The sequence below is a fragment of the Zunongwangia sp. L-65 genome, assembly GCF_056859415.1.
Genome location: NZ_JBSXOK010000028.1, coordinates 1 through 56,929, shown reverse-complemented (window position 1 = coordinate 56,929; position 56,929 = coordinate 1). Strand labels below are relative to the sequence as shown.

60 protein-coding genes and 1 pseudogene are annotated in these 56,929 nt (G+C 37.4%); 32 read left to right on the top strand and 29 right to left on the bottom strand.

Features of this window, described 5'->3' with window-relative positions; genetic code table 11:
* From AC13DP_RS02150 to mobC, 4 genes are all read left to right on the top strand, one after another.
* On the top strand, window positions 1-748 hold a 748-nt coding region (locus tag AC13DP_RS02150), incomplete at its 5' end, for a toprim domain-containing protein (protein WP_483067224.1).
* 232 nt (window positions 749-980) lie between these two features.
* Window positions 981-1,370: a plasmid mobilization protein gene (locus AC13DP_RS02145; RefSeq protein WP_013072827.1), complete on the top strand. Its 390-nt coding sequence runs from the start codon at window positions 981-983 to the stop codon at window positions 1,368-1,370.
* Window positions 1,358-2,662 carry a relaxase/mobilization nuclease domain-containing protein gene (locus AC13DP_RS02140; protein ID WP_339813015.1) on the top strand — a complete coding sequence of 435 codons (1,305 nt, stop codon included), beginning with the start codon at window positions 1,358-1,360 and terminating at the stop codon, window positions 2,660-2,662. Before AC13DP_RS02145 ends, AC13DP_RS02140 begins: the two co-directional genes overlap by 13 nt.
* Before the next feature lie 20 nt (window positions 2,663-2,682).
* A complete protein-coding gene (gene mobC, locus AC13DP_RS02135) occupies window positions 2,683-4,668 on the top strand; it encodes a conjugal transfer protein MobC (protein WP_084840052.1) in 1,986 nt (661 codons plus the stop codon).
* A 317-nt stretch (window positions 4,669-4,985) separates the two neighbouring features.
* Here mobC and AC13DP_RS02130 read toward each other — a convergent pair.
* Window positions 4,986-5,264: pseudogene (locus AC13DP_RS02130) on the bottom strand (CatA-like O-acetyltransferase); the annotation flags it as partial.
* Between the two features lie 101 nt (window positions 5,265-5,365).
* Here AC13DP_RS02130 and tnpA point away from each other — a divergent pair.
* From tnpA to AC13DP_RS02110, 4 genes are read left to right on the top strand one after another with little or no spacing between them, the layout of a single operon-like run.
* Window positions 5,366-5,632, top strand: a complete 267-nt coding sequence (gene tnpA / locus AC13DP_RS02125; RefSeq protein ID WP_339813018.1) for an IS66 family insertion sequence element accessory protein TnpA — start codon at window positions 5,366-5,368, stop codon at window positions 5,630-5,632.
* Entirely contained in the window at window positions 5,632-5,985 is a 354-nt protein-coding gene (tnpB, locus tag AC13DP_RS02120; protein WP_339813020.1) for an IS66 family insertion sequence element accessory protein TnpB, read from the top strand. Before tnpA ends, tnpB begins: the two co-directional genes overlap by 1 nt.
* A 42-nt stretch (window positions 5,986-6,027) precedes the next feature.
* Window positions 6,028-7,503, top strand: coding sequence for an IS66 family transposase (gene tnpC, locus AC13DP_RS02115; protein WP_013072822.1), 1,476 nt, complete (start codon window positions 6,028-6,030; stop codon window positions 7,501-7,503).
* Window positions 7,500-8,006 carry a DUF6398 domain-containing protein gene (locus AC13DP_RS02110; protein WP_013072821.1) on the top strand — a complete coding sequence of 169 codons (507 nt, stop codon included), beginning with the start codon at window positions 7,500-7,502 and terminating at the stop codon, window positions 8,004-8,006. The genes tnpC and AC13DP_RS02110 overlap by 4 nt, the downstream gene beginning before the upstream one ends.
* 312 nt (window positions 8,007-8,318) lie before the next feature.
* Here the strand turns inward: AC13DP_RS02110 and AC13DP_RS02105 are convergent, their stop codons facing one another.
* The 25 genes from AC13DP_RS02105 to AC13DP_RS01985 all read right to left on the bottom strand — a co-directional run bounded on the left by AC13DP_RS02105 (window position 8,319) and on the right by AC13DP_RS01985 (window position 30,582).
* Window positions 8,319-9,533 carry an MFS transporter gene (locus AC13DP_RS02105; protein ID WP_013072819.1) on the bottom strand — a complete coding sequence of 405 codons (1,215 nt, stop codon included), beginning with the start codon at window positions 9,531-9,533 and terminating at the stop codon, window positions 8,319-8,321.
* Window positions 9,534-11,636 carry a copper-translocating P-type ATPase gene (locus AC13DP_RS02100; RefSeq protein ID WP_013072818.1) on the bottom strand — a complete coding sequence of 701 codons (2,103 nt, stop codon included), beginning with the start codon at window positions 11,634-11,636 and terminating at the stop codon, window positions 9,534-9,536.
* Window positions 11,637-11,654: 18 nt separating this feature from the next.
* The gene (locus AC13DP_RS02095) at window positions 11,655-11,948 is read right to left on the bottom strand and encodes a hypothetical protein (RefSeq protein ID WP_008616393.1); all 294 of its coding nucleotides are present in this window, start codon (window positions 11,946-11,948) and stop codon (window positions 11,655-11,657) included.
* 6 nt (window positions 11,949-11,954) lie between these two features.
* A complete protein-coding gene (locus AC13DP_RS02090; RefSeq protein ID WP_041579017.1) occupies window positions 11,955-12,599 on the bottom strand; it encodes a hypothetical protein in 645 nt (214 codons plus the stop codon).
* Window positions 12,596-13,489, bottom strand: coding sequence for a ribose-phosphate pyrophosphokinase (locus tag AC13DP_RS02085; protein ID WP_013072816.1), 894 nt, complete (start codon window positions 13,487-13,489; stop codon window positions 12,596-12,598). The genes AC13DP_RS02090 and AC13DP_RS02085 overlap by 4 nt, the downstream gene beginning before the upstream one ends.
* A 6-nt stretch (window positions 13,490-13,495) precedes the next feature.
* Window positions 13,496-14,998, bottom strand: a complete 1,503-nt coding sequence (locus AC13DP_RS02080) for a thymidine phosphorylase family protein (protein WP_483067223.1) — start codon at window positions 14,996-14,998, stop codon at window positions 13,496-13,498.
* 28 nt (window positions 14,999-15,026) lie between these two features.
* Window positions 15,027-16,403 carry an MBL fold metallo-hydrolase RNA specificity domain-containing protein gene (locus AC13DP_RS02075; RefSeq protein WP_150314250.1) on the bottom strand — a complete coding sequence of 459 codons (1,377 nt, stop codon included), beginning with the start codon at window positions 16,401-16,403 and terminating at the stop codon, window positions 15,027-15,029.
* A 32-nt stretch (window positions 16,404-16,435) separates the two neighbouring features.
* Window positions 16,436-16,651 carry a hypothetical protein gene (locus AC13DP_RS02070; protein ID WP_223825836.1) on the bottom strand — a complete coding sequence of 72 codons (216 nt, stop codon included), beginning with the start codon at window positions 16,649-16,651 and terminating at the stop codon, window positions 16,436-16,438.
* A gap of 101 nt (window positions 16,652-16,752) precedes the next feature.
* Complete coding sequence (locus AC13DP_RS02065) at window positions 16,753-17,595, bottom strand: ATP cone domain-containing protein (protein ID WP_013072812.1); 843 nt, start codon at window positions 17,593-17,595, stop codon at window positions 16,753-16,755.
* A 2-nt stretch (window positions 17,596-17,597) separates the two neighbouring features.
* Window positions 17,598-18,428, bottom strand: a complete 831-nt coding sequence (locus AC13DP_RS02060; RefSeq protein ID WP_027884447.1) for a universal stress protein — start codon at window positions 18,426-18,428, stop codon at window positions 17,598-17,600.
* A gap of 18 nt (window positions 18,429-18,446) precedes the next feature.
* Complete coding sequence (locus AC13DP_RS02055; RefSeq protein ID WP_008616405.1) at window positions 18,447-19,442, bottom strand: 2-hydroxyacid dehydrogenase; 996 nt, start codon at window positions 19,440-19,442, stop codon at window positions 18,447-18,449.
* A gap of 3 nt (window positions 19,443-19,445) precedes the next feature.
* Window positions 19,446-20,417: an ATP-dependent 6-phosphofructokinase gene (locus AC13DP_RS02050; protein WP_072316401.1), complete on the bottom strand. Its 972-nt coding sequence runs from the start codon at window positions 20,415-20,417 to the stop codon at window positions 19,446-19,448.
* A 2-nt stretch (window positions 20,418-20,419) separates the two neighbouring features.
* The gene (locus AC13DP_RS02045; protein ID WP_483067222.1) at window positions 20,420-21,760 is read right to left on the bottom strand and encodes a dicarboxylate/amino acid:cation symporter; all 1,341 of its coding nucleotides are present in this window, start codon (window positions 21,758-21,760) and stop codon (window positions 20,420-20,422) included.
* A 6-nt stretch (window positions 21,761-21,766) separates the two neighbouring features.
* Window positions 21,767-22,828 carry a class I fructose-bisphosphate aldolase gene (locus AC13DP_RS02040; RefSeq protein WP_483067221.1) on the bottom strand — a complete coding sequence of 354 codons (1,062 nt, stop codon included), beginning with the start codon at window positions 22,826-22,828 and terminating at the stop codon, window positions 21,767-21,769.
* Window positions 22,829-22,839: 11 nt separating this feature from the next.
* Complete coding sequence (locus AC13DP_RS02035) at window positions 22,840-23,853, bottom strand: type II glyceraldehyde-3-phosphate dehydrogenase (RefSeq protein WP_127844254.1); 1,014 nt, start codon at window positions 23,851-23,853, stop codon at window positions 22,840-22,842.
* A gap of 19 nt (window positions 23,854-23,872) precedes the next feature.
* Window positions 23,873-25,228, bottom strand: coding sequence for an APC family permease (locus AC13DP_RS02030; RefSeq protein WP_483067220.1), 1,356 nt, complete (start codon window positions 25,226-25,228; stop codon window positions 23,873-23,875).
* Between the two features lie 7 nt (window positions 25,229-25,235).
* Entirely contained in the window at window positions 25,236-26,591 is a 1,356-nt protein-coding gene (locus AC13DP_RS02025; protein ID WP_127844252.1) for an NAD(P)/FAD-dependent oxidoreductase, read from the bottom strand.
* Window positions 26,588-27,049 (bottom strand): universal stress protein, encoded by a 462-nt coding sequence (locus AC13DP_RS02020; RefSeq protein ID WP_127844251.1) that lies wholly within the window; start codon window positions 27,047-27,049, stop codon window positions 26,588-26,590. The genes AC13DP_RS02025 and AC13DP_RS02020 overlap by 4 nt, the downstream gene beginning before the upstream one ends.
* Window positions 27,050-27,061: 12 nt before the next feature.
* On the bottom strand, window positions 27,062-27,772 hold the full coding sequence (locus AC13DP_RS02015) for a lycopene cyclase domain-containing protein (RefSeq protein WP_483067219.1): 711 nt from the start codon (window positions 27,770-27,772) through the stop codon (window positions 27,062-27,064).
* 18 nt (window positions 27,773-27,790) lie between these two features.
* Window positions 27,791-28,069 carry a DUF5676 family membrane protein gene (locus AC13DP_RS02010; protein WP_041579015.1) on the bottom strand — a complete coding sequence of 93 codons (279 nt, stop codon included), beginning with the start codon at window positions 28,067-28,069 and terminating at the stop codon, window positions 27,791-27,793.
* 17 nt (window positions 28,070-28,086) lie between these two features.
* A complete protein-coding gene (locus AC13DP_RS02005; protein ID WP_013072801.1) occupies window positions 28,087-28,305 on the bottom strand; it encodes an SHOCT domain-containing protein in 219 nt (72 codons plus the stop codon).
* A gap of 19 nt (window positions 28,306-28,324) precedes the next feature.
* Window positions 28,325-28,543, bottom strand: a complete 219-nt coding sequence (locus tag AC13DP_RS02000) for a heavy-metal-associated domain-containing protein (protein WP_013072800.1) — start codon at window positions 28,541-28,543, stop codon at window positions 28,325-28,327.
* A 280-nt stretch (window positions 28,544-28,823) separates the two neighbouring features.
* A complete protein-coding gene (locus tag AC13DP_RS01995; RefSeq protein ID WP_013072798.1) occupies window positions 28,824-29,333 on the bottom strand; it encodes a hypothetical protein in 510 nt (169 codons plus the stop codon).
* Between the two features lie 75 nt (window positions 29,334-29,408).
* Entirely contained in the window at window positions 29,409-29,990 is a 582-nt protein-coding gene (locus AC13DP_RS01990) for a helix-turn-helix domain-containing protein (protein ID WP_013072797.1), read from the bottom strand.
* Window positions 29,991-30,159: 169 nt separating this feature from the next.
* A complete protein-coding gene (locus AC13DP_RS01985; protein ID WP_040459986.1) occupies window positions 30,160-30,582 on the bottom strand; it encodes an HYC_CC_PP family protein in 423 nt (140 codons plus the stop codon).
* A gap of 291 nt (window positions 30,583-30,873) precedes the next feature.
* Between AC13DP_RS01985 and AC13DP_RS01980 the strand changes: the two genes are divergently transcribed.
* The 24 genes from AC13DP_RS01980 (at window position 30,874) to AC13DP_RS01865 (ending at window position 53,338) form a co-directional block, all read left to right on the top strand.
* Complete coding sequence (locus AC13DP_RS01980; protein WP_013072794.1) at window positions 30,874-31,290, top strand: HYC_CC_PP family protein; 417 nt, start codon at window positions 30,874-30,876, stop codon at window positions 31,288-31,290.
* Between the two features lie 135 nt (window positions 31,291-31,425).
* Complete coding sequence (locus AC13DP_RS01975; RefSeq protein WP_013072793.1) at window positions 31,426-35,166, top strand: efflux RND transporter permease subunit; 3,741 nt, start codon at window positions 31,426-31,428, stop codon at window positions 35,164-35,166.
* On the top strand, window positions 35,163-36,380 hold the full coding sequence (locus AC13DP_RS01970; RefSeq protein WP_483067218.1) for a TolC family protein: 1,218 nt from the start codon (window positions 35,163-35,165) through the stop codon (window positions 36,378-36,380). Before AC13DP_RS01975 ends, AC13DP_RS01970 begins: the two co-directional genes overlap by 4 nt.
* Before the next feature lie 4 nt (window positions 36,381-36,384).
* Window positions 36,385-36,951: a helix-turn-helix domain-containing protein gene (locus AC13DP_RS01965; RefSeq protein ID WP_008610774.1), complete on the top strand. Its 567-nt coding sequence runs from the start codon at window positions 36,385-36,387 to the stop codon at window positions 36,949-36,951.
* A gap of 64 nt (window positions 36,952-37,015) precedes the next feature.
* Window positions 37,016-39,403, top strand: a complete 2,388-nt coding sequence (locus AC13DP_RS01960) for a multicopper oxidase domain-containing protein (protein WP_031427478.1) — start codon at window positions 37,016-37,018, stop codon at window positions 39,401-39,403.
* 18 nt (window positions 39,404-39,421) lie between these two features.
* On the top strand, window positions 39,422-39,616 hold the full coding sequence (locus AC13DP_RS01955; RefSeq protein WP_013073634.1) for an SHOCT domain-containing protein: 195 nt from the start codon (window positions 39,422-39,424) through the stop codon (window positions 39,614-39,616).
* A gap of 119 nt (window positions 39,617-39,735) precedes the next feature.
* Window positions 39,736-40,323, top strand: coding sequence for a DUF3347 domain-containing protein (locus AC13DP_RS01950; RefSeq protein WP_013073633.1), 588 nt, complete (start codon window positions 39,736-39,738; stop codon window positions 40,321-40,323).
* Window positions 40,324-40,776, top strand: coding sequence for a heme-binding domain-containing protein (locus AC13DP_RS01945; RefSeq protein ID WP_483067217.1), 453 nt, complete (start codon window positions 40,324-40,326; stop codon window positions 40,774-40,776).
* A gap of 23 nt (window positions 40,777-40,799) precedes the next feature.
* Window positions 40,800-41,360 carry a DUF3347 domain-containing protein gene (locus AC13DP_RS01940; protein ID WP_008610779.1) on the top strand — a complete coding sequence of 187 codons (561 nt, stop codon included), beginning with the start codon at window positions 40,800-40,802 and terminating at the stop codon, window positions 41,358-41,360.
* A 546-nt stretch (window positions 41,361-41,906) separates the two neighbouring features.
* Complete coding sequence (locus AC13DP_RS01935; RefSeq protein WP_286949760.1) at window positions 41,907-42,458, top strand: potassium channel family protein; 552 nt, start codon at window positions 41,907-41,909, stop codon at window positions 42,456-42,458.
* 17 nt (window positions 42,459-42,475) lie between these two features.
* Complete coding sequence (locus AC13DP_RS01930) at window positions 42,476-42,958, top strand: YybH family protein (RefSeq protein WP_286949758.1); 483 nt, start codon at window positions 42,476-42,478, stop codon at window positions 42,956-42,958.
* A gap of 6 nt (window positions 42,959-42,964) precedes the next feature.
* A complete protein-coding gene (locus AC13DP_RS01925; protein WP_286949756.1) occupies window positions 42,965-43,675 on the top strand; it encodes a PepSY domain-containing protein in 711 nt (236 codons plus the stop codon).
* A 4-nt stretch (window positions 43,676-43,679) separates the two neighbouring features.
* The gene (locus tag AC13DP_RS01920; protein WP_286949753.1) at window positions 43,680-45,482 is read left to right on the top strand and encodes an efflux RND transporter periplasmic adaptor subunit; all 1,803 of its coding nucleotides are present in this window, start codon (window positions 43,680-43,682) and stop codon (window positions 45,480-45,482) included.
* Between the two features lie 238 nt (window positions 45,483-45,720).
* Window positions 45,721-46,287, top strand: a complete 567-nt coding sequence (locus AC13DP_RS01915) for a helix-turn-helix domain-containing protein (RefSeq protein WP_347407126.1) — start codon at window positions 45,721-45,723, stop codon at window positions 46,285-46,287.
* 149 nt (window positions 46,288-46,436) lie between these two features.
* A complete protein-coding gene (locus AC13DP_RS01910; protein ID WP_331810552.1) occupies window positions 46,437-47,000 on the top strand; it encodes a DUF305 domain-containing protein in 564 nt (187 codons plus the stop codon).
* A gap of 314 nt (window positions 47,001-47,314) precedes the next feature.
* Window positions 47,315-47,686, top strand: a complete 372-nt coding sequence (locus AC13DP_RS01905) for an ArsR/SmtB family transcription factor (protein WP_273420625.1) — start codon at window positions 47,315-47,317, stop codon at window positions 47,684-47,686.
* A gap of 1 nt (window position 47,687) precedes the next feature.
* Window positions 47,688-48,317 carry a mercuric transport protein MerTP gene (merTP, locus tag AC13DP_RS01900; RefSeq protein WP_331810553.1) on the top strand — a complete coding sequence of 210 codons (630 nt, stop codon included), beginning with the start codon at window positions 47,688-47,690 and terminating at the stop codon, window positions 48,315-48,317.
* Window positions 48,317-48,538, top strand: a complete 222-nt coding sequence (locus AC13DP_RS01895) for a GDCCVxC domain-containing (seleno)protein (RefSeq protein ID WP_347407125.1) — start codon at window positions 48,317-48,319, stop codon at window positions 48,536-48,538. Before merTP (AC13DP_RS01900) ends, AC13DP_RS01895 begins: the two co-directional genes overlap by 1 nt.
* Window positions 48,539-48,557: 19 nt before the next feature.
* Window positions 48,558-48,944 (top strand): metal-sensing transcriptional repressor, encoded by a 387-nt coding sequence (locus AC13DP_RS01890; protein ID WP_483067216.1) that lies wholly within the window; start codon window positions 48,558-48,560, stop codon window positions 48,942-48,944.
* 68 nt (window positions 48,945-49,012) lie between these two features.
* Entirely contained in the window at window positions 49,013-49,282 is a 270-nt protein-coding gene (locus AC13DP_RS01885) for a thioredoxin family protein (RefSeq protein WP_072316380.1), read from the top strand.
* 35 nt (window positions 49,283-49,317) lie between these two features.
* Window positions 49,318-49,896, top strand: a complete 579-nt coding sequence (gene merTP / locus AC13DP_RS01880) for a mercuric transport protein MerTP (protein WP_240462945.1) — start codon at window positions 49,318-49,320, stop codon at window positions 49,894-49,896.
* Window positions 49,897-50,060: 164 nt separating this feature from the next.
* A complete protein-coding gene (locus AC13DP_RS01875) occupies window positions 50,061-52,319 on the top strand; it encodes a heavy metal translocating P-type ATPase (protein WP_483067215.1) in 2,259 nt (752 codons plus the stop codon).
* 20 nt (window positions 52,320-52,339) lie between these two features.
* The gene (locus tag AC13DP_RS01870) at window positions 52,340-52,552 is read left to right on the top strand and encodes a heavy-metal-associated domain-containing protein (protein WP_008616468.1); all 213 of its coding nucleotides are present in this window, start codon (window positions 52,340-52,342) and stop codon (window positions 52,550-52,552) included.
* A gap of 12 nt (window positions 52,553-52,564) precedes the next feature.
* On the top strand, window positions 52,565-53,338 hold the full coding sequence (locus tag AC13DP_RS01865) for a M90 family metallopeptidase (RefSeq protein WP_274971744.1): 774 nt from the start codon (window positions 52,565-52,567) through the stop codon (window positions 53,336-53,338).
* Window positions 53,339-53,455: 117 nt separating this feature from the next.
* Here the strand turns inward: AC13DP_RS01865 and AC13DP_RS01860 are convergent, their stop codons facing one another.
* The 3 genes from AC13DP_RS01860 to AC13DP_RS01850 form a co-directional block, all read right to left on the bottom strand.
* Window positions 53,456-54,235 (bottom strand): hypothetical protein, encoded by a 780-nt coding sequence (locus AC13DP_RS01860; RefSeq protein WP_274971743.1) that lies wholly within the window; start codon window positions 54,233-54,235, stop codon window positions 53,456-53,458.
* 3 nt (window positions 54,236-54,238) lie between these two features.
* Window positions 54,239-55,144: a hypothetical protein gene (locus tag AC13DP_RS01855; protein WP_483067214.1), complete on the bottom strand. Its 906-nt coding sequence runs from the start codon at window positions 55,142-55,144 to the stop codon at window positions 54,239-54,241.
* Window positions 55,145-55,238: 94 nt separating this feature from the next.
* Entirely contained in the window at window positions 55,239-56,453 is a 1,215-nt protein-coding gene (locus AC13DP_RS01850) for a phage integrase SAM-like domain-containing protein (protein WP_483067213.1), read from the bottom strand.
* Between the last annotated feature and the right edge of the window lie 476 nt (window positions 56,454-56,929).

Sequence of the window (56,929 nt, the reverse complement as noted above, 5' to 3'; positions counted from 1 at the left end):
GGTTAATCGAAAGCTGAACCGATGGTACGATCATGGACTTGGTAAGGGAGGTAATATTATCGATTTTGGGATTCAATATTACAGTTGTTCCGTTGGAGAATTTCTAAAAAAATTGGATGGTGGTTTTTCTTTTCAAAGGCCTATACAAAATATTCCCAAAATAAAAAATGAACTGGAGCATCAACTTAAAATTTTAAAAGATGTTAAACTTAGTTCACATGCATTGATGCGTTATTTGGAACAACGAAAAATTCCTATTGAAATTGCAACCCAATATTGCCGGGAAGTACATTATGAAGTAAATGGGAAAAACTATTACGGAATTGGTTTTAAAAATGATTCCGGCGGGTTTGAAATACGTAATCCTTACTTCAAAGCAAGCAGTTCTCCCAAGGATATTACTACTATAAAAAGTGGTTCCCAAGAGGTGGCAGTTTTCGAAGGTTTTGTCGATTTTTTATCTCTTAGAGCCCTCCACAAAAACCTTCCTGAAAATAGTCAGGATTTTGTGGTTTTAAATTCGGTTTCCTTCTTTGAAAGAGCACGCCCGTTTATGGAGGAACATCAGGTGATTCGACTGTACCTGGATAGGGATGCCACTGGACAAAATCTTACCCAGCGTGCACTTTCAATGAGTACAAAATATATTGATAAAAGCACCTTATACAAAAATCATAAGGATCTTAATGATTGGTTGGTGGGTATAGGAAAGCAGCAGAAGACACGCTTAGGGAGTAAACTGTCATAGTGTTGCTAAGCATTTTTGAAAACTTCACTATTTAGAAAGTCGCCAAAACTCCTGAAAGTGAATAATAAGCCTCCGGGAGATTTTGGTAAGACGACGAGTTTGCAACGTTCCTGCAAACGGCAAGATGAACGGTTGTTTAACAACCGACATCTTGCTGCCTATCACTCGGAACTCGTGGGCAGGGCGTATAGAATGAATTTTTGAGTTTGATAACAGGATAAAGGAGAATGAGATGGAAGGAAAAAAATCAAACAGAACACGCATTATCGGGCTGCGTTTGACACCCGATGAGTATGAAAAAATTGAAAAGAAATGGCAAAACAGCACCTGCCGAAAGCTAAGCGAATATGTCCGTCACAGCCTTTTTGAAAAGCCCATTGTAACTACCTACCGCAACCAATCTGCCGATGATTTTATGGTGGAGATGGGTAAACTTAGAAAGGAACTTAACCATGTGGGGAACAACTTTAATCAGGCGGTAAAAAAGCTGCATACACTTCATGGAATTGCGGAATTTAAAAACTGGCTGATCACCTACGAAGTGGAAAAAAGAACCCTGTTCAATAAGGTGGATGAGATTAAAACTCATATCAAAAAAATGGCAGAGATATGGTTGCAGTAATTAAAACAGGACACTCCATTCACCGCATTTTAAACTACAATGAGAACAAGGTAAAGCAGGGAGTAGCCGAGTGTATCGGAGCAGGAAATTACCCTGTTGACCCGGATAAAATGAGCTTTACCATGAAGCTCAATCGCTTCCTAAAACAGATGGAATTAAATGAAAAAACCAAGCGGAATAGTGTCCATATTTCTCTCAATTTTGATGTTTCAGAAAAGCATTTACCTAAACAAAAACTGCTTGAAATAGCCAATGGTTATCTGGATAAAATCGGTTTCGGTGAACAACCTTATCTGGTCTATCAACATCACGATGCAGGGCATCCGCACATCCATTTGGTGACTACTAATATTGAAGCGGACGGCAAGCGAATTGACTTGCACCATTTGGGTATTCGTAAATCTGAACCAGCTCGAAAAGCATTGGAAAAAGAGTTTGGTTTGGTGCAGGCTGAAGCCCAAAAAAATGATGAAAATTATCAGTTAAAACCCATAGTTGTAGGCAAGGCAATGTATGGCAAATCGCAAACCAAAATGGCTATTCAGAACATTCTGGAAAATGTGTTGAATCCATACAAATATACCAGCCTTCCGGAACTAAATGCAGTACTCAATCAATATAATGTAAAAGCAGAACGAGGAACGGAAAATTCAAAGGTTTATCAAACTGGCGGATTGTTATACCGGGTGCTGGATGCGGATGGGAATGCGGTAGGTGTCCCTATCAAAGCCAGCCTGTTTTATAATAAACCAACTTTGAAATTTCTGGAGCAGAAATTCAAAGAAAATGCCACTAAACGAACACCTTTTAAAAGACGGATAAAAAATGCGGTGGATAAGAAATTGTTATCAAAAAAGATATCCATTCCAGAACTTATATCTGCATTGGAAAAACAGGGTATCCATACTGTGCTTAGGCAAAACGCTAACGGAATTTTATACGGAATCACCTATGTAGATCACCAAACCAAATGTGTTTTTAACGGAAGTGTTTTGGGCAAAGCCTATAGTGCCAAAGCTATTCAGGAAAGGTGTTTACCGGAAAGGGTTTCAGGACAGGATTTGCTAAGGCATCCCGACCCGAAACAAACCATTGGGTTACAGCCACAGACTGCCGCTGCGGCAGAAACCAAAGAAGTTGATAAAGAATATCAATCTGTTTCCATATTAACAGGAAAAGAAAATGTATTGGAGGTGTTGACCCAGGCAGAAAACACCTCGAATTATTTACCTAATCAGCTTAAAAAGAAACGTAAAAAGAAGAAAAAAAGAAACCTGAATAATAATCAGTAAAAAAAATTAAAGCTATGGCAATGCACACCGGAGAAAATGAACAGGCGCTGAGAAAGATACTGGATATGACCAGGCTCATCAGCATTTCCATTTTAATCATCCATTTCTATTACTACTGTTACAGGGCATTTGAAATATGGGGATGGAGCAGCACTTTTAGTGACCGTATTTTAAGCAATATTTATAAGACGGGATTATTCAGCAGTTTTCACAAATCGAAATTAATTGCACTTTGTTTTTTGGGTATATCCCTTTTAGGAGCCAAAGGGAAAAAGGATGAGAAATTAAATAATAGAACAGCATTTGCTTATCTGATTACCGGACTGCTTATTTATTCTATCAGCTATCTGTGTATGAAGCTGAACATACCAATGGTGACCACTGCTATCCTGTATATGGCACTCACAGGAATAGGCTTTCTACTGGTATTGACGGGAGGAACTTTACTTTCCCGAATCATAAGGGACAAACTCAATAACAAGGATATTTTTAATAAGGAAAATGAAACCTTTCCACAGGAAGAACGATTGCTGGAAAATGAATATTCCATTAACCTTCCTGCCCAATATCAATTAAAGGATAAGCATCGGAAAAGTTGGGTCAATATCATTAATCCATTTCGGGCGATTATGGTATTGGGAACACCCGGTTCCGGAAAATCTTACTTTGTCATACGCCATGTGATTACCCAGCATATTCGGAAAGGGTTTAGTATGTTCGTATATGACTTTAAGTTTGATGACCTTTCCAAAATAGCTTATAACACCTGGCTTAAAAATCAACATCGATACATCAAGCCACCAGCATTTTATGTGATTAATTTTGATGATCTCACCCGGAGCCATCGATGCAATCCCTTGGAACCTTCAGCTATGACCGATATTACCGATGCGGCAGAAAGTGCCCGTACCATTTTGATGGGGTTAAACAGGGAATGGATCAAACGTCAGGGAGACTTCTTTGTGGAATCTCCGATTAACTTTCTGACGGCTATTATCTGGTATCTGAAAAAATACAAGGATGGAGAATTTTGCACCTTGCCGCATGTAATAGAATTGATGCAGGTAGATTATGATAGCCTATTTTCTTTGCTTCGTACCGAAAAGGAAATTGAAGTACTGATAAATCCTTTTGTTAACGCTTATTTGAATGATGTCATGGAACAATTGGAAGGCCAGATAGCTTCGGCAAAAGTGGCGATGGCAAGGCTTTCATCCCCGCATTTATGTTATGTGTTATCGGGAAATGATTTTAATCTGGATATTAATAATCCTGATGATCCAAAGATTGTGTGTATGGGGAACAATCCGCAGAAAATACAAATTTATGGAGCGGTATTATCGCTTTATGTAAACCGATTAATTAAGCTGGTGAACAAAAAAGGGAAGCTAAAGAGCAGCCTTATTTTTGATGAGTTCCCGACCATCTACCTGAACAATATGGACAGCCTGATCGCTACTGCACGAAGCAATAAGGTTTCTACCTGTCTGGGCATTCAGGATTTTAGTCAGCTCCGCAAAGATTACGGCCGTGAACAGGCAGATGTGATTATGAATATTACTGGGAATATTGTTAGTGGTCAGGTGACAGGTGATACCGCTAAACAATTATCGGAACGCTTTGGTAAAATCATGCAGGACAGGGAAAGTTATTCCATCAACAGCGGAGATACCTCGATTAGTCGATCCAAACAATTGGAAGTAGCGATACCACCTTCCAAAATCTCAAGTTTAAGCTCTGGTGAATTTGTGGGCATGGTAACGGATAATCCTGATTGTAAGATTGACTTGAAAGCTTTCCATTGCGAGATTATCAATGACCATGATAGCCTTAAGCGTGAGGAACAAAATTACCAGGACATTGAAGTGATCCGAAAGTTGGATTCGGGCATGGTACAGCGGAATTATTTCCAAATCAAACAGGATATTCAAGATATTATCCAATCGGAAATGGAACGGTTACTAAATGATCCGGGACTGAGCCATTTGGTGGTGAGGAAAGGTTAAAATGATTTTTAAGAAGTCGGGGTGGCAGGAAACTTGCTGCCTTTCGGAAAGCCTATTACCAGCCACTTTATATCTTCTCAGGAGGATATATTCACTGAATCATTCACTAAACTTAAAAGAACATCAAGACTTATATTATTTGATCGTCTTTGATGTTATAAAGAACAAATTAAATTTATAGCTTTAATTTAAAGCGTTTTATAGTCATACCACTGTTACTGACCTCCTCCCTTAAAACCGAACTGTTTAAAAGTAGATAATTCTTAATTGGAAAGCAGTTAATTTAGAATTAAAATGGACCACTACGATTAATCTTGTTATGTATGGTTTCCGTTCGTACTTGTACAGTCCATTAAATTCTGAAAGTGTTCAATAAAAAGGGCTAGGTGATATCCATCCAATAAAGCGTGATGTGCGTGAATAGATATAGGCATTGTTTTCTTATCCTTTTTATGTTCCACTTTTCCAAAAGATATTTTTGGACTACTGTCTGGGAAAGTAAAACTTCTTGCATGTGAAATACTGGTGAATCTCAACCATGGAATGGCGGAAAAATGAATAACATTCTCACCAGAAACAGCGGGAAGTAAGCTATTTGAATTTCTTACCCTCTCTGTTTCTTCGTATGCGTCCGTCTAAGTGCATCTTTTCTGAGAACCGTGTAGGTAATAATTTAGCGGTCTAAATATACTTAAAAATGACCCGATCTTCTACCTCAGAAATGCGTAAGCTGGTCACCAGCTATTATGAATCAGGACAAAGTCAAACTGCATTTGCCCGCGCCCATGGAATTAGCAAAGGAAAACTATCCTACTGGGTAAACAAGTTTCCCAGGGAGCAAGTTACAAAACCCGCAAAGAGCAATTTTGTTTCTTTATCGGCCGACCCTTCTACCGCTCCAACATCCTCCAGGAGTATGCATATCCGGTTAGGTAATGGTGTAGAAATTGAAATTCCCCTGTAATGTTTGCTTTAAGTAGTTCCCTGAATTACCAGCTATATCTTCCTGGTACCGATATGCGTAAGAGTTTTGATGGATTATGTGGTTTGGTCCTTGGAGAATTAGGCCATAGTCCCCAGGATGGTTCGGTCTATATCTTTATCAATAAAGCCCGCAATAAAGTTAAGTTACTGCATTGGCAATCCGGAGGCTTTGTATTGTACTATAAACGCCTGGATCGTGGTACTTTTGAATTGCCCGATTACGATGCATCCGTGGGAGGACTTCAATTGGATTACACCCAACTGGTGATGCTCATCGACGGGGTAGCCATCACCAATATGACCCGAAGAAAACGCTATAAAAAAGCCGGTTAAATACTGGTATATTTTTAAGAAGGGTAGTATTTTAGCTACCCGATGACCTATCAGGAGCTACAAAGAGAAAACCAGCAACTTCGAGCGTCCAACGAAGCCTTCAAGGAGAAGATCTCTGCTATGGAGGTACAACTCGGGCAACTCTATAAGCTGATCCAGGGCTTTAAATCGGAACACTTTATTCCTGAAATTCTGGAGCAGCAACTATCACTTTTTTCTGAAAATGCAGATAAAACTGGGCAAGTAGCTAGCCCCAAAGAAACCATCACCTATACCCGGGAGAAACAAAAACATCCGGGCCGTAGCAGCTTGCCGGAACACCTTCCGGTACGGGAAGTCATTCTGGAACCAGTGGAAGATGTAAGTACACTAAAAAAGATTGGCCAGGAAGTTAGTGAAACCCTGGAGTATACCCCGGCCAGTCTGGTTAAAAGACGGACCATTCGTCCTAAGTATGCCAGGAAAGACCAGCAAGGGGTGGTAATCGCGCCACTTCCCACGCGTCCTATCGAAAAATCTATTGCCGAGGCTTGTTTACTGGCTTATATTCTGGTGAGTAAGTATATTGACCACTTGCCATTCTATCGCCAGATTCAACGTTTTAAACGAGAGTTTGGCTGGGAACCGGCCTCCAGTACCTTGAGTGACTGGATGGCGAGTTGCTGTCAGCTGTTGAAACCCCTTTATAATACCTTGAAGCAAAAAATACTTGAAGACGGGTACATCCAGGCTGATGAAAGTCCGATCAAGGTGCTCGATAGTGATAAAAAAGGCAGCACACATCAAGGCTACCAATGGGTCTATCACGACCCCTTGCAAAAACTGGTGCTCTTTAATTACCGGAAAGGACGCGGTCAACAGGGGCCTAAAGAACTCCTTGATGGGTATAAAGGCTACGTCCAGTGCGATGGATGGGGTGTTTATGATAAGATCGGAATTGATCCTGATATTACTATGGCAGGCTGCTTGGTTCATGCAAGGAGAAAATTTGTGGATGCCCGGGACCAGGATAAAGCAAGGGCAGAAAAAGCATTGGCCATATTTAGTGAAATTTATAGGCAGGAAGGAGCGATTAAAGAGGAAGCAGCTGGTGATACGGATATGCGCAAAAAACTAAGATTAAAAAAGGTGCTGCCGCTACTGCAACAGATCAAAACCTGGATCCAGGAAGAGCAGTTTAAAGTGTTACCTAAAAGTGCCATCGGAAAAGCCATGACCTACTTTATAAATCAATACCCTAAGTTCGAGGTGATCTTTGAAGATGGGAGGATCGAATTGGATAATAACCTCATTGAGAATGCTATTCGTCCATTGGCTCTCGGTCGAAAAAATTTCTTGTTTGCAGGCTCTCACAAGGCTGCGCAGAATGCGGCTATGTTATATTCCTTCTTTGGGAGTTGTAAAATGCATGGTGTGAATCCCCAGGAGTGGTTAGAGGATACCCTGCAAAGAATACCTGATCATAGCATCCAAAAACTGGAGGAGTTACTACCGGGGTATAAAAAAGCATCATTATGAGTAAAGAAGAGACCAAGGCTAAAGAAACATTGTTAATAGACCTTACAAGAACATTCTGTATTCAGGAAATAAATGAAGAGTATGCTGCGCTCTGTGAGAAACTTATTAAGAAAATGGGCAGAAAAAGAGAAGTCCCTTTTAAAAGAGGAAAGCCCGAGATATGGGCCGCTGCAGTGATTTCTACTATAGGCTCAATAAATTTCCTGTTTGATAAATCCTTTGAACCTTATATTGCCAGCAGAAGTATTCATAACCACTTCGGCACTAAATCTAGTACCGTGACCAATAAAGCTGCTGAAATTAAGAAGATGTTCAACCTTTGGTATTATAACTCAGAATTCTCTACTGGGCATATGCAAGAAAATGATCCATTTAGCGATTTAGTCATGGTAGATGACCTGATGCTGCCTCTAAACTCATTACCAGAATATATGCAAACCATAGTTAAGGAAGCAAGGGCACAAGGGAAAGAAATTGCCTTTACTTCTGAGGATCCAGAGTGAAAACTATTATAGGTAGTTGTTGAGATACACACTTCTAGAAAAACGGCTCGGACGGATACTTTTAAAGAATATGATTTCATTTTGTTTGTCTTGAAATTCATTTTCTCTTACACAAACTCGCAATTGCTGTAAGTATTGTCTTGAAATGGAAATACCTTGTTCAACATTATTGAAATCGTTAAGATTAGATTCCTCAACTGCTTTTATTTCCTCTTTGTAATTATCTAAAATTTTATGAATCAGCTTATGCAAAATATTTGGGGCTTTAGATTTGGGTTAATTATCAATAAATATGGTTATGTGCTTATTTTTTTATGGTGGATTTTTGAAAAAGAATAAAAAACCAATAACAGCCAAGACAATGCTGCCAGCAATTATAAAAGGGTAGTAAAAACCACCTGCGAGTAACCAAGTCCCTAAAACAGGCCCTAGAATTTGACCAACGCTATTAGTAGAGCTCTGAATAGAAATGTTCCTGCCAGTATTTTGCTTTGATATTAATGAGACCGCAGAAAGTAAATTTGGGGTTACCATAGCACCTCCAGCAGCGAAAACAACGATTAACACATATACCAAGTATTCATTCTTAAAAAAGGGAAAGACAATTAAGGATAATCCAGATATAAACAACCCTAATGCAATTTGTTTCTTTGTGGATAAAAACTTCTCTCCGTAAGTAGCGAACAAAGGTTGTAAAACAGCCATTATTGAACCACATAGCATAAAACCAATACCTATTTGGTTACTGTTAAATCCTAATTCATCTTTCCCATATATTGAAAAGACAGTTTCAAACAGCGTTACTACAAATTGGATGACAAACGACAGACCCAGTAATACGACAAAATATTTGGTAAATGTGAATCGCAAGCTCGCTTTTTGTGTTGTGAACGTATGTACGCGAGTGGTGTTTTTTAACCATTTTGCTACTACAAATAAGACTATAAGTCCTAGAAGAGCGGCAAACAAAAAGGGTACTGAAAATCGGTCTAAATGCAGCAGACCTATCGTATATTTTAAATGAAGGTCAGTTTGAGACAGAAAGCCACCAATGACAGGGCCAAAAATAACACCAGAGCTAATGGCAACACCCGACCAACCCATTATTTTTGTTCTTCGTTTTTCAGAAGTAATGTCGCTCAAATATGCGTTGCTAACTGGAATAACTGATGACGTGAAAATACCACCAAAGATGCGAGCAACATATAGCATCGTCAATGATGTAGCAAGACCGGTAAGTAATTGCATAATTACAAAGCCGATTAGCCCAACAATGATAATTGGTTTACGTCCATATCTATCTGAAAGCTTTCCCCATACCACAACAAAAATTAATTGAAATAATGGATAAATGCTTGTAAGCAGTCCAATATGGAAGTTGATTAAATCGGTATCAAGATTGTCTTTTAAAGCTAATCTTTCGGTATAGTAAGGAAGGGTTGGCAATAATATACCATAGCCCAACATCACTACAAATAAACTCAACAGGATTAAAAATATCCTGTTGAGTTTTTCTTTTCTTTCCATTTATTTTTTACCGATTTTTCTTTTTAACAATTGTGCATTAATGGCCACTATAATGGTGCTCAAACTCATAAATACAGCTCCAACGGCAGGTCCTAAAACAAAGCCTGAAGAATATAGTACGCCAGCTGCTAAAGGAATAGCCACTACATTATATCCCGTAGCCCAGATTAGATTCTGAATCATTTTGTTATAGGTCGCTTTTCCGAATAGAATTAGATTGGCAATATCCTGTGGATTGCTATTTACCAAAATAATATCGGCAGTTTCAGCAGCCACATCTGTTCCGGAACCAACGGCAATACCAACATCAGCTTTTGCAAGTGCAGGCGCATCGTTTACACCATCGCCAGTCATAGCCACAAATTCTCCTTTGTTTTGTAACTTTTCTACAATTTCTACCTTTTGATGTGGCAGCACTTCAGCATAGTAACCATCCAAGCCAAGCTTATCACTTACAGCTTTGGCTGTTTTTTCGTTATCTCCTGTTGCCATCAAAACTTTAATGTTATTCTTTTTAAAGACTTTTATGGCTTCGGCAGATTCTGGTCGTATTTCATCGGCAAGAGCAATGTAACCAGCTAATTTTCCATCAATCAAGACAAAAACAACTGTTTCAGCGGCATCACTGTATGCGTCTTCGGGAATAGTGATTTTTTCATCCCTTAAAAAACCAGGACTAACCACTTTTACTTGCTTACCTTCTACATTGGCCTCAACGCCTTTACCTGTAATTGCATTAAAGTTTTCAGGCTTTGGGATGGTCATATTATCTTCTTTGACTTTTTTAATAATACCTACGGCGATAGGATGTTCCGAACTTTGTTCCAATGCACTCGAAAGCCTTAAAATTTCTTCAGATGAATAAGTTTCGCTAACAGACTCAATTCGAGTAACGCCAAAATCGCCTTTGGTCAATGTTCCCGTTTTATCAAACAATAAAGCTGATATTTTTCGGGATTCTTCAAAAGCTGTCCTATTTCGAATTAATAACCCGTTTTGAGCTGAAACAGCAGTAGAAATAGCAACCACAAGTGGTATGGCAAGACCTAATGCGTGTGGACAAGCAATGACCATAACGGTAACCATTCTTTCTAAAGCATAGACAAATGGAAAGCCTAAAATCAGCCATACCGCTAATGTTCCAAAACCAATACCTAATGCGATATAGGTAAGCCATTTTGCAGCTCTATCCGAGAGGTTTTGCATTTTTGATTTGGTTTTTTGCGCTTCTTCGACCATTTTGATGACCTTGTTGAGATAGCTATCTTTTCCAGTATGCTCAACCTTTACTTTTAAGGTACTGTTACCATTTACCGAACCACCAATAACCTTATCGTTTTCATCTTTTTTTACAGGTTTGGATTCGCCTGTAAGCATAGATTCGTTCAGGTAACTTGAACCGTCTACTATAATCCCATCAGCAGGAACTTTTTCACCTGGTTTAACCAAAATCACATCATCCTTTAGTAAATCTTCAAGAGGGATGTCTTCTATGATGTCGCCTTTTACCCTGTGCGCTTCCGCAGGCATCATACTTACCAGTAACTGTAAAGCTTTTGACGCACCTAACACACTTTTCATTTCTATCCAATGACCAAGCAACATTATGGCTATAAGTGTTGATAGCTCCCAGAAAAAGTCTTCGCCTCTTAAGCCAAATACGGTCGCGGTGCTATAAAAATAAGCTACAGAAATTGCCATAGAAATCAAGGTCATCATTCCTGGCGCACCTTTTTTGATTTCAGACCAGAATCCTTTTAAAAATGGCCAACCACCATAGAAATATACGATTGTGGAAAGTGCAAAAAGGATATATGGATTTCCGGGAAGCAAAAACTCATATCCAAAAAAGTCCTGAATCATCGGCGAGAAGAACAGTATGGGAATAGTAAGTACAAGGGTTACCCAAAACCGTTTTCTAAAATCGGCAATCATCATTTTATGATGGTCGTGCCCGTGTTCTCCGTGCCCTGGATTGTGGCCAGAATGGTCTCCACCTTTGTGGTTCATTTTAGAATGGTCTTCTTTTTTGTGTTTCATCTTCGAATGGTCCATTTTAGAATGGTCCATTTCATCGTGATTGTGGTGTTCGTGATTTTCCATTATTGTCTTGTTTAAGTGTTATCGTAATTTTTTTCTCATAGCTTCCGAAATGTTTTCGGCATAGACGCCATAGGCATCTACCAAAAGTCCTTTAATCCCATTTTTTGATGAAATAGCATAAAGCACACTATTATCGTCGGTACTGCTCATACCCTCAAAACGATGCATCTCGTCAACATTAAAATCTTCTGGGTGTATTTCAATTTTTAGTGAGGCACACTCCAAACATTCTGGTTTTAGGTTAAAATCATATGTATAGCCATTTCCCTGTAAATCGTTTATGGCTTCAGAAAGTGTATCGTAATTTTTCATCTGTCTTTATTTATAGTTTATTGTAAAATAGCTGTTATCTGCTTCTGAAAATTTCTGAAAAGTCAATAAACCTTTTTCATTTAATTTTTCGATAACGGTATAATTGAGTTGCTTAATGCGAATTCCCCAGGCATAGGCTTTAATATTAATTTTTGATTTTATAGTGTTTTTCCCATCCTCTAATTTTCGGTCATAAATTTTTATGATGCTTTTGGAACCAAAAAAGTTTAACAAGCCCGAGTCAAAACTCATTTCCAATTTAATATCTTTCAAGTTTTGTAAATCGTAGAGCTTTTTAAAATTTTCAGAAATGGTATTAATTTCGGTTTCTTTTGATTTTGGCTTGGAAAACGGAAAAGCCATTATCATTACATTGGCGTCATCTGGCTCACAACGGTAGGTAGTAGTGTATTTATCGGTTGATTGTTTGTTTTTGTCAAACAATTCTGTAACTACCTTTATTTCATAATATCCATTTTCCTTTATTGTTTCTCCAGCTTCAAAAGTTTGTTTATTGAGAAAATCACCTTCTTTATCAAAGTTTTCCCGAATAACAACTCTGCCTGAAATCTGCCCAATGAGCATTTCAGTTTGTCCAGTCATTGTGATGCTGAATAAAGTGATTAGTACTATAAAGCCTTGTTTTCTCATATATGGTGCATTAATTTTTTTACCTCTTTTGCCATAATATCACTTAAATCTATTCCATTTGAAGAGTGTGGGATGGTATTACAAGTCACTATTTTTTCTACTCCGGAATCCAATAAATCTTGATAGGTGTTTCCTGAAAAAACGGCGTGAATGCCTACACAAATAGGTGGTTTCATTCCTGCTTTTTTAAGATGTTGTACGGTTTCAATCATTGTTCGGGCTGTGGAAATAATATCATCTACCAAAATGGGTGTAGCATCTTTATATATATCCACATCGGGAACAGAGACTTCTACATCACGGTCACCGTGACGCACCTTTTGTAATACCGTAAATGGTGCTCCTGCATTTTTGGCGACTTCTGATACCCATTGTTCACTTTCAGAATCAGGTCCGATAAGTACCGGGTTTTCGATATTTTCTTTAATCCAATCTGAAATAGCATCGGCAGCGTGAATTACTTTATTTGGAATTTGATACACTTCTCCCAACGAACTAATTCTGTGCAAGTGAGGGTCAACTGTGGTAATGCTATCGGCGAAACCAGAAATCAATTTTCCGAAGAAACCAGAAGTTACCCCTTCGCCTTCATTAAATACTTTGTCCTGCCGCATATATGCCAAATAGGGCGCTACCAAACAGGTGCACATTGCCCCTAATGATTTGGCAGTATGACTTAAAAAATAAAGGGGCAATAGTTTTTCGTCTGGTTCGTGCAAGGTGCATACCAGTACCACACATTTATCTTTAACATCAGATAAGATGCGTGTGTACGATTCCCCGTCAGGGAATTTACGCAAAATGGCTTTGCCCACTTCAGCATCCATTTTTGTAGCCATTAGTTCTGTGAGTTCTTCATTTCCGGGAAGACAGAATAATATTGTTTTCATAGTTTTTTAAATTATAGTTATGATGTCGTTATGGTTGTTTTTATATTCCAGAGCATAGTTGAGTTCGCCTTTGGATTCAGCATATATGGTATATAATAATTGGTCTATTTCAATTTTTTCATTTAAATGGACATTCAAAAGAATCCCTGCCGATTTAGACTGCGGTGCGCCGGAAAGCTTGGCGAGTTTTGCTATCTTTCTATTATCTATGCGCTTTAAAACCCCAGAGTTTTCTGCTCTAATTTCGGTTTTATAGGGTGCTAAAACAGGTTTTGAAAAGCGGCCTTGGGCCTTACAAATGGCAAGGAATTTTTCATAAGCCTGACCAGATGTAAGCAATTCTTTGGCGGTTTCCGTTCCTTTTCCTTTTTCGACTTTGCCCGAAAGCTCTATAAGTTCTCCAGCCAAAAGCAACGCTCTTTCCATTAGGTCGATTGGGGCATCTGCCTCATTTTGTAAAACCTTCAATATATCGATGGCTTCCAAAGTTGGACCAATCCCTCTTCCTACAGGTTGCGTACCATCAGTAATGACCACTTTCACATTCAATCCGACAGAATTGCCTACCGTTTCCATATGGTTCTTGAGTTTTTCAGCCATTACTGAACTTCTAACTTTTGCAGTTTCTCCCACAGGAATATCAATAACCACGTGCGTAGAACCAGCTGCTGCTTTTTTTGATAGTACCGAAGCAATAAGCTGACCTTCGCTATCAATATCCAAGGCTTTTTCAATTTTAATGAGCACATCATCGGCAGGACTTAACTGCGCTGTACCGCCCCAAACAAAACATCCGCCTTCTTTTTCTACTACGGTCTTTATTTCCTCGGAAGAGAGCGTAACATTGGTCAGTACTTCCATTGTATCTGCTGTGCCTGCTGGCGAAGTGATTGCCCGTGAGGATGTTTTTGGCATAGTAAGCCCATACGCGGCAACAATGGCAACTACCAATGGTGTTGTCCTATTGCCAGGCAATCCGCCAATACAATGTTTGTCGACCACGATATCCTTGTTCCAGTTCAGTTGCTTTCCGGAAGCAATCATTGCTTTCGTTAGGTCGGATATTTCATCAATATCCATTCGGTCGCCAGCACAGGCAGTAATAAATGCCGAAAGGTGGATGTTGGAATAATCGCCTTCCACGATATCGGTTATGATGTTGTTATAGGCCTTATAATCCAGTTTTTTGTTATAGATTTTTGCCCTGACGTGGCTTAAGGATTCAATAGGCTCTAAATGGGAAACATATAATGTATCGTTTGGGGAAACATTGAGTTTTTTCGCAGCAGCATCTGATAGTCCGATTTCATTAGGCAACAGAATATCAGAATTCAGGACATTAAGACTTGCTACGATTGATGTATTTGCATTGGATATTCTTATTCGGGTAAGTGCTTCAAAACCTTCTGAAATACAAACGTGGCAATCTTCGCGCATATACACTACATTTTCGTTTTGGGTATAGATTCCGAGATGTTTATATTTTAATATGTTTGAGTGTGTGTCCATATTTTATTGGTTGTTGTGATTTTTCGATTTATTCTATTTCTTCGATGGTGTATAATTGCGGAATTTCTGCATCCCACCCATAGGTTTCCTTGATGCCTTTTTGCAATGCTTCTGCACTCTCTTTTTCACCGTGTACAATGAAAATACGTTCGGGTTTGTTTTTTATCTTATCCATCCAGTCCATAAGTTCTGCGTGGTCTGCGTGTGCTGAAAGACCTTCAATTTCTGCAACTTCCATATCAAAGGGCACCCATTTTCCATACACTTTAAGTTCCTTATCGCCTTCCAATAATTTTCTGCCTCGCGTACCTTCAGCTTGATAACCCACAAAAAGCAAGGTGTTGTTGGGGTTTTGTGCCTGTGTTTCAAGGTAGTTTAGCATTCTTCCGCCTGTGAGCATTCCGCTTCCTGCAATCACGATTTTCGGTTTATTATCTGTTCGTAATTCCATTGTTTCCCGATAACTGCTTACGACCGTAAAGTGCGAGCACATTTCGTCACATTCGTTATCTTCCAACCTGTGCCAATCTCTTGTGCGATGAAACAATTCTAATACACTTGCTCCCATTGGGCTATCCATTATCATTTGTATTTTTGGTATTTTCTTCTCTTTCAATAATTTCCAAAAAATCAGCATCATCAATTGGGCACGTTCTACTGAAAAACTTGGAACAAATAGGCTGCCACCTCTGTTGATGGTGTCATTGACCAATTTTTCTATCTGTGGAAGTGCTTCTACTTCATCGGGATGAAATCTTCCTCCGTAGGTGGATTCAATAAATAATACATCTGCCTTTTTTGGCTTTAAGGGTGGAAACAGTAATAAATCGTTTGTTCTGCCTATATCGCCAGAAAACACAAAACGTTTCCTGTGTACATCCAACTCAATGTAAGTTGCTCCCAGAATGTGTCCATTATATTGAAATCGAGCCCTTATGCCATCAAACAATGGAATCCATTGTGATTGCGGAATTCCTTTAAAATGAGGGATAGTTTTTTCTACATCCTTTAGGTCGTACAATGGTTCAGCAGGATTATGTTTGGAATAGCCTTCTTTATTGGCACGTTCTGCTTCTTGTTCCTGAATTTTTGCACTATCATTCAAAATGATTTTTGCAATATCCAAAGTGGGGTTGGTACCATAGATGGGACCATTAAAGCCTTGTTTTACCAATCTGGGTAAATAACCTGTGTGGTCCATATGGCCGTGGGTGAGCAAAACAGCATCAATATCAGCAACATTAACAGGTGGGTACTCCCAGTTTTTAAGGCGTAATTCCTTTAGCCCTTGAAAAAGTCCGCAGTCTATGAGTATCTTTTTATCTCCTGTATCCACTAAATATTTTGAGCCGGTTACTGTGCCTGCCGCTCCTAAGAAATGGATGTTTATTTTATTTTTTTTCATTGGTATCTATTTAGGTTGTTGTACATAATTTACTACAAGAGCTGCTCCCCAAATTTGTGACCACCGCAGCAGGAAGGTGTATTTCCTTTATCTTGTTTTGATTTGCTCAATTCCACTATTTCTTTATATAGATTACGAGAATCCTCTTTAATAAAAAGAGCCAATTTCTTTACTGATTTAGGTTCAAAGTGAACCATTTCCAATAATATCTCAAGGGCTTCTTCAAGTAGTTTTGAGTCATCTTCCAATGCCTAGTAAAATGGTTCTAAATCTATGTTGCCCTGTTTTTGCAATTCTTCAGTTTTCATTTGTATTATTTTTAAAAATTAGTAATTATTCATTATTTGAATTAATGGGATCTACATAATTCTCTTGAATCTTCGAGTATCTTATTTTGCCTTAGCTTACTGATACCCATTTGTTCCAAAAAGTCTGGATTTTCGTGTAGCTCCTTGCAGAGTATGATGCCTTGATCCAATAATTTTGTTTTTTCAGCTTTGGTAAGTGTTGTTAAAGCGGTTAAGGGATGTAGCCCCGATTTATCTATTCTGTCCTTGAGACCATTTCCTCTTGGATAATCCCAACTGGTCATAAGCATTCCAACACATTTCCCGTACTGAATGGCATCGGTTGTGAAACGCGTATTGGTGTAAACCCCGCCTTTATGAAGTTTAGCCTCGTGACCTTTTTGGTGTTTCCATTGCTTTTCCACGTCCAAAAACCGTGAATGGATATATAATGGGATTTTTACATTGCAAAACCTGCCTTGGTCACTATGGTATTTACATTCAATCATATAATGTTTATTTCCTTTTTGCGCTATCACATCCACTTCGTGCTGAACGCAATTGCCTTGAACTATGACACCAACCTGTGTTGAAAATCCTTCGTGTGCCAATAGTTTGCCTACTAACTTTTCAAATGGAAAACCGGTTGGACCTAGTTCCATTAAAGCTTTTTTGAGCTTGTACTTTGAGGCACTTACCCTAGATTTTCGTTTTAGCATCTTGAAAGCCAACTGATAGATTTTTTTGGTTGTCATTCCTTCTTCAATCTGCTCTTGTACTTTCCGGGCTACATCCTGAATAATATCCTCATCTGCCCGTGAACGCCGCAGGGAGTTGATGAGTTTGTTTACATCAAAGGCTTCGTACTCACCAGAGTATTTTTTTATTAAGACTGATTTATTCATTGTTACATTTTAATAGTCATTACTGGTAATTCGGAGTGATTGGTTACACCCTCTGCGATGCTTTTAGAGAATAAAGTTAAAAAGCCTGTACGTCCGTGAGTACACATTGCGATTAAATCGGCATTTTTATATCGTAAAAAATTGTTTATCCCTGTTTCTACGTCTTGTTCGTTATATACATTCATTGAGAAGTTATCCAAATCGGGGAATTTTTTCAGGAACTCCTTGATGGGATCCAACCCTTGTTCTATACTGTTAAAATCGGTCTGAGTATTGACCCTCAATAAATGGATATGTGCGCCGCATTTTTCAGCAATCGAAATAACCTGCTTAAATGCATCGCTTACATCTTGAAGAAAATCTGAAACAAAAACGATATCCTTAAAAGGAAAGGATACTTCTTCATCCTTGACTACAACAACTGGTACATCAGCTTTCCTAACAATTTTTTCTACGTTGCTTCCCATTAACTCACGTATACCGCCTCGGGTGCCACTACTTCCCGTAACTATAAAATCGTGATGAAAATGACCCGAATGTTTAAGGATATTTGCCTGACCACCATCAAATTCAAGAAAAGTCCTGCACTCAAGGCCTTGTCGTTCTGCTTTTTTCTCCAGTTCTCTCAAGGAGGCTTTTGCGATGCCTATTTGCTTTACTGTTTCTGGATATCTTTTTTCTTTTTCCTTATCTAGCTCAACCCAGTTTACGGGGGTGTTAATTAAGTGAAAAAAATGAATTTCTGAATTGTAAAGCTTTGCCATTTCAATTCCGAGTTCCTCTGCTTTCTTGCAGTTTTCTGAAAAGTTTGTAGGTACGAGTATGTTTTTCATAATATTTGTTTTTAACTATTAATTAATGCTAATTTCATTTCCAGAAGGTTTTTGTTTTTCAAAACAATCCAGATTATATATGGTTGTTTCTGCAATATTGGTCAATGCGGTTTTGGTTAAAAAAGCTTGATGGCTTGTAATTAGTACATTGTTGAAAGTCATTAAGCGTGCAATCACATCGTCTTGCAAAATGTCATCGGAATGGTCTTCAAAGAACAATCCTTCTTCTTCCTCATAAACATCCAGTCCTAAATACCCTATTTTTTTAGTTTTCAATCCTTCGATAACTGCCTTGGTGTCCACCAACCCACCACGACTTGTATTGATGAGCATTACTCCAGATTTCATTAGTGCTATATGCTCTTTATTTATTAAATGTTTTGTTGAAGCTTTTAATGGCACGTGCAGGCTTATTATATCTGCGTGCTTACAGAGCGTCGCACAATCTGAATAGATTACGCCATATTTATCAATTAGGTCTTTGCTTTCTTCTATATCCTGGGCAAGAATATTGCAGCCGAATCCGTGAAGTATTTTTACGAGTACAGACCCTATTTTTCCTGTTCCAATCACGCCAACGGTTTTCCCATTTAGGTCAAAACCAGTGAGACCGTTTAATGAAAAGTTTTGTTCGCGCACTCTATTGTGGGCTTTAATCAGTCTTCGGTTTAATGCAAGTATCAAAGCCATTGTATGTTCTGCAATGGCATAAGGTGAATAGGCTGGGACACGGGCCACTTTTATATTCAATTCAGCTGCTTTTTCTAAATCGACGTGATTGAAACCTGCCGAACGTAATGCGATAAATTTTATGCCTAGTTTGTGTAAAATATCCAAAACTTCCGAAGAGGCATCGTCACTTGAGAAAAGTGCTATGGCCTTTGAACCTTCTGCCAATAAGGCGGTTTCCTTTGTTAGCCTAAATTCCAGAAAATTCAATTGATGTTTTCCTTTATTAGCGTTTTCAATGGAAGGCTTATCGAATTTATGTGTGCTGTATATTGTTGTTTTCATAATTTATGTTCCAAATAGTTCTAAAAGTTCGTGCAATTCTTTATTGACCTGATGTTGTTTGACCACTTCATTAAAAGGGGTTAAGTGCAATTGATTGTTTAAAATCCCGACCATTACATTCTTTTTACTTTGTAAAAGTGATTTTACGGCTTCCACCCCAAGCCTAATACCCAACATCCTATCTAAAGCAGAAGGATTTCCACCACGCTGTACGTGCCCAAGTTTTGTAATTCGTAAATCGACATTGGGGTTGACTTCCTTTATTTTTGAAGAAACAAGTTCGGCACCTATTTCATCGCCTTCTGAAACCACGACAAGAAAAGCATCTTCGCTATCGTAATTTTTAACCTTATCCAATAGATAAATAAAGTCCTTTCCACTCTCGGGAATTAAAATGGCATCTGCTCCTGTGGTAAGTCCTGAATGAATGGCGATGTAGCCAGAATCCCTGCCCATTACTTCCACAATGAATACCCGATTGTGAGATTCCGCAGTGTCCTTTATTTTATCAATATTCTCAATGGCTGTATTTACTGCGGAATCAAAACCAAGGGTATAATCTGTTCCTGAAATATCATTATCTATAGTACCAGGAATGCCGATAAACGGAATGTCGCATATTTCTGAAAAAGTAAGTAGTCCTTTAAATGTGCCATCGCCACCAATGGCAATCAGGGCATCTATTTTGTTTGCATTTAGGGTTTGCAGGGCTTTTTTTCGACCTTCCAGTTCGAGAAAACGTTTGCTTCGTGCGGTCTTTAGAATTGTGCCACCCTTTTGGGTCAGTTTTTGTAATTCGTGTGATTTAAATTGAACCAAGTCACCGTCTATCAATCCTTCATATCCTTTTCTAAAACCACTAACTTTTATACCAGTTGCTTCAGCCGTTTTTGCAATGGCGTACAAGGCTGAATTCATCCCTGGACTATCACCTCCAGAGGTAAATACACCTATATGTTTTATAGTACTATCCATAGTTATAAAGCTTCTTTTTTAAGAATTTCAATGTTTTTTATACCATACAACCTATTAAAAACCATACAAGCTGTTAAATCTCCTGTGACATTCACTGCAGTTCTGAACATACCCAACAACCTTTCTACGCCAATGATGATGATGATACCTTCAGATGGAATGCCAACACTTACCAAAACCGAGGCGAGTATCACTACACCACCTCCAGGTATGGCTGGTGTGCCAATGGACGCCGCCACAATGGTTACGATTACCACAATGATATTAAGTAGACTCATTTCCAAGCCATAGGCTTGAGCGATAAACAAAGTTGTTATGGTTTGGTAGAGGGCAGTTCCATCCATATTTACTGTAGCACCAATAGGAATGATAAAATTACTGATAGTCTTGTCTACATTCAGTTCTTCTTCTGCGGTTTGCAGCGATAAGGGCATCACTGCTGCAGAACTCGTAGTTGAGAAGGCCAATAATTGGACATCCCGAATTTTCTTTAGAAAATGAAATGGGTTGGATTTTCCTAACAAGGCAACCAAGCATAAATAGAAAATCACCAATAGTAAAAGACCAAGAAGTACGACTCCTACATAGTATGTTAAGCCGGACAAAGAACTTAGTCCAACACTAGAGGTGAGCTGCGCCATAAGACCAAAAACAGCAATAGGTACTAGAAGCATTGACCATTTTACTACCGTCATACAGACTTCCTGTATGGCACTTAAAAGAAGCTTTACTGGGCGCAGTAAAGAGTCCTCAAGCGATAGCACAGCTACACCAATAATGATTGTGAAAATTACGATACTTAACATTTCACCACTTACCATCGATGCCAAAGGATTTTCAGGAAGTAAATTTGATATGGCATCAGGTATATTTTCTAAGCCGAATGACAACCCAGTATTTTCTGAGTTTACAGATGGTAAATCGTTGTGCTCAGTTAGTGCTTGTTGATGCAAAAAACGACCTGGTTTAAAGAGTTGAGAGAAAAGGGTGCCTATAGTTACTGAAACGATTGTAGTGCCCAAAAAATAAAGCAACACGCCACCACCTAATTTCTTAAGGTTATCCTTGTCATTGCTTGCGATACCAGTAATGATAGATGCCACAATTAATGGAATCATAATCATTTGCACAAGCTTTAGAAAAAGCACACCAGGAAGTGCTAGCCAATTACCCACGACATCTGCAGTTTCTTTAGATATCCAGCCATTTTGAGGACTCAAGAGCAAACCCAACCCAACACCTAGAAACAGAGCAATAATTACTTTGAGCCATAGGCGGTTTTCTACCAGTTTTACCAGATAGTCGTTAAGTGATTTAAGTGATTTTATCTCTGTTTCAAACATTTTTTGTTATGCTATGCTGATTTTTGAATCCAAATAAACGCTTTGGACCAGCTTTAATAATTCTACACCTTCACCGAAAGGCTTTTGGAAAGCCTTTCTGCCTAATATTAAACCTGAGCCTCCAGCACGTTTATTTACAACTGCTGTTGTTATGGCTTCGGCTAAATCGGTTTCCCCTTTAGAACCCCCTCCAGAATTAATCAACCCTATTTTGCCCATATAGCAATTGGCGACTTGTAATCGACAAAGGTCAATGGGATGTTCTGTGGTAAGGGTTTTATACATTTCATCATCATATTTTCCAAATCCTATCTCTTTGAAACCAAAATTATTGGTAGGTAATTTTTGTTTGATGATGTCTGCTTGAATAGTAACACCCAAATGGTTTGCCTGCCCAGTTACATCGGCAGCTGCGTGATAATCTTCCTTGTTGGTTTTAAATGCCTCGTTCCGTGTATAGCACCATAAGATGGTGGCCATTCCCAGATTGTGTGCTTCTTCAAAAGCTTCAGCTATTTCTTTTAGCTGTCTGTTGCTTTCTGCTGAACCAAAATAAATCGTAGCTCCTACGGCAATTGCTCCCATATCCCAGGCATTTTTTACCTTACCAAATAATGTTTGGTCATATTTATTTGGATAGGTAAGTAGCTCGTTATGGTTAATCTTGACGATAAAAGGGATTTTATGGGCATATTTTCGGGCGTTTAATCCTAAAACCCCAAAGGTGGAAGCCACACCATTGCAACCAGCTTCCATAGCAAGTTTTATGATGTTCTCTGGGTCAAAATAATCTGGGTTTTTATAGAATGAAAAGGCCGCGCTATGCTCAATACCTTGGTCAACAGGAAGGATACTTAAATAACCAGTTCCTGCCAGATTTCCGTGATTGTATAATTGGGAAAGGCTACGAAGTACCTGTGAATTTCTGTTGCTATTGCCAAACACCTTGTCTATACTATTTGTGCTTGGTGTTTGTAACTCATCTTTTGTTATTTTTTCACAAACGTGTTCTAAATAGAAGTCTGCTTTTTCTCCTAAAAGTTCTACTATATTCTTGTCTGTTTTCATCTTGATAGTATTTAATGGATTCCTAAACTTTCATTTGTTTTGGCTATGGATTTTGTACCATCTGTTTCAATTCCAGTTAATGCCCTAATAGCATCAATTGTTTCCGGGATTACAATAGCTTGGTTATCGACTACATAGGCATAAAAAAGTTCATCTCCCTGTACTTTGAGCATATCTTCCCACAGCGCAACTTCATACATATCGCCCCAAGGTCTTCCCATATCCAGAAACATTTCTTTAATGGTGTTGTTAGAAACCAAGCCTTGGTCATATCGAATTAGTTTAATACGACTTGAAGTTTTGAAAGCATTTAGCACTTCTTCCTTTGTCGCCTGCTTTTTCAATTTCACATTCCAGTAGTGCATATGGCTCAATGTTTCGGGTACTTTTACCGCTGCGGTGATGACATCCAGTTCTGGGTCAACACTTTTAGCATCTGGACCTTGATGGCTTGGGATATCTTTTTCGGGAACCATCGTATTCATAATACCACCTAAATGACTTTCCCAAGGGTCTGTAGCTCTTCTTAAAAGTGTACCTCTGGCATAATCCAATAAATCGGCTCTTTTTAAAGCGGTCAAGGTTCTTAAAATAGACGTAGTATTACAAGAAACTACTCTTGTCGCATTCAAGTTTAGAGCGGATTTGTAATTATTTTCTGCACTAAAGGAATGCCCTGTGGTTTCGTGTTTTTCGCCACCGTGTAGAATAAATTTGATGTTTTGCTCCTTGTAGATAACGACATTCTGAGCGGCAATTTTTTTGGGTGTACAGTCCACTACAAGGTCTGATTTCTTTAAAAGTTCCTGCATATCGCCTTTTACCGAAATCCCTTCAGATTTCATTTTATCAGCAGCATCTTTAGTTGCTGCATAAATATCATACTCCTTTCTTACGGCATTTTGAATGCGCCAGTCGCTAATGATATCGCAAACTCCCGAAAGCTTCATATCGTTTTGTAAGTTGATGGCATCTGCCACCCTTTTTCCAATGACTCCGTATCCTATAACTGCTACATTTTTCATATAAATTGTTTTTAATTAATTATGTTTTTTTGTTTTTGTCACTTGTATTCTTCATTCCCATCGGCATATTACCTTCATCGTCTGTATGTGAAATCATAAAAAGGCGTTCCGCCACAAGTATTAGAACAATCCCAATTGCCGCGACAATAAGAACCAAAGGATCGTTCAGATATTTTATATAAATAAAGGCCGAGAGTACTGCAACATCCAGTATAATGGCAATCACGGGGATAATTGGTTTAAAATCCACTTCTTTTCTAAGATTGCGGAACAGCCCCCAATGGATAGCGATATCCATAATAAGGTAAAAAATAGCCCCAATGGATGCTATCCTTGTCAAATCGAAAAGCACGGTCAGTAAAATGGCGAGGGAAGACGTGAATACTAGTGCTGGATTTTTTAAGCTACCAAGTTTGGTTAAAGAAGGCACCTGTTTCATATTGCTGAGCATTGCCAACAAGCGTGAAGAGGAAAAGATACTGGCAATGACCCCAGAAACCGTGGCAATAATGGCAATGCCAATGGTAATCCAGGAACCCCATTCCCCAAAAACAGGTTTTGCGGCGGCTGCAAGGGCATAATCTTTAGCTTCGATTATTTCAGGAATGCTTAAACCTCCCGCAACAGCTAATGCCAGGGCTACATATATCAGTGTGCAGATAAGTATGGAAAACACGATAGACCTACCAAGATTTTTATGCGGGTTTTTAATATCGCCCCCTTGGTTCGTGATAGTGGTAAAGCCTTTATAAGCAAGGATAGATAACGCCAAAGCGGCCACAAATCCGAAGCCTTGTGGTAATGTCTCAGTATTTTTGGGAATATAGTTTCCCGTAATATCGGCAAAACCTGAAATTGCAAGGCCGGCAATAGCTAAAATTGCTATTCCCACTACCTTTATAATAGCGGTAAATGTCGCGGTGGCACCAATAACCTTATTGCCCAGGATGTTCACTATATAAGCAACAACAATTAGCCCAACACCCAGGGTAGAGGCATAACCTGCATAGGACTCGGGAAATAGTCTCAACGTATATGCTCCAAAAGTGCCCGCCACCAGACTTTCGGAAACTACCATTGATACGTACATCAGCAAAGAATAAAACCCTGTTGTTGTTCCAGGTCCATAGGATTTGTTAAGGAATTTAACCACACCTCCAGACGATGGAAAAGCATTTGAAAACTTGACATAGGAATATGAGCTAAAACCCACCACAACAGCACCTGCAATAAATGCAATGGGAAATAGATCACCCACCAACTCTGCTATTTGCCCCATAAGGACAAATATGCCAGCACCAATCATTACGCCTGTACCAAGAGATATGGAACCTATTAGGGAAAGCTTATTATTTTTATCTGTGGTGTTTTTCATTTCAAAATTATTTTGTTCTGTTTTTAACCGAAGATTTCGGTTTAAAGTTTCTAATAATCAGGCGGTTGCTCTTTTCATAAGTGAAATAACTTACCGCCCAATTAAAACCAACCATCAATCTATTTCTAAATCCACTTATGGACATCAAGTGAACAACGGACCACAGCAACCAGGCGAAATAGCCTGCAAATTTAAATTTGCCCAAATCGGCAACTGCCTTGCGTTTACCTACGGTTGCTAAGGAACCTTTATCTTTATATTTGAAAGGTTTTATGGATTTGTTATTTATGATATTTAATATCGAATCGCCCAGGTATTTACCTTGTTGAATAGCGGTCTGTGCTACTTGTGGATGTCCTTTTGGGGTTTCTTTGGAAATGAGTGCTGCGATATCACCTATGGCAAAAATATTTTCGTAGCCTTCTACTTTTAAATTGGCATTGGTTTTAATACGGTTGCCTCTGACTACATGTTTTCCATCAATACCATTTGGGAATTGTCCTTTTACGCCAGCCGTCCAGATAAGATTTTTAGCCAAAATGGTCTTACCACTTTTGGTAGTGACTTCGTTGCCGTCATAATTGCTTACAGCTTCATTTAATAATACCTTTACATTCAAATCCTCTAAATATTTGAGGGTTTTCGATGATGCCTTGTCTGACATTGTGCCTAACAACTCATCAATGGCTTCTATTAGATAAATATTCATAATGGAAGAAGGGTACTCTGGGTAATCTTTGGGAAGGATGTATTTGCAAAACTCTGCCAAAGCTCCTGCCATTTCTACGCCTGCTGGACCACCACCTACTATTACAAAATTTGTCAGCGTGTCGCGTTCTTTATCATCACAAGTAATAGCTGCCTGTTCCAAATTTTGCAACATCATATGACGGATGTTGAGGGAATCGCGAATATCCTTCATCCCCAAACTATTTTCGGCCACAGAATCCATCCCGAAGAAATTGGTGGTCGTGCCAGTAGCCAACACTAAATAGTCATAAGAAACACTTCCCTTATTGGTCAATATAGTATTTGAATCAGGTTGAATTTCCTCAACTTCAGCCAAACGAAAGAAAACATTTTTATAGCCATTGATTTGTTTTCTGAATGGAAATACAATACTGTCAGGCTCCAGGGCACTCGTTGCCACTTGATATAATAAAGGCTGAAACTGATGGAAGTTATTTTTATCGAGTAAAACCACTTGAACTTCTTTGTGTTTCAGTTTCTCAACCAATGCCAAACCTGCAAATCCTCCACCAACGATAACCACACGAGGTAATTTAGTATCGGGAAGACATATCTCATCTGTTATCTTACAGGTGGATTCCAACGTAATGCTATGTGTTTGCTTTTCTTTCATTTTTTATTTCTATCTCTTGCAATCAGTACTGAACATTTGGCATTTGTGGTTAAATATTGTGATACTGAGCCCAATACTAAGCGAGAAAAAGCACCGTGACCCTGAGAGCCTACTACAATTAAATCTGCACCCCAATTTTCTGCTTTTTCATTAATAGTACTTTTGGGCAGTCCGCTAACAACACTTGTGGTTATGGTAAGTGCCTTGTTTTCGGCCTTGATTTTATCGAAAGCTTCTGAAACGATTTTGTTTCCCAATTTTTGAGCGTTACTTCTAATTTCTTCTATGTAATTTCCTATCTTGCCGCCCATAGTATGCAATCCCAGACCGGTTGTTTTAGGAAGTTCATAAACATTTATAATATGAATTTCACTATTTGAGGATAGGGTCATTTTTATAAGTTCGTGAATGGCTACTTTACTGAAATCTGAACCATCTATGGCCAATAATATTTTCATAATTTGAATGTTTTAGTTGGTTGACATTTCTTTCGATTTTATAAGTTTTCTCCAATACAAGTGTTCATATAATCCAGACCAATACATACCAAAGGTGAAAGCGAACAGTAACTCTTCAATTGGGATTCCCAAAACAAGAATATGGGTCAGGTTGTCTAGATTCCAGTACAGCTCCACATATTGCGGATAAAACGGAAGGATGCTTCCGAAATAAATGAAGTACAGTATGGTAAACAAGATTCCTCCAACCCATATCTTTCCTTTTAAATCTGGGCGACAGTACAATGTTGCTAAACCACCTAAGAACATTGCTATGGTGCCACAATAAATATGGTTTAACGATGTAAATAGTGCTAATATTAAAAATACTATAGCTGGCACAAATAAGCTGTATTTATGTAAACGATGTCTTCTGTGGTTTCGCTCTGTATGATTTATTTGAACGAGGGTTTGTTTAAAAATAAGATTGTATAGTACCACACCGATACCTCCGATTGCAAAAGAAAAAATCAGACTTTCGATATCAAACCTTGTTTTTTCAGCCAAATCAAAAAGCGAAGGTGGCATCCAATATTCTGGTACAAACAAGGGTTCTGTTAAACCAAAGGGCATAGTAATAAGACTCATTTTGAGCATTTCTTTTCTATACCCCTTTTTTGACAAATAGATTATTGCCCAAAGAGCAAGAATTATAAGAGACCATATGAACCAGACATATTGCATAAATTTTATTTTACTCTCTTATTTTTTGACTTTTATTTGCGCATTATAAAAAGCCGCAATACAGGCACCTATTAGCCATCCTAAAATGAATATCTGTACTATTCCCAAACCAGCTTCCCATAGTGGCACATCCATCCTGATAATGCTTGTGGTATCTAAACCGTGCAATAGGCTGTTGAAAAAATCGATAGTGGCTTCTCGACCTGCTGTTGACATAACTATCATACAGCCTAAGTAAATTAGTGCCGCCGTAAGACCGAAAGCAAATCCGAGTTTTTTTACGTTTAATCGATACATAATTTTAAAGTTTTGAGTTAGTTGTCTGATTTTAATATCTTTTTTGATTCCTCAAATTCTTCCTTGGATATTTCGCCTTTTGCAAAGCGGTTTTTAAGAATATCCAGTGGACTGTCTTTTTTTGCTTTTTGATATGGGATATCTGCTGGAATGAAAAATATCCAAGCAAGTAAAACGACCCATATAACCCACCATATTAGGTGCATTCCTCCAAAACTTCCATCGTAGTAGTGCATAATTTTTAGATTTAAATTGTTATTGTTCCATTTCAGTTATTGTATATCCACTAAGGGCATTGAGCTGATTTTGTAACTCATCTACCGAAAGAGCTTCTTTCATTGTGATAAGTGTAGCTCCTTTTGGTGCCAGAAAAATCTCTACTTTTTCGATGTTGGGATGTTCTTCCAAGGTCTTCTTGACTCTTGACACACATCCACCACAACTAATTCCGTTTATTTGATATTTTTGTGTCATTGTGTTTCGATTTTAATGATGTTGATGCCCTTTATGCTTTTCTATTGGCTTCTCTGTTGATTCATTTTGACTATTGTGTTTATGACCACCGTGCCCGTGTGAACCGTGAGGCATAAATAGGTGACAGCCAAACATTAAAATGATGAAAATAAAGAGCGATGTTCCGCTTCCTATACCCAGAGTTGGTGCTAAAAAGATGAACAACAGTGGTAGCCCACAGCCGATGACCATCCATATCCAGTGATTTTTTTTCATTGGTTTTACATTTAGAGGTTAACAATCAGTGATGCTCGGTATGGTCCTCTTTGGCCGGTGTATCCATATTGTCCATCTTATCCATTCCCTTCATATCCATTCCTTTTTCGGCCATCATTTTTTTGCAGGATTTCATGCAGTCTTCACTCATCATCCCGTTTTCATACATCATTTGCATCATTGAGTTCATTGTTTCCGAGCTTTTCATCATTCCGCTCATCATTTCGTGCATCATAGGCTTATTGCCCATCATGTTTTTCATCATCATACCGTCTTCCATCATCATTTGCATTCCTTCGCCCTGCATCATAGCGTCCATCATGTTCTTGTTGCCCTGCATCATTTGCATTGCTTGTGGGTTGTTGTGCATATTTTCCATAAACTCCGTCATATAATCGTCATTCTGGGCAATATCATTGAAGACTTCTGTGCGGGTTTCTGGGTTTTCCAGTACTGCTTGAGGGTTTGTTTCTTGTGTGCAACTGTTCAAACTTACAAGCCCAATCATCGATAAAATAATTGTAAGTGCTTTCATAGGTGTTTGTTTTGAATTAATACTATAAAATTATTGGTTTTGTACTATCTTGTTGTACATAACTTTCGCTATGATCTATATAATTTCATCGTAAAAATTTCGTTTCCAGTCTTCTGCATTTTTATAATCGGTCATACTTACTCCTATAACGTCCTTAAACTGTCTAGACAAATGGTTGACACTGCTGTAGTCCAATAGGTACCCTATATCTGAAAAGGAATGTTGTTTAAGCTGAATGAGCTCTTTAACTTTTTCAATCTTTAATTTGATAAAGTATTTTTCAATAGTGGTTTGTTCCTGGGCAGAAAACAATCTGCTCAATGTTTTGTAATCACGATGAAGACCTGATGACAATAATTCAGATGTTTTTACCTTAATATGTAGCGGTAGCTCTTGCAATTGTTCTATTAGAATAATCTTGATTCTTTCTGTGAGCATTTCTTCTTCTTTTTGTACAATTTCAAAATCATTAGCGTGAAGCACAGTTGTAACAGCTTCGACAATTTCATTGCTGGTTTTTTTTGGTGCTTCTACCAATAATCTTCCTAATTCTAATGAAAGCACAGTAACTCCCAATTCTTGTAGTTCTTGCTTAATAACTTTTAAGCAGCGGCTACAGACCATATTCTTAATCCAAAATTCTTTTGGTTTGTTCATAGTATATAATGTATTGTCAATGAGTTTAGCTCAATGGTCTGATAGGTTTAGCCTAACAGGATTAATATTGTGTAGCGTTGTTGAGAATAGGGTACAACAAATGTTAGCCAGAAGTGAAATATTGGCTATAGAGGCAATGCAGATTAATTTTAACCTGCGAAGTAGAAAATCAAATTAAAAAGGACTCGTTGAGGATTACAAGGTCTGTGGATAGCAAAGGTGGCCTATAAGCCTTAAAAGAAACTGTGTTTTTCTCTAAACCTTCAAAAAGGTTGATATAAGAATAGACGAAGTTGTTTAAGAAAACTAAAGTTTCAATCTCTGAAATTGTATTGGCCTTCTTGAAGGTGTCATCTCCTTCTTTCAAGATGGTCTTATTATCGCAACAGTCTTTCTCTTGTATTGTAGTACATTGCTTGGAATTATTATCTTTTTTCTGTGCAGTCTCCATACAAGATTCTGCTTTACTAAAAAAAGCCAAATCCACCATTTTATTACAGCAAAAGTGCATATTTACCGTAAAGGATGTGGTGGAAAACAGTATAAAAACTGCTAAAAAGAAGGACAGTATTTTAGTGAAAAAAGATTTCACACTATAAAATTAATAAATTTTGATTAACATTAAAGGATTTTGGAAAATAAAATTCAACTGTTCAATTATTTTATTATCAGTTTTTTACAAAAAAACAACAAAATTAATCAGTACAAATATAATTCTAAAAGTTCAACAGAACTATGATTTATATCATATAAAGGAAGCTGCAAAAGAATTTTATTTGCAAATAATATTTAAGCGGTTTCGTGCAAAATAAACATTGATAAATCAAAAAAAAATTGTTAAATAAACAAATTGAGATAAATTTTTTATAAATTTGCAACATTAATGAAAAAAGTTTTTCATAAAATATCATCCGTTTGTTTGGCACTTATCGTGCTGTTGTCAACAGTTTCTTTTACTATTGATAGTCATTACTGTGGCGATACTTTAGTGGATTCTTCTTTATTTGGGCACGTTGAAACTTGCGGAATGGATAAACAACTATCCAGAAATGATTGTCAAAGTGAAGTTCAGGATGATTCCTGCTGTTCAGATAAGCAATTAGTTGTTGAAGGTCAGGACGACCTGAAGATGTCTTTTAACACCTTAAATTTTGAGCAACAAGTCTTTGTTGTCTCTTTTGTACATTCTTATATCAATCTCTTTGAGACTCTTGATTCACACATTGTTCCATTTAGAGATTATACACCTCCTTATCTTGTAAGGAACGTACAAAAACTACACGAAACTTATTTAATTTGATTTTAAACAGTTTCCGATAATTATCGGAAAGATTTGCTCTATGGTTACTTCCATCTTGGGCTTACTTTGTTGTGTTTAATTTTCTGATATTATCAGAAAGTTATTCAATGTATAACTGTTTAATTATCAATAAAGATGCTAAATAAATGCATAAAATTTCTTATAGAAAACAAACTAGTAGCCGTTCTACTACTTGCACTTTTTATTGCTTGGGGAGTCGTAAACGCCCCGTTTGAATGGAATACAGGCTCACTTCCTCGAGACCCTGTTGCCGTAGATGCCATACCAGATATTGGCGAAAACCAACAAATTGTATTTACTAAATGGGATGGTCGTTCCCCTCAAGATATTGAGGATCAAATTACTTATCCTCTAACCACATCGCTTCTTGGTATTCCAGGGGTTAAAACAATACGTAGTTCATCTATGTTCGGGTTTTCGAGCATTTATATCATTTTCGAAGAAGATATTGAATTTTATTGGAGCAGAAGCCGAATACTTGAAAAATTAAACTCATTACCAGCCGGACTTCTACCAGAAGGCGTTAATCCAGCTTTAGGTCCCGATGCCACAGGATTAGGGCAAATATATTGGTACACCCTTGAGGGACGTGATAAAGATGGTAATGTTACAGGTGGATGGGATTTACAAGAATTAAGAAGCATTCAAGACTTCTACGTGAAATATGCGTTGTCATCTGCGAGTGGCGTTTCAGAAGTGGCTTCCATCGGCGGATATGTTTTGGAATATCAAGTGGATGTTAATCCCGAATTAATGCGGCAATACAACATAGGCTTGAGTGAGGTTGTAAAAGCAGTAAAACAAAGCAACAAAGATGTTGGTGCACAAACGCTTGAAATCAACCAAGCTGAATATCTAATCCGGGGTTTAGGATATGTTAAGTCTATTTCAGACCTAGAGAATGCAGTAGTTACTTCAGAAGATTTTACCTCTATACGCTTAAAGGATATTGCCAATGTCTCTCACGGACCTGCAACAAGAAGAGGGCTTTTAGATAAAGAAGGTGCTGAAGTTGTAGGTGGTGTTGTAGTAGCCCGCTACGGCGCTAACCCTATGGCGGTTATTAATAATGTTAAGGAGAAAATAAATGAACTAAGTTCAGGCTTACCTTCTAAAACTCTGAGCGATGGAAGGACATCGCAGTTGACCATTGTTCCTTTTTATGATAGAACCGAACTCATACAGGAAACATTAGGAACACTTGATGAAGCATTGACTCTAGAAATTTTGATAACCATTTTCGTAATTATCATTATGGTATTCAACCTCAGAGCTTCTGTATTGATTTCAGGACTATTACCTGTGGCGGTATTGATGGTTTTTATATCAATGAAGTTGTTTAATGTAGATGCCAATATTGTCGCCTTATCTGGTATTGCCATCGCCATTGGTACAATGGTAGATGTGGGAGTTATTCTATCTGAAAATGTACTGCGTCATATAGATGAAAATGACCAGAACCTACCAATGAATACAGTTGTATATAATGCCACAGCCGAGGTCTCTGGCGCTATTCTAACTGCTGTTATGACCACAATAATAAGTTTTATTCCTGTATTCACTATGATAGGAGCTGAAGGTAAGTTATTTAGACCTTTGGCCTTCACAAAAACAGCGGCACTCACAGCATCTCTTATAGTGGCATTATTTCTTATACCACCTTTTGCAGCCTATTTTTTCAGAAAGCGTAATGTAAAAATTTCTTTTAGATACATTCTCAATATTGCTTTAGTAATAATTGGTCTGTTAGCAGTAATTTTTGGACATACCCTTGGGCTTATACTGGTTGCATATGGTATCGTTGGTTTACTGTCTATTAAAGAAAAAATATCGGCAGATAGAGCTAATATCATCAACATATTTATTTCAGCCTTTGCCATTGTATTCTTGTTGGCGGAATATTGGAGACCATTGGGTGTAGATAGAAGCATTTTCTGGAACTTAATATTTGTAGGCCTGATATGCTTTGGCCTGTTGGGTATATTTACGCTATTTAGGAGCTATTATGTGCGCATATTAAATTGGGCGTTACGCAATAAACTCTTGTTTCTAGCCATACCCACTGCTATTGTCATCTTCGGTGTTATGATAATGCGGAATACGGGTAAGGAATTTATGCCATCACTTAATGAAGGTTCTTTCCTCTTAATGCCAACTTCTATGCCTCACGCTGGGGTTGAGGAGAACAAGCGTGTTTTACAACAATTGGATATGGCCGTTGCTAGCATCCCAGAGATTGAAACGGTGGTTGGTAAATCAGGACGCACAGAATCGGCTTTAGACCCAGCACCGTTGTCAATGTATGAAAATGTAATTCAGTACAAGTCTGAATACATTTTAAATGATAAAAGAGAAAGACAACGATTTAAAGTTAATGAAGATGGTCTCTTTATGTTAAAGGATGGTAGCTTGGTTACAAATCCAAATGTTGAATTGGAAGTAGACGAAGGCAAGTATGATGCCACCTTATTAAAAGACCCTTTTAACATTACTGATAGACAACTTATACCAGACGACGATGGTGAGTATTATAGAAACTGGCGACCAGAAATTGAATCGCCCGATGATATTTGGAAAGAGATTGTAAAGGTAACTAAACTTCCCGGAGTTACTTCAGCACCTAAATTACAACCTATTGAAACCCGATTGGTAATGCTTCAAACGGGTATGCGAGCACCAATGGGTATCAAAGTGAAAGGGCAAGATTTAAATGAGATAGAAGCCTTTGGAGTGCAATTGGAGGATATATTAAAACAAGCCGACGGTGTTAAGGATGAAGCCGTTTTTGCAGACCGAATAGTTGGTAAACCTTACCTTTTATTGGATATCGATAGAGACAAGCTTGCTCGTTATGGTATTTCCATACAGCAGGTACAGCAAGTGATACAAGTGTCTATAGGTGGTATGGTGCTTACACAAACTGTTGAAGGCAGGGAGCGATATGGAATACGCGTACGTTATCCAAGAGAGCTACGTGCAAATCCAAATGATTTAAAAGATATTTATGTTCCGGTAGAAAAGGGCAACCCAGTACCCATAAGTGAATTGGTTACCATTCGTTATGAGCAAGGACCACAAATCATAAAAAGTGAGGATACTTTTTTAGTAGGTTACGTGCTCTTTGATAAGTTGGATGGTTATGCCGAGGTAGATGTGGTAGAAAACGCCCAAGCACTCATACAAGAGAAGATTGATAATGGACAGCTTGTTGTGCCAAAAGGAATTAACTATCAATTTACAGGAACCTATGAGAACCAATTAAGGGCCGAAAAAACACTTGGTGTAGTTGTGCCACTCGCATTGCTAATTATATTTCTCATTCTTTATTTCCAGTTCCGTTCTGTTGCAACATCCCTTATGGTTTTTACAGGTATTGCCGTGGCTTTTGCAGGAGGCTTTCTAATGATTTGGTTTTATGGACAGGATTGGTTTTTGAACTTTAGCTTCTTTGGTGAAAACCTACGAGACCTGTTCCAAATGCACACTATAAACTTGAGTGTTGCCGTTTGGGTTGGGTTTATTGCATTGTTTGGTATTGCTACAGACGACGGAGTGGTAATGGCAACCTACCTCACACAGACCTTTGATAAAAACAAGCCTAAAGACAGAAAAGGAATAAGAGCGTCAGTAATTGAGGCTGGAGAAAAGCGTATCCGTCCTTGTTTGATGACGACGGCAACAACCATTCTTGCCTTGTTACCAGTACTCACTTCAACAGGTAGAGGAAGTGATATAATGATACCAATGGCTATTCCAAGTTTCGGAGGTATGTTAATTGCACTAATAACCTTATTTGTTGTACCGGTATTATTTAGTTTGAAACACGAACTTCAATTAAAAAAAGCTACAAAATGAGAAATATAATTCTATTGGGAATTGTCTTTTTCGCTTTCGCGAAGATTAATGCACAACAATTAGCCTCTTACATTCAGGAAGCTCAAGATAACAATCCCGAGATTCAAGCTTTTGAATTACGCTACAACATAGCAGAAGAAAAAGTTAATGAAGCTAATACCTTGCCAGATACACAAATTAGTGCTGGCTATTTTATAAGTGAACCCGAAACCCGTACAGGAGCGCAACGCGCACGTTTCTCTGTCAAGCAAATGTTACCTTGGTTTGGAACTATTTCGGCAAGGGAAAATTACGCAAGCTCAATAGCGGAAACTCAATATGTAGATATTGTCATTATGAAGCGCAAATTGGCACTTTCAGTTTCTCAATCCTATTATAAACTATATGCTATTAGAGCAAAACAATTGGTTCTTGAGAAAAATATCGACCTTTTAGAAACCTATGAACGTTTAGCATTAACATCGGTAGAAGTTGATAAGGCATCAGCTGTTGATGTACTTCGTCTTCAAATTAGGCAAAATGAACTTGTACAACAAAAAGAAGTTTTAGAGCAGGATTACCTTGCTGAACAAGCCACCTTCAATAATCTATTAAATCGTGATGGGACTATTGCCGTAACCGTGGTTGAGGATATGTTTATTCCAGATGAGGACGCATTAATCTTGACGGAAAATCTTCAGTTAAATCCTGAACTCATTAAATATGATAAGCTTTATGAGTCCGTTGAGCAATCAGAGTTGTTGAATCAAAAACAGAGCTCGCCCAATATAGGTTTTGGGCTAGATTATGTACCAGTTTCTGAGCGTCCTGATATGAATTTTACCGACAACGGAAAGGACATCATAATGCCAATGGTGTCTATCTCAATTCCAATTTTTAACAACAAATACAAATCAGTAACAAAACAGAATCAGTTAAAGCAGTTACAGATACAGTCCCAAAAAGAAGATAGATTAAATAAACTGGAAACCCTATTAGCAGATGCAAAGTACAACCGAGAAAATGCGAGAATAAAATTCAATATTCAATCGGACAATCTAAAACAAGCAAATGATGCTGAAGAAATCTTGATAAAGAATTATGAAACAGGCACTATTGATTTTAACGATGTACTGGATGTTCAAGAGTTGCAGCTCAAATTTCAGTTAAATCAAGTGGAATCGATACAGAAGTATTACACACAATCTGCAATTGTTAATTACCTAATCAACTAACCGGATGGAAAAGAAATTATTTATAAAAAATATGGTGTGTAATCGCTGTATTAAAACAATCCAGAGTGATGTTGAAACATTAGGGATTCACTTAAAGCATATTGAATTGGGTTCTATTATTTACGAAGAGAAATCTATAGATGATTTTGAAAATATAAAAAATGTTTTAGAAAACAATGGTTTCGAAATTTTACTGGCGCAAGACCAGCAATTAGTAGAGCAAGTTAAAATTGAACTTATTAAATTATTACAAAAATTACCACTTCAATTAAATAAAACGCTGTCCAAGCATTTGGAAAGTAAATTAAACCTTGAGTACTCAAAAATCAGTAAAATATTTTCTGTTACGGAGCATATTACCATAGAAAAATACTTTATAAAACTCAAGATAGAAAGAGTGAAAGAGCTGATTCAATTACAAGAGGGTAATTTTACGGAGATAAGTCAGCTGCTTGATTACAGTAATGTAAATCATTTAAGTAGGCTGTTTAAAAGTGAAACTGGTATGAGTCTGACTAATTATAAGAATAATCAAAAAAGTATTAGAAACCCTTTAGATCAAATAAGGTAGATAACAACCATAATTATGACACAAACTTCTCATAATCAATATTAATTTTAAAAAAAGTAATCTTATGAAAAAAATAAGCTATGCATTTATTCTTTTGTTACTGTGTACCTATACAGCATCTGCACAGTCCGTGGAAGGTAATGTCGATAATCTACCCGTTCACGAATACACGTTGACCCTAAAGGAAGAAATGGTTAATAAAGCCGGTAAAGAAGTAAAAGGGATGACCGTCAACGGAGGTATTCCAGGGCCAACGCTCGAATTTACCGAAGGGGAGTACGCAGTAATCTATGTAAAAAATGAAATGAGCGTGGAGACATCCATCCATTGGCACGGCTTGTTGTTGCCCAATTTTTATGATGGGGTACCCTACCTTTCTACACCGCCCATAGAACCCGGTAAAACACTAAAATATGAATTCGCAATAAAGCAAAACGGCACCTATTGGTACCATTCCCATACAATGTTGCAGGAACAGAGCGGTGTTTACGGCTCAATTGTAATACAGCCCAAAGAAAAAACCTTGGAGTATGATAAAGAGCAGGTTTTGGTACTATCTGACTGGACCAACGAAAAACCGCGGGATGTACTTCGGTTTTTAAAGCGAGGTACAGAATGGTACAATATAAGAAAAGGAACAGCTACGCCGCTTAACCAAGTAATTGCAAGGGGCGCATTTGGGGCGCAATTAAATTTTTGGAGACAGCGTATGGAAAGTGCAGATGTGGCAGATGTGTATTACCCAGCGTTCTTAATTAATGGAGAAGAAAAAGTGGAGTACCCCGAGTTTAAACCTGGCGAAAAAGTGCGCCTTCGCATTATAGACGGCTCTGCTTCTACTTCGTTCTGGATGGCCTTTGGCGGCCCTGACCCTTTGCTTGTCTCGGCAGACGGTAAAGATGTAGTACCGGTTAAGCATAACAAGACATTTATAGGGGTCGCTGAAACCTATGATTTTATCGTAACCATACCGGAGAACGGCAAACTGGAATATAAAATTATGGCCCAAGACGGCTCTGGTACCGCAACGGCATACCTAGGCCAAGGACCTATTGTTGCTGCACCCGATGTATCCAAACCTGATAAAATAGGGATGATGCAACAAATGGCCAAAATGAAAATGAAAATGGGTGCACCCGCTTTAAAGTTCCGACCAGGCAAAGATGAGCGTTACGAGATGAAAGAAAAATGGGGAATGCAGATGGAAGGAATGAAAGATATGGATATGGGTACAATGAATATGGACAAGTCCAATATGAAGGGTATGGAAATGAAGAAGCATAAAATGGACGAAATGCAAATGGATATGAAAAAGGATTCAATGCAGATGGACCATTCCAAAATGGCAGGGATGGACACAAAAATGGATACCAAAATGAAAAAGGCCTCTCAAATGGATGATATGAAAATGGACGAAGCAGATGGAATGCAGGGAATGAATATGTTTTCAGAGTATAACTATGACTACTTGAAATCGCCGGAGAAGACCAATTATGACCCAGATGTTCCTGTAACGGATATCCTATTAAACCTTACCGGGAATATGCAGCGCTATATCTGGAGTTTGAATGGGGTTCCTCTATCTGAAGCAGATAAAATAAAAATCAAGGGAGACGAAGTAACTAGGATTACCTTCAATAACCTGACTATGATGCACCACCCAATGCACCTACACGGTCATTTTTTTAGGGTCATTAACGAAAATGGGGAATACTCACCCTTAAAACACACAGTCAATGTTCCACCAATGAAACAAGTTACCATTGAATTTTATGGTGATGAATATGGCGATTGGTTTTTCCATTGTCATATTCTATACCATATGATGGGAGGTATGGCGCGTATTGTAAGTTATGATACCCCTAGGGATCCAAGGTTGAAGGAATATCCCGTATCTAAACTTATTGACGAGACCGACCAGTTCTATTCCTACGGAATGATAGATGCCGCATCACATATGACCACTTTGAACCTTATATCTTCAAATATCCGAAACCAATTCAGTTTGAGGGGCGAATATGGTTGGAACAGGAATATGGAGGTTGAAGCTGCCTACGATAGATACCTCTATGATTATCTAACCGTTTTTGGCGGTGTAAATGTCGAGAACGAAATGGAGGATAGCCTTGAAGAAATAACAACAACAGCTATAGCAGGGATACGATACCTTACGCCCTACTTATTTACGTTGGATGTGAGGATGGATAGTAAGCTACGCCCGCAGATTAGCTTAAGCCGTGCTATTACCATTTTCCCTAGAACTATTGTTTTTGGGATGTACGAGTACCAAGCAGATTTTGGGTGGGTAGATGACCTGCCTCAAGGAGATAATTTCAAAAAAGAGATTACTTGGAGTACGGGTGTTGAATATCTTTTATCCAAAAATTTCTCATTGATGGGAAGTTATGATAACCGTTTTGGTGCAGGTGGAGGATTATCACTAAGATTTTAATGACTAAAAAATAAAACGATGGACTACAATTGGGATTTCTTAACCATTTTCGGTGTTATTATTCTAGGTGTTTTCATCTATGCAGGAGGAAAGAAAATAAAGCGGACTAAAAGTTCAAAGGCTATGGATGTCCTTGATGAAAGGTACGCTAAAGGAGAGATAACCAAAGAGGAGTATGAAGAAATTAAGCAGGCTATAGGCTCAAAGAAATAAAAAAAAGAAGCAATCCAAAAATCTGTTAGACATAGCACTATGTAAAAAAAAATTAAGCTGTGTAAACAGGTATAACAATAAATTAAAATCAAATATTAACTATTAAAATCGAAATTAAAATGAAAAAATTAAAAATGACCGTCGGTATTTTAGTAATGACCTTAACCCTTACGGCTATATCCTGTAAGGACGGAAAAAAAGATGAACCAGCTGCACCTATGAGCAATGAGATGTACCAAGAGTCTATGGATGACAAAGATGATATGGCAATGAGTGACAACCAAGACGCAAAAGCAGAAGCAATCCTGAAAGATTATTTCAACTTGAAAGATGCACTTGTAGGCGATGACAATGATAAGGCAAAAGAATTGGGAGCAACGCTTGCAAGTACTTTTGGAAATTTTGATGCATCCAGCTATTCAGATAGTGAGCAACAGGAACTCAAGGATATTATGGAAGATGCCACAGAACACGCAGAACATATTTCAGAAAGTGATATAGCACACCAGCGAGAACATTTTAAAATCATAAGTAAGGATGTAACAGATATGGTTGCTATAACCGGTACAGAAAACACCTTGTATCAACTATTCTGCCCAATGTATGATGGAGGTAGTAATTGGTTAAGTATGAGCAAGGACGTTAAGAATCCTTATTATGGAAGTAAAATGTTGACCTGTGGTGAAATGCAAAAGGAAATCAATTAAATGAAAATTGTAAAAATCATAGCAATAATAGCACTGGTAGGGTTTGTGGGGATTCAATTTATTCCCACGGAACGCAATCAAAGTTATACGGTTCCCGAAACTGATTTTATGTTGGTACATAATGTTCCTGAAACTATTCAGAAAAAATTACAGGTATCCTGCTATGATTGTCACAGTAACAATACGCAATATCCTTGGTATAATAAGATTCAACCCGCTGCTTGGTTTTTGGAAGACCACATTAAAGAAGGCAAGGCCGAACTTAATTTTAACGAATGGGATTCGCTTTCAAGCCGAAGAAAATCAAGTAAACTTCGATCAATTATCAAACAGATAGAAAGCGGAGAAATGCCTTTGGATTCTTACACTTTGATACATAAAGATGCTAAGTTTTCTGAAGCGGAGGCAGAAGAATTAATCAATTTTATCACACAATTAAAAGATAGTTTATAAACAATAATTTAAAAATAATAAAAATGAAAAATTTAAAAATGAGTATAGCAGTAATGCTATTGTTAGCAGTTTCTTTTACCAACGCCCAGGAAAAAGAAAAAATGAACCACAAGCACGGTGAAATGGAAATGGATCATAGTAAAATGAAAATGGACAAAATGAATCCAGCGGCAGAAACGGTTCTTGCCGATTATTTTATGTTGAAAGATGCTTTGGTAGGCGATGACACCAAGAAAGCGGCACAATCAGGTTCTAAATTGGTAGCCTCTCTTAAAAAATTCGATAAGAGTAGTTACTCAAAAGAACAACAAAAAGAGCTGGCCGATATCATAGAAGATGCTACCGAGCACGCAGAACATATTTCTGAAAGTGCGATAGACCACCAACGCGAGCACTTTAAAACGTTAAGTAAGGATATTACTGATATGGTAGCTATTACGGGTACAAAAAGCACGTTATATGAACAATTTTGCCCAATGTACGATAAAGGAAGTGCTTGGTTAAGTACAAGTAATGAAGTAAAAAACCCCTACTATGGCAGCAAAATGCTTAAATGTGGGAAAGTTCAAAAGACAATTCAATAGATAATCTATCTCAAGCAATCTACCTATCGTGATGGTTTATTAGTTAACAGAGGATAGAAGATACTAGGTTGTCAGGATAGTTAAAAAGTCCTGTCGTGGGAAGGAAAATGTTGATGGTTAGTGTTAATTCCTTCCCGTGTCAGGCACAAGATAATAGAAAAAGAAAGATTGATTTGGTTAATAGCAGCCTGTTAAGAAAGGAGAGGGATTAAATCCCCCTAGAATTATAGTATCCCTCTTCCTTTATCGGGCAAAATACAAACTTTTGAAAAGGAGAAATTCTTTTAGAAGTACTTGATTATGGGAGTGAAACCTGTTTTTTGATTGATGGATAGAGTTTAACTCTCATTTTCAAGTATTAATAGTTGGAATTTGCAGTGAGAATTAGAATTTAAAACGATGAAAGACTGTTGTAAAGACGGATGCCACCACAAAGCAGAAAAATCTGCTGTTAGAAGATGGTTTAATTACATACTGTATACAATACTGATTGTAATAATTGGTGGTGCGTTGGCACTTCAGCTATTTGATTAGAACACAATGAATATGGACGATATAACCAACATACCTAAAGACACGGGGTTTTACGAACAGCTCTTTAAAAAAGTATTGTTCACTGCTGGTGTAGTTACGCTTTTGTCCTTAAGTTATGTATTATGGGTTAATGAAAACCCCGACAGCTTGTTTCTACCAGTATTAGTAGTTGGGTTAGCCTTGGCCAAAACGATATTCATTGTTAGGCTCACTTTTATACAATTAAGTAAAATAATAGGCGAAAGCCATCAACTCACACACGTTCTTACATTGTTCGCCGTATTAATTGTCTTGATTATCGTTTCCTTTTCGGCAGATTATCTGGCGTTGTACGTATTGAATTCAGAAAATTTTAAGTCTGCAACATCACTTGAAGGTTCATTTTTTAAAGAGTTTTTTGAGTTTACATATTTCAGCCTAATCACTTTTTCATCTGTTGGTTTTGGAGATATAGTGCCATTAACAATTCCTGGTAAACTCTTGGTAATTATGGAGGTTTTCTTGAGCTTTTTGGTTTTGGTTTTTGGTATTGCCAACATTAATAGAATACACGTCAATAAATAATCACAAAAACTTTGAAAATGAAAACACTTAAACTAGCAACAACCTTAATACTACTTCTGTTTACCACTGGCCAAATCTTTAGCCAAAATGCAGGGAGTACAACAGATAAAGAAGCTGTTCTAAAAATAATGAAATCGTACAAAGATGCATTGCAAAATCTCACTACCAAAGGCACATTTGAGTTGTTTGCAAAAGATTCCGAGGTATATGAATCAGGCGGTATTGAGGGTACCTATGAGCATTACATAGAACACCATCTAGGTCAAGAACTGGGGCACTTTAAAAGTTTTACTTTTTCAGATTATAAAATCGATGTGAAAGTAGATGCACCCTACGCATTTACTACAGAAACCTATGTTTACACCATCGTATTAAATCCAGACGAAACAGGTAAGTCCCGAACTATTAAGAAAAAAGGAGTAGCAACCTCAATTCTAAAGAAAATAGATGGCCAATGGAAAATTATTAAAACACATTCTTCATCAAGAAACAAAAAGTAGTTGTTAATGGTAGGTAGAAAAACAGCACTAAAAATTAGAAAGGCACATAGATATTTAGGTCTTTTTATTGGGATTCAATTCCTAATGTGGACGATTAGTGGTCTGTATTTTAGTTGGACAGATATTGATGATATCCACGGAGACCAGTTTAAGAAAGAGAAACCTAAACAAACATCCTTCAATAACCTGTTAGGTACTGCTCAACTAAACTTAGAGAGACCAATTCAAAACTTAGAACTGTTGGAAATAGCTGGCGAACCTTATTATTGGATAAATGAAGAATACTTGTACAATGCGGTTTCAGGCATTAAAAAGAACGGGATTACTGAGCAAGAAGCAATTAAAGTGGCTGAGCGCTATATGTTGTCAGATTTAAAAATAGATAAAATACAAAGAATTGAATCAGTAAGCGACCACCACGAATACAGGGGAAGACCTCTGCCAGCTTATGAGATTTCATATAAAACTAATGAAAATCTTAAAGCTTATGTGGCCATTGAAAATGGAGCGTTTCAAACAGTTCGCCACCGAGATTGGCGTTGGTTCGATTTTTTATGGATGACACATACTATGGATTATCAAGGACGAGATAATTTTAATACCATTGTTTTAAGAGTATTCTCATTGTTGGGATTAATAACCGTATTGAGTGGTTTTTTACTTTGGTATACATCATCACCTACAATTAGAAAAATAAATAAGAGAACAAAAAAGTAATATTATGAATAAAAACATTATTTACATAAGTGTTGCGGTAATTGTTGGCCTGTTTGGTGGCTATCTAATTTTCGGTAGAGGTTCTGCTGATACAGCAACAAACACAGTTATGGATGGTCACAACCACTCAGAGGAAATCGCTACTAACCAAATGTGGACTTGTTCGATGCACCCACAGATTATGCAACCGGAACCAGGAGATTGCCCTATTTGCGGAATGGATTTAATACCAGCAGAAGCAGGCGCAGATGGTCTCAATGCTAATGAGATTAAAATGACAGAAAATGCTATGGCTTTGGCTAATATTCAAACCTCAGTTGTAGGGCAGGGACAAATGGGTGATAACTCATTAAAGCTATCGGGTAAGATTAGGCCCAATGAAGAATCTAATGCGGTACAAGTTACCTACTTTGGTGGTAGAATAGAGCAATTATACGTTAATTCTACAGGAGAACGTGTAGGTGCAGGACAACGTTTGGCTACTATCTATTCACCAGAATTAGTTGCTGCACAACAAGAACTACTAACGGCGTCCTCACTTAAAGAATCACAACCAGAACTTTATAAGGCCGTAAGAAATAAACTTAAACTATGGAAACTTTCAGAGAAACAGATTAACGCTATTGAATCTGCTGGAAAAGTGCAAGAATATTTCCCTGTATTTGCTACTGTTTCAGGTACGGTAACTCATAAAATGGTTGAAGAAGGTGACTACGTTAAGCAAGGACAACCTTTATATAAGATAGCAAATTTTAACACCGTTTGGGCGGAGTTTGATGTTTACGAAAATCAAATAGCATTATTAAAAGAAGGTCAAACCATTAAAATAACGACAAATGCCTACCGTAATGAAGTTTTTGATGCTAAAATTTCATTTATAGACCCATTGCTCAATTCTGCAACCAGAACAATAGTGGTAAGAGCAGTACTAAATAATAAGAAGGATAAGTTTAAACCTGGAATGTTTGTTGAAGGTACGATTGAAGGCATTCAATCGGGTTCTAAAAGTGCAGTAACCGTTCCTGCTACCGCTGTTTTGTGGACAGGAAAACGGTCTGTAGTTTATGTTAAAACAAAACCGAACGAACCTGTCTTTGAAATGAGAGAAGTTTTATTGGGTAATACCAATGGTGAGAGTTATACCATTCTTGAGGGACTTGCAAATGGTGATGAAGTAGTGACAAATGGAACATTCACTGTAGATGCAGCAGCACAATTGCAAGGCAAAAAATCAATGATGAATGCTGAAGGGGGAAAAACTATGACAGGACACGAAGGCCATCTAGGAATGCAAAATGACGGTTCAGGGGAAAAGATGAACAGCACCAATCATTCAGAGATGAACAGGAGAATTGAAGTTCCTAATAAATTTCAGAGCCAATTAAAAGAGGTTTTTGATGGCTATATTCTATTAAAGGATGCTCTAGTTGATGACAACTCTGAAGAAGCACAAACTGCTGCAAAGAGAATAAGTCAGAATTTAGCAAAAGTAAATATGAAATTATTGTCCGATGAAGAAGCACATAACCATTGGATGACAATCCAAAAAGAGGTAAAAAATTCTGCAAATGCTATTGAAAACAATTCAGATATAGCGGCACAAAGAGGACATTTTAAGCACCTTTCTGCACATATGATAAGTGCTGTACAACTTTTTGGGGTAAACCAAAAAGTCTATAGCGAGTATTGCCCTATGGCAGATAACAATAAAGGTGCTTATTGGTTAAGCCTTGAAGAAGAAATTCGCAATCCGTATTACGGAGAAGCAATGTTAAAATGTGGTGAAGTAAGGGAGACCATAGAATAGGTCAGCCTTAAATAAGAGTTCCATAAAGAAATATATGCAATGGTAAGAAGAGCGATGATGAGTGAAAGTAGAAGAAATAGGAGAAAAGCTGAAAGAAATAAGCGCCGAACCAAGAACAATATCACTAAAAAAGATAGAATTATTGGAATATTGGCCCTAATCATCATATTTATTATAGCCGCTATTGCAGCGTATTACTATTCACTTTCAAAAGCTGGGTTAAAGTTGTTTTAAAAAAATGAGTTATAAAGTTCACATAAAGAATATGGTATGTCCACGATGTATCTCTGCGATATCTAATATGTTACAAGAACTGAAGATACCATATAGCTCAATAAAATTGGGAGAAGTTGAATTAACAAAATCTTTAAGCGTAGAAAATAAAAACAAATTTTCCAAAGCACTACAAGATGTTGGATTCAGTCTAATCAACGACCGTAGAAGTCAGCTTATAGAACAGATGAAAACCTTAGTGGTAGACAAAATTTATTACTCATCAGAAGATTTGAACATTAAATGGGCAGACTTTATTAGTGAAAAATTGCGCCTGGACTATAAATATTTAAGCTCACTTTTTTCATCAGTAGAGAGTATCACTTTTGAACAGTTTATCATTAACCAAAAAATTGAGCGTGTTAAAGAACTCATCGTTTATGACGAGTTAACCTTAAGTGAAATAGCTTTTATGTTAAACTATAGTAGTGTTGCTTACTTAAGTAATCAGTTTAAAAAAGTTACGGGAATGACACCTACACAGTTTAAAAATAATAGAGATAAGAACAGAAAATCGCTTGATGAATTTTAGGATATTGAGAGTTCAATGCCACTTTTATGTGGTAAAATCGATTAGTGTTTTAAAAGAGTTAAAGTATTACCTAATGTAGCAAATACTTGTTTTGTATAAATCTTAATTTTAATAAATTAAACTAATTAAAATAACCAAAAATATAAACTATGGAAAACAACGAAAAAAAGCCAAATAATTATTTAAAATTTTTCGCAATGATTGGCACCTCAATGATTGCGATGTTCTTTTTGATGTACACACACTCGTATCAGATTATTGACCATTTCTGGTACAGTGAGACCCGTTTTTTTATGACCCTGATTATGGGTGGGTCGATGGTCATTATTATGCTTCTGTATATGTTAAATATGTACAAAGAGAGAAACAAGAATATTATGATTTTGAGTCTAGGGGTTTTATTGATTGCAGGGGGGATTTGGCTAGTTCGAAGTCAAATAACAGTTACTGGTGTTGACTATATGGAAGGAATGATACCCCATCACTCTATAGCTATTTTAACTAGCGAACGTTCTAAAATAAAAGATGTCAGGGTAAGGAAACTTGCCGATGAAATCATCAAGGCGCAACGTAGGGAAATAATGGAAATGCAATGGTTAATCAATGACATCAAGGAAAATGGAATAGTGGAAACAGAAGAGGAGAGAAAGAATCGCCCAATTCCCAAATTTGAAGGTTCACTTACCGAGGAAACAAAGAATCTAAACGATTAAGAACTTAAGTATACATCATCGATTAAAAAAAGAAAAAGGATTTACCTTAAATAATCTTTCCAATTAGGGAAAGGCTTTAGAGGTTGAAAATCTTTTTTCTTTTAGAGGTTGATGAATTCAAAAAAATTGATTGCTAGCCTGCAAAAGATTCTTAACGAGAATGGTAGATTGATTTTTTCCCAAAAACTACATTTACTTTTAGAATATAACATTTGAGATTTTAAGTTATAGTTAATTTGAATGATGTGTTAGCTTTTTTATTTAAGTATTTGCTTAAATAATAATATAAGTATAAATTTGCTAAAATTTTAATTATGGCTCTTGAATTAAGTTGCACCCGTGCCGAGGCAGACCAGAAGCAGTTGATGCGTTGTCGTAACATTTTGAATACAACCTCAGAATTAATCATTAGTGTTGGCAAGGTACTGGCCCTGGCAGGTAATGAGACCAGACTGAAGATACTTTTCCTGCTAAACGAGGAAGGTGAGCTTTGTCCTTGTGATTTTTCAGATATACTGCAAATGAGTGTCCCAGCAATTTCACAACACATTCGAAAGATGAAGGATGCCGGATTGATTTCTTCGAGACGAGATGGTCAAACGTTGTATTACTCTTTGGTCAAAGATTCAAGCGAGGTATTGGAAGGAATTTTCGGCAGGCTTAAAGAAAACAAAAAAGTAGCATAGAATGAATATGGAAAAATCATCAAATACAGTAGCGTACACTGGAATAATTTCAGCAATAGCGGCATCAATATGCTGCATAACCCCAGTTTTGGCATTGATTGCTGGCATAAGCGGAATTGCCTCAACTTTCTCTTGGATAGAACCTTTCAGACCTTATTTAGTAGGGCTAACGATTTTGGTGCTTGGTTTTGCTTGGTATCAAAAACTAAAACCCCAAAAAGAAATTGACTGTGAATGTGAGACAGATGACCTTCCTGCCGGTAAGGCAGGAAGGCCTAAATTTATTCAATCAAAAACCTTTTTAGGAACAGTAACTCTACTTGCTATAATAATGTTGGCTTTCCCATACTATTCAGGGATTTTTTATCCAAATACAGAAAAGCAAATAATCATAGTTGACAAATCAGACATTAAAACCACTGAATTTAAAATCAGCGGGATGACCTGCACGGGTTGTGAAGAACACGTAAACCACGAAATAAACAAACTTAATGGAATTGTACGTTCAAAAGCATCCTACGAAAACGGAAATGCAATCGTTGAGTTTGACAAAACCAAAACCAATGAAACGGAAATCGAGAAAGCAATTAACGCAACAGGTTATAAAGTAACCAACAAAAAGGAAAACTAATGGAAGTCCAGTTAAAATCAGAAATAACTTGCCCAAACTGCGGACACAAAAAAGTAGAGCAAATGCCAACAGAATCCTGTCAATTCTTTTACGAGTGTGAGAATTGTAAAAAAGTATTACGACCAAAAGAAGGTGATTGTTGTGTTTATTGTTCTTACGGTACTGTGGCCTGCCCACCAATTCAAGAAAATAAAAGATGTAATAATTCAAGTTGTTGCTAAACATTATAATGGACAAATTATGAATATGGAACAGTACAAATTACCTACTGATTTAATCTTGGATATTAAATCCAGATTAAAAACTTTGAGTGGTCAAATAAACGGCATTGTTAAAATGCTTGATGAAGGAAAGGACCCCGAACAAATAAACATACAGTTCAGATCCATTGATAAGGGGATTCAAAAAGCACATTACTTACTGCTGGATGAAGTCTATCGAAAAGCACTTGCTATTGGAATTGTAAAGGCCGTGGACTCTTGCCCAGGAAATTGTGGCAATGAAGATAAAATTGAATATTTAAAAAGTGAATTCCCCAATTTGGAATTATCCGATTTGACCAATCGCTTAAAAGAAATCCAAACTATTGAAACCAGATTAAAAGACTACAACGAAAAAAAAGGTTAAAAAAAGTTTGGTGACCCCCTACCTCACGTTCTCATCTTTGTTCCATTATTAATTTAAACTTAAATAAGATGAAACGACAAATCGAGATTTTTACAGCAGGTTGCCCGGTATGCGAGCCTGTGGTGCAATTAGTAAAAGAGACAGCAGGAAAGGACTGCGAAATCACACTTCATAATCTGTCCGAGCAATGCGAAAGTAAAATCTGTGTTTCAAAAATGAAGGAATATGGGGTTACAAGAGTTCCCGCCATTGCTGTGGACGGAAAACTACTGAATTGCTGCACCAAAATCGAAATCACAAAAGAGGATTTGGTAAACGCGGGAATAGGAAGTTGTTAGGTATGGCAATTACTAAATGGAACAAAAAAACATCTATGGGGACTGCTGTATTTTCAGCAGTTTCCCTTAAACTATGCTGCTGGGGTCCTTTGCTACTTACAAGTGTAGCTGGTATTAGTGGAAGTTCTGTCTATTTTTCTTGGCTTATTGCCTTGAAACCTTATCTGTTGGTTATAGCATTTTTGTCATTGGGACTGGCCTTTTATCAGGTTTATAAAAAAAAGAAGGTGGACGATTGTGGTAACTGTGATATGGCTAAGCCATCATTTTTTAAGTCGAAATTCTATTTGTGGTTGGTTACAGTGTTTGTTGTTGTAATGACATTGGTTTCTTATTATCCACAAATATTTCATTCAACGGAGAAAGTAGGAATTGTTGCAACAAACAATACCGATATTCAAACTGTAAAGTTGAATATTGAAGGGATGGTATGCTCGGGTTGTGAAGAAAACATCAACCATTCGGTAAACAAAATTGACGGGGTTACAAATGTATCTACGTCTTTTGAAGAAGGGACTTCAATTATAGAATTTGATACCACTAAAACGAATGTCGATGAGATAAAAAAGGTCATTCAATCAAAAGGGTATTTGATTACAAATAGTAGAGACTGATAGACACGTATCCATTGCGGTGATAAAAGATAAATTAAAAACGACTTATCCAATTGGTAGTAATAATTCGTGAAGAGTAAATTCTACAAATCATTCAGCATATAACGTAACACATTACAGTCTTTTAATCCTGAAATTTGTAACATACAAATAAGAACGGATTTATGGAGACAATCAACATATTTGAAACCAAAAAGAAGAATCATAAACAGGGTGTGAAAGAATCATTTCCAGTTACGGGAATGACCTGTGCCTCTTGTGCAGCGAGTGTTGAATCTGTATTAAAACACACAGAAGGTGTGTTTGATGCAAGTGTTAATTTTGCCAATAGTTCCGTTCTTGTGGAATATGACAAGGAGTTGAGTCCAAATCAACTTCAAAACGCGCTTCGTGAGGTCGGTTACGATATTATAATTGATGCCGAAGACCCTTCGGAAGTACAGCAAGAACTTCAGCAAAAGCATTATCAGGACATAAAAAACCGAACCATCTGGTCGGCGATACTTACGCTACCCATTTTTGTGTTGGGAATGTTCTATATGCAATGGGAACCAGGCAAATGGATTTCATTGGTATTGGCCTTTCCAATTCTTTTTTGGTTTGGGCGCAGTTTTTTCATCAATGCCTTCAAGCAGGCCAAACACGGTAAAGCAAATATGGATACCTTGGTGGCGTTGAGTACCGGAATCGCCTTCCTCTTTAGTGTATTCAATACCTTTTTTCCTGAATTTTGGTTAAGTCGTGGCATCGAGCCTCACGTATATTACGAAGCGGCTACCGTGATTATCACCTTTATTTCCTTGGGGAAACTATTGGAAGAAAAGGCAAAATCAAATACATCTTCAGCCATTAAAAAACTAATGGGGCTTCAGCCTAAAACCCTTAAAATTATTGAGAATGGGGAAGAGAGGGAAATCCCTATTTCATCCGTACAGGTTGGTCAGACCATTTTGGTGCGTCCCGGAGAAAAGATTCCCGTGGATGGCGAAGTTTCCAAGGGAAGCTCATATGTAGATGAAAGTATGATTACTGGAGAACCCGTTCCAGTTCAGAAATCCCAAGGGGAAAAGGTATTCGCTGGTACCGTTAATCAAAAAGGAAGTTTTCAATTTACCGCTGAAAAAGTAGGTGGAGAAACCCTGCTTTCCCAAATCATTAAAATGGTTCAGCAAGCGCAAGGGAGTAAGGCACCCGTTCAAAAACTGGTCGATAAGATTGCCGGTATTTTCGTTCCTGTGGTATTGGGTATTTCCATTGTAACCTTCATTGTCTGGATGTCAGTAGGAGGCGATAATGCCTTTTCACAAGCCTTATTGACCTCTGTAGCAGTATTGGTAATCGCCTGTCCTTGTGCTTTGGGATTGGCAACACCTACCGCCATTATGGTGGGAATTGGTAAAGGCGCAGAAAATAATATCCTTATAAAGGATGCCGAAAGTTTAGAACTCGGTCATAAAGTGAATGCTGTCATTCTTGATAAAACAGGTACAATTACAGAAGGAAAACCTTTAGTAACTGATATATTTTGGAAGGATAAACTCGAAGATATCAACGAATACAAAAAAGTTCTTCTAGCTATTGAAGCACAATCAGAACACCCTTTGGCGGAAGCTGTAGTCAATCACTTAAAAGATGAAAATATTGAAAAAGCTGAAATTGCTTCTTTTGAAAGTATTACAGGAAAAGGTGTGAAAGCTCAAACAGAAAATGGTTCACCATACTATGTTGGAAACCATAAACTAATGCTTGAGAAAAATATTCAAATCGATGCTTCCTTGATGCAAACAGCAGAAAGTCTCGAAGAGCAAGCGAAAACCGTCATTTTCTTTGGCAATGAAAAACAAGTGCTGGCGATACTCGCCATTGCAGACAAGATTAAGGAAACTTCAAAAATGGCCATAGCAACACTTCAAGAACGAGGCATTGAGGTCTATATTCTTACTGGAGATAACAATAAAACCGCATCTGCTGTCGCAAAACAAGTAGGAATAACAAATTACCAAGGAGAAGTGATGCCTTCGGACAAAGCGGCTTTTGTCGAAAAATTACAGGCGGACGGAAAGATAGTAGCAATGGTGGGCGATGGTATCAACGATTCGCACGCCCTGGCGCAAGCCAATGTGAGTATTGCGATGGGCAAAGGTTCGGATATCGCAATGGATGTAGCAAAAATGACCTTGATAACATCAGATTTACAATCTATCCCAAAAGCATTGGAACTATCAAAAAGAACCGTGTTGGGCATACGTCAGAACTTATTCTGGGCATTTATTTACAACATTATTGGCATTCCAATTGCAGCGGGAGTTCTTTATCCTGTAAATGGGTTTTTGTTGGATCCGATGATTGCAGGTGCAGCAATGGCATTCAGTAGTGTATCCGTAGTTGCAAATAGCTTAAGACTTAAACGAGTAAAACTTTAATAATAAATAAATTCAATACTATGAAAACTTTAAAATTTAAAACAAATATCAATTGTGGTGGGTGCGTATCAAAAGTCACCCCTTTTTTAAACAAACAAGAAGGTGTAGAAAGTTGGGAAGTAGATACCTCTAATCCTGATAAAATCCTAACCATTGAAAGCGATGGTGTAACCGAAGAAGATGTAAAGGCGACTTTGCAAAAAGTGGGATTTAAGGCCGAACCTGTAGATTAATACGTTTTTAATATGGCTTATATTTTTATTTCGGTTGTGATTGTTCTTTTTGCTGTTCATTTTTATAGAAAAGCAAAACGTCATAGTGTAAAACCATTTCCAGAACATTGGCATAAATTATTGACGGATAATGTGCTGTTTTATAGAAATCTATCAAAAGACGCACAGCTAATTTTTCAGCAAAAAATGATGCTATTTTTAAGTGAGGTCTATATCGATGCTGTGCAGTTTGAACTGGAAGAGTTGGATAAGGTTTTAATTGCAGCAAGTGCCGTCATTCCAGTTTTTGGCTTCAAGGAATGGCACTACACAAATTTAAGTGGCATCCTTTTATATCCTGATAATTTTAATGAGGATATGCAATTTAGCAGTAAGGATAACTCACGGAATATTGGTGGAATAGTTGGAAATGGAAGGTTCGAGAAACAGATGATACTTTCCAAGAAAGCATTGTACCACGGCTTTAAAAATACAACCGATAAAAGCAATACTGGCATACACGAATTTGTGCACCTTATAGATAAGTTGGACGATAGAACAGACGGTGTGCCAGAGCGGCTAATGGAACATCAATATGCCATACCTTGGTTAAACTTAATCCATAAAGAAATGGAAGAGATTAACGATAACCATTCAGATATTCGTAAATATGGTGGAACAAATCAAGCTGAATTCTTTGCGGTTGCTTCAGAGTATTTTTTTGAACGAGCGGATTTACTAAAAAGAAAACATCCAGAACTTTATGGGATGTTGGTGGAATGTTTTAGGCAAGAACCGAGCACTTGAGAAAATGAATCAGGCAAACTATAGAGAGTTCAGTTTACACTCTCGTGTAACGTGCTCAAACGTTAGTTTACTATGATTTCCGCATATCCTGCAAGTTCCTTTACGTTTCAAATTATCCTATGAATCCAGTTTTTTGATTTTATCAGTTAGTTCTTCAGGTTGTAAAATTGGTATTGCTTCACGTTCTACACGCAATCCCAATCCTTTGGTCTGATTTATATGGTTAGTAGTAAATTGATTTATGTGAACGTAAATAATTCCAATATCATCACTCATTCGGGTTTGCCAGTCAAAACCATACAATTCTTTCAACCATTTAAAAGGTGTAGTTCTGAACATAACATTGGGGTTTTTGTAATGCCGGCCATCATCCAATAGTATGATTAGCAGATAAACCCTGTTGAATCCAATTTCGGTATATCCATTTGCCTGAATAGTTCCCTTTTTTTGAACGCTTGTAATCTTGTTTATTTTTGGTGGTTGATTTTCAAGCGATTCGGTTTTTACTATTTTACATTCTATTCCAACCGCATTTTGTTCCTTTCCTTGTTCATACAGAAGAATGTCAATATCCCCTGGCATTTTGTTTGGGATTGTGATAGGTTCTTTAACGCCACATTGGTATTTCACCGAATTTGCGGATGGAAATACATTACTAAATAACATCTTTTTGAAATCTCGATTTTCCATAAGCCAATTAACAGCTTGGTCTTCACTATCAAAAGTTCTGGTAACACTTACATCTGGCTTGGGATTGTTTACGAAAAATGAAATGGTCGAAGAACCATCAAGAGGTTGTCTGTCCGAAAACACATATTCTGTTACCTCATATTCCAGTGGTGGTTCTTTTCGGAAGAATTGAACTATTCTATTTTTAATGTCTGCCCATATTCCCATACGTTAAAATGGAAATATTTGGTCAGTAAATTGTTTAAATATGTCGCTGGCCAAAGTTTTGTCAAAGGCTTTGGCTGCGACCAAATCGCCAAGTTTTGATTTTAATAACTGACCAAACGATTTTTTGCTTAGATGCGGAATGTCATTGCGCAACTCATCAAACTCATCGAAGATGATTTGTTGACCATATCCTGATTTTTTAATCTCGGATAATATCTCTTTCAAAAGTTCTTTTAATTCTTCATCAGAATCGCTAATTTTTGAGTAGTCGGGCACCTGTGCTTTTCTGGCTTGTTCAATGGCATACTTTCCCTCAAGTTTTAGTTTGGCATTTACCTCACGACCATTCATAGTCTCAATAAGGCCTCGTTCTTCAAGCATTCTACCATAGTCCCAATCTTCACTACGCCCACTCAACTTTAGGCCGTTACCTTCAAGAATCCACTTAATAGAATAGTATTTCCCATCATTATACAGTTCATATAGTTTAGAAAGTATAAGGTCAAGAATGCCTTCGGTATCAAGGTTTTTACGCTCTTCTAAATCAATGTCATCAGCTCGCACAATAGCATCTGAAATGGATAATATTTTTAAATAGTAATCAAGCCCATTAATTTCATCTTTGATGGTTTGAATAGTGTTTTTGACTCTTTGGTCGACACCTAATTTCATTCCGAAATTATACCCTTGTTGAGCCTTAAACTCGTATGCAAAATTGGTGTGTTCAGGGTCAAAAGAAGCCTTTACATAACTGATTACATCGCTTTCCCACGATTGTTTTTCCTCTTTCAATTCATTTAATAAATCTTCAGTTCTTGCTGCTTTATATTTCTCAATAAGCGCATTTCCTTCGGACTGAAAACTTTCAAGACTACTTTTAAATTCAGTCCATTTAACCTTTAACACCATAAACATAAAATTATGCTGGCAAAGGTAAGGGAATGGCAATTGAATATGTTGAAATATGACTTTAAAATATTTTCAGATGGCTGCTAATAATAGTTCAAAAATTTAGCACACTATCCAAAGCATCATCTGCTTCTTTGTGAATAAAATTAGCTTGATAGTTCAATGTGGTTTTTAAATCGCTATGACGATACAATTTTTGCAGCATTAAGGGATGGATGGTATCACCAGCAATATTGCCAAAGGTATGCCTCGCAATATGCATTGTGATTTTCTTATCAATTTTCGCCTTTTTAGCTATAGATTTTAAGTTGTCATTAAATTTCTTGGTGGCTGTCTTTCTCTTGTTATAGACATCTTTGGCATCATCGAGATTCGCTTTTTTCAATTCAGGAAAAACAAAATCGGTTGCATATCTTTTGTCTTCTTTGTAATAATCTAAAATTTTGAAAACCTTATCTGGAATTTTTAATGATAGTAATTTTGAGTTTTTGTTCATTCTATAATGCAACCTTTTGTCGTATATGTCAGACCACTTTGTCCACAATACATCGGTAACTCGCATTCCGGCAAAATTAAAACTAAAGAGCCAGACATTTCGAGTGTGTATTTCACTCAAAGTTAAATTCTCAAGAGCTTCTATGGCTCTTACTTCAATAATATTCAACCCGACTTTGCTTGTTTCTGGAAACTTAATTTTAATCTTGTCACCACCAAAAGGATATAATTCCCTACTAACTATTTTGAGCTTAATAGCTCTGTTGAACAACAACCTAATGAGGACTAAGATGTTCATTACTGATGTTTCTGAAAGTTCGTGTTTGGCTTTCAAATATATCATCAGCTTTTTTAGGAAGCGTTCGTTAATTTCCTGAAAAGCCAACTGTTTTGATTTATTAAACTTTATGATATAGCTAACCAAAGCACTATCCGTAGATAAGCGGTTTAATTTTTCGGAGATTTTCAGTTCGTCCAGATGCTCTTGTGCTAGTTCAAAAAAGGTAGCAGAGTTTCCCGAGGCATATATCTCTTTTTTGATTTGGTTGGCAGATGCATCTTTATGCTCGGATTGTAAGTCAATAAGTGCTTTATTGGCGTTCGAGAGTTCCTGTGATAGCAACTTGTTTAAACTATCAGCATTTGAATTAGACTTTCTTACTCGAATATTTTTTTCGTCCCAATCCTCTATGTCAATATAATGACCTATATATTGATATGTTGAACGACGATTTTTTGTAATTCGAACAGCTAATGGGTAAAGCCCTTTACTGTTTGGTTTTTTACGTAGAACTATCTTTGCGTTTGATGACATAATTGACCTGTTTTGAGTACGAAAGTCAAATCAGGTACAACATAGGTACAACATTCCATTTTGAATGTATTCCTTTACCTAAGTACACCATAAAGATACGAAATTATTGTTCTTTTCAGGTACAACATAGGTACAACAAATGTTGAAATCAATTGATATTAGATGATATTAAAGAAAATGTAGAATCGTATAATCAATTGAAAATGAATGACTTTGTTTCAATTTGGTGCAATATACGCTAGACTTGCGCATATGGGTATGACATGAATTTTCATCAGGGAATTCTTCTTAAAATTTTAATATCGTCATAATTTGGAATTTACTGGTATAATAACGTAGTATCCATTTCCTCTTTATTACTGATGGAAAGCAACTTTTATTTATTCAAGTCTGGCTTTCTAAAATATTGAGTGACTGCTATTTCAGCCATAAGGAAGGTACATAAATTAAAATCGGATCTGCCTGTTCTTCAACAA

Bases quoted from the DNA above. Each gene is read 5' to 3' on its own strand.
- AC13DP_RS01945 (WP_483067217.1), top strand. From the start codon at position 40,324: ATGAAAATTGTAAAAATCATAGCAATAATAGCACTGGTAGGGTTTGTG.
- AC13DP_RS01885 (WP_072316380.1), top strand. From the start codon at position 49,013: ATGAAACGACAAATCGAGATTTTTACAGCAGGTTGCCCGGTATGCGAG.
- AC13DP_RS02090 (WP_041579017.1), bottom strand. From the start codon at position 12,599: ATGAGAAAACAAGGCTTTATAGTACTAATCACTTTATTCAGCATCACA.
- AC13DP_RS01850 (WP_483067213.1), bottom strand. From the start codon at position 56,453: ATGTCATCAAACGCAAAGATAGTTCTACGTAAAAAACCAAACAGTAAA.
- AC13DP_RS01875 (WP_483067215.1), top strand. From the start codon at position 50,061: ATGGAGACAATCAACATATTTGAAACCAAAAAGAAGAATCATAAACAG.
- AC13DP_RS01925 (WP_286949756.1), top strand. From the start codon at position 42,965: ATGGTAGGTAGAAAAACAGCACTAAAAATTAGAAAGGCACATAGATAT.
- AC13DP_RS01895 (WP_347407125.1), top strand. From the start codon at position 48,317: ATGGAAGTCCAGTTAAAATCAGAAATAACTTGCCCAAACTGCGGACAC.
- AC13DP_RS01975 (WP_013072793.1), top strand. From the start codon at position 31,426: ATGCTAAATAAATGCATAAAATTTCTTATAGAAAACAAACTAGTAGCC.
- AC13DP_RS02045 (WP_483067222.1), bottom strand. From the start codon at position 21,760: ATGTTTGAAACAGAGATAAAATCACTTAAATCACTTAACGACTATCTG.
- AC13DP_RS02010 (WP_041579015.1), bottom strand. From the start codon at position 28,069: ATGTATCGATTAAACGTAAAAAAACTCGGATTTGCTTTCGGTCTTACG.
- merTP (WP_331810553.1), top strand. From the start codon at position 47,688: ATGAATATGGAAAAATCATCAAATACAGTAGCGTACACTGGAATAATT.
- AC13DP_RS01860 (WP_274971743.1), bottom strand. From the start codon at position 54,235: ATGGGAATATGGGCAGACATTAAAAATAGAATAGTTCAATTCTTCCGA.
- AC13DP_RS02100 (WP_013072818.1), bottom strand. From the start codon at position 11,636: ATGGAAAATCACGAACACCACAATCACGATGAAATGGACCATTCTAAA.
- AC13DP_RS01865 (WP_274971744.1), top strand. From the start codon at position 52,565: ATGGCTTATATTTTTATTTCGGTTGTGATTGTTCTTTTTGCTGTTCAT.
- AC13DP_RS01990 (WP_013072797.1), bottom strand. From the start codon at position 29,990: ATGAACAAACCAAAAGAATTTTGGATTAAGAATATGGTCTGTAGCCGC.
- AC13DP_RS02105 (WP_013072819.1), bottom strand. From the start codon at position 9,533: ATGGAAAGAAAAGAAAAACTCAACAGGATATTTTTAATCCTGTTGAGT.
- AC13DP_RS01930 (WP_286949758.1), top strand. From the start codon at position 42,476: ATGAAAACACTTAAACTAGCAACAACCTTAATACTACTTCTGTTTACC.
- AC13DP_RS02095 (WP_008616393.1), bottom strand. From the start codon at position 11,948: ATGAAAAATTACGATACACTTTCTGAAGCCATAAACGATTTACAGGGA.
- AC13DP_RS02140 (WP_339813015.1), top strand. From the start codon at position 1,358: ATGGTTGCAGTAATTAAAACAGGACACTCCATTCACCGCATTTTAAAC.
- AC13DP_RS01995 (WP_013072798.1), bottom strand. From the start codon at position 29,333: ATGAAAGCACTTACAATTATTTTATCGATGATTGGGCTTGTAAGTTTG.
- AC13DP_RS02015 (WP_483067219.1), bottom strand. From the start codon at position 27,772: ATGCAATATGTCTGGTTCATATGGTCTCTTATAATTCTTGCTCTTTGG.
- AC13DP_RS02060 (WP_027884447.1), bottom strand. From the start codon at position 18,428: ATGAAAAACATACTCGTACCTACAAACTTTTCAGAAAACTGCAAGAAA.
- AC13DP_RS01960 (WP_031427478.1), top strand. From the start codon at position 37,016: ATGAAAAAAATAAGCTATGCATTTATTCTTTTGTTACTGTGTACCTAT.
- AC13DP_RS02030 (WP_483067220.1), bottom strand. From the start codon at position 25,228: ATGAAAAACACCACAGATAAAAATAATAAGCTTTCCCTAATAGGTTCC.
- AC13DP_RS01870 (WP_008616468.1), top strand. From the start codon at position 52,340: ATGAAAACTTTAAAATTTAAAACAAATATCAATTGTGGTGGGTGCGTA.
- AC13DP_RS01855 (WP_483067214.1), bottom strand. From the start codon at position 55,144: ATGGTGTTAAAGGTTAAATGGACTGAATTTAAAAGTAGTCTTGAAAGT.
- AC13DP_RS01935 (WP_286949760.1), top strand. From the start codon at position 41,907: ATGGACGATATAACCAACATACCTAAAGACACGGGGTTTTACGAACAG.
- AC13DP_RS02000 (WP_013072800.1), bottom strand. From the start codon at position 28,543: ATGACACAAAAATATCAAATAAACGGAATTAGTTGTGGTGGATGTGTG.
- mobC (WP_084840052.1), top strand. From the start codon at position 2,683: ATGCACACCGGAGAAAATGAACAGGCGCTGAGAAAGATACTGGATATG.
- AC13DP_RS01920 (WP_286949753.1), top strand. From the start codon at position 43,680: ATGAATAAAAACATTATTTACATAAGTGTTGCGGTAATTGTTGGCCTG.
- AC13DP_RS02025 (WP_127844252.1), bottom strand. From the start codon at position 26,591: ATGAAAGAAAAGCAAACACATAGCATTACGTTGGAATCCACCTGTAAG.
- AC13DP_RS01965 (WP_008610774.1), top strand. From the start codon at position 36,385: ATGGAAAAGAAATTATTTATAAAAAATATGGTGTGTAATCGCTGTATT.
- AC13DP_RS02110 (WP_013072821.1), top strand. From the start codon at position 7,500: ATGAGTAAAGAAGAGACCAAGGCTAAAGAAACATTGTTAATAGACCTT.
- AC13DP_RS02085 (WP_013072816.1), bottom strand. From the start codon at position 13,489: ATGAAAACAATATTATTCTGTCTTCCCGGAAATGAAGAACTCACAGAA.
- AC13DP_RS01915 (WP_347407126.1), top strand. From the start codon at position 45,721: ATGAGTTATAAAGTTCACATAAAGAATATGGTATGTCCACGATGTATC.
- AC13DP_RS02035 (WP_127844254.1), bottom strand. From the start codon at position 23,853: ATGAAAAATGTAGCAGTTATAGGATACGGAGTCATTGGAAAAAGGGTG.
- AC13DP_RS02145 (WP_013072827.1), top strand. From the start codon at position 981: ATGGAAGGAAAAAAATCAAACAGAACACGCATTATCGGGCTGCGTTTG.
- AC13DP_RS02050 (WP_072316401.1), bottom strand. From the start codon at position 20,417: ATGGATAGTACTATAAAACATATAGGTGTATTTACCTCTGGAGGTGAT.
- AC13DP_RS02065 (WP_013072812.1), bottom strand. From the start codon at position 17,595: ATGAATAAATCAGTCTTAATAAAAAAATACTCTGGTGAGTACGAAGCC.
- tnpA (WP_339813018.1), top strand. From the start codon at position 5,366: ATGACCCGATCTTCTACCTCAGAAATGCGTAAGCTGGTCACCAGCTAT.
- AC13DP_RS01970 (WP_483067218.1), top strand. From the start codon at position 35,163: ATGAGAAATATAATTCTATTGGGAATTGTCTTTTTCGCTTTCGCGAAG.
- merTP (WP_240462945.1), top strand. From the start codon at position 49,318: ATGGGGACTGCTGTATTTTCAGCAGTTTCCCTTAAACTATGCTGCTGG.
- AC13DP_RS02005 (WP_013072801.1), bottom strand. From the start codon at position 28,305: ATGCACTACTACGATGGAAGTTTTGGAGGAATGCACCTAATATGGTGG.
- tnpC (WP_013072822.1), top strand. From the start codon at position 6,028: ATGACCTATCAGGAGCTACAAAGAGAAAACCAGCAACTTCGAGCGTCC.
- AC13DP_RS02040 (WP_483067221.1), bottom strand. From the start codon at position 22,828: ATGAAAACAGACAAGAATATAGTAGAACTTTTAGGAGAAAAAGCAGAC.
- AC13DP_RS02080 (WP_483067223.1), bottom strand. From the start codon at position 14,998: ATGGACACACACTCAAACATATTAAAATATAAACATCTCGGAATCTAT.
- AC13DP_RS02075 (WP_150314250.1), bottom strand. From the start codon at position 16,403: ATGAAAAAAAATAAAATAAACATCCATTTCTTAGGAGCGGCAGGCACA.
- AC13DP_RS02055 (WP_008616405.1), bottom strand. From the start codon at position 19,442: ATGAAAACAACAATATACAGCACACATAAATTCGATAAGCCTTCCATT.
- AC13DP_RS01955 (WP_013073634.1), top strand. From the start codon at position 39,422: ATGGACTACAATTGGGATTTCTTAACCATTTTCGGTGTTATTATTCTA.
- AC13DP_RS01950 (WP_013073633.1), top strand. From the start codon at position 39,736: ATGAAAAAATTAAAAATGACCGTCGGTATTTTAGTAATGACCTTAACC.
- AC13DP_RS01910 (WP_331810552.1), top strand. From the start codon at position 46,437: ATGGAAAACAACGAAAAAAAGCCAAATAATTATTTAAAATTTTTCGCA.
- AC13DP_RS01940 (WP_008610779.1), top strand. From the start codon at position 40,800: ATGAAAAATTTAAAAATGAGTATAGCAGTAATGCTATTGTTAGCAGTT.
- AC13DP_RS01890 (WP_483067216.1), top strand. From the start codon at position 48,558: ATGAATATGGAACAGTACAAATTACCTACTGATTTAATCTTGGATATT.
- tnpB (WP_339813020.1), top strand. From the start codon at position 5,632: ATGTTTGCTTTAAGTAGTTCCCTGAATTACCAGCTATATCTTCCTGGT.
- AC13DP_RS02020 (WP_127844251.1), bottom strand. From the start codon at position 27,049: ATGAAAATATTATTGGCCATAGATGGTTCAGATTTCAGTAAAGTAGCC.
- AC13DP_RS01980 (WP_013072794.1), top strand. From the start codon at position 30,874: ATGAAAAAAGTTTTTCATAAAATATCATCCGTTTGTTTGGCACTTATC.
- AC13DP_RS01905 (WP_273420625.1), top strand. From the start codon at position 47,315: ATGGCTCTTGAATTAAGTTGCACCCGTGCCGAGGCAGACCAGAAGCAG.